The sequence below is a fragment of the Bacillus sp. JJ1566 genome (assembly GCF_036962685.1).
In the GTDB taxonomy this organism is placed as follows: domain Bacteria; phylum Bacillota; class Bacilli; order Bacillales; family Bacillaceae_L; genus Ferdinandcohnia.
On record NZ_JBALOP010000030.1, the window covers coordinates 6986 to 51084 of the forward strand.

The 44099-nt window shown below is 37.7% G+C and carries 42 protein-coding genes and 1 riboswitch; of the genes, 31 read left to right on the top strand and 11 right to left on the bottom strand.

Going from position 1 to position 44099, the window contains the following annotated elements:
* Positions 1–79: 79 nt before the first annotated feature.
* The 4 genes from noc to V7112_RS13240 all read left to right on the top strand — a co-directional run bounded on the left by noc (position 80) and on the right by V7112_RS13240 (position 3803).
* Complete coding sequence (gene noc, locus V7112_RS13225) at positions 80–982, top strand: nucleoid occlusion protein (RefSeq protein ID WP_335420375.1); 903 nt, start codon at positions 80–82, stop codon at positions 980–982.
* A 396-nt stretch (positions 983–1378) separates the two neighbouring features.
* Entirely contained in the window at positions 1379–2140 is a 762-nt protein-coding gene (locus tag V7112_RS13230; protein WP_057998233.1) for a ParA family protein, read from the top strand.
* The gene (locus tag V7112_RS13235; protein ID WP_335420379.1) at positions 2133–2987 is read left to right on the top strand and encodes a ParB/RepB/Spo0J family partition protein; all 855 of its coding nucleotides are present in this window, start codon (positions 2133–2135) and stop codon (positions 2985–2987) included. The genes V7112_RS13230 and V7112_RS13235 overlap by 8 nt, the downstream gene beginning before the upstream one ends.
* Positions 2988–3086: 99 nt before the next feature.
* A complete protein-coding gene (locus tag V7112_RS13240; RefSeq protein ID WP_335420382.1) occupies positions 3087–3803 on the top strand; it encodes a DUF554 domain-containing protein in 717 nt (238 codons plus the stop codon).
* Positions 3804–3889: 86 nt separating this feature from the next.
* Here the strand turns inward: V7112_RS13240 and yyaC are convergent, their stop codons facing one another.
* A complete protein-coding gene (gene yyaC / locus V7112_RS13245; RefSeq protein ID WP_335420385.1) occupies positions 3890–4507 on the bottom strand; it encodes a spore protease YyaC in 618 nt (205 codons plus the stop codon).
* Between the two features lie 135 nt (positions 4508–4642).
* On the opposite strand from yyaC, the gene V7112_RS13250 reads away from it, so the two are divergent.
* The 7 genes from V7112_RS13250 to rpsR all read left to right on the top strand — a co-directional run bounded on the left by V7112_RS13250 (position 4643) and on the right by rpsR (position 10873).
* Positions 4643–5662 carry a YkvI family membrane protein gene (locus tag V7112_RS13250; protein ID WP_335420388.1) on the top strand — a complete coding sequence of 340 codons (1020 nt, stop codon included), beginning with the start codon at positions 4643–4645 and terminating at the stop codon, positions 5660–5662.
* Between the two features lie 46 nt (positions 5663–5708).
* Entirely contained in the window at positions 5709–5906 is a 198-nt protein-coding gene (locus V7112_RS13255) for a DUF951 domain-containing protein (protein ID WP_335420391.1), read from the top strand.
* Between the two features lie 115 nt (positions 5907–6021).
* Positions 6022–8037, top strand: coding sequence for a molybdopterin-dependent oxidoreductase (locus V7112_RS13260; protein ID WP_335420492.1), 2016 nt, complete (start codon positions 6022–6024; stop codon positions 8035–8037).
* A 116-nt stretch (positions 8038–8153) separates the two neighbouring features.
* The gene (gene ychF, locus V7112_RS13265; RefSeq protein ID WP_335420394.1) at positions 8154–9254 is read left to right on the top strand and encodes a redox-regulated ATPase YchF; all 1101 of its coding nucleotides are present in this window, start codon (positions 8154–8156) and stop codon (positions 9252–9254) included.
* Between the two features lie 420 nt (positions 9255–9674).
* Entirely contained in the window at positions 9675–9962 is a 288-nt protein-coding gene (gene rpsF / locus V7112_RS13270; protein ID WP_335420397.1) for a 30S ribosomal protein S6, read from the top strand.
* Positions 9963–10017: 55 nt separating this feature from the next.
* The gene (ssb, locus tag V7112_RS13275) at positions 10018–10584 is read left to right on the top strand and encodes a single-stranded DNA-binding protein (RefSeq protein WP_335420400.1); all 567 of its coding nucleotides are present in this window, start codon (positions 10018–10020) and stop codon (positions 10582–10584) included.
* 49 nt (positions 10585–10633) lie between these two features.
* A complete protein-coding gene (rpsR, locus tag V7112_RS13280) occupies positions 10634–10873 on the top strand; it encodes a 30S ribosomal protein S18 (protein ID WP_010677416.1) in 240 nt (79 codons plus the stop codon).
* A 99-nt stretch (positions 10874–10972) separates the two neighbouring features.
* Here rpsR and thiT read toward each other — a convergent pair whose 3' ends face one another.
* Complete coding sequence (gene thiT / locus V7112_RS13285) at positions 10973–11542, bottom strand: energy-coupled thiamine transporter ThiT (RefSeq protein WP_335420403.1); 570 nt, start codon at positions 11540–11542, stop codon at positions 10973–10975.
* A gap of 75 nt (positions 11543–11617) precedes the next feature.
* Positions 11618–11720: riboswitch (TPP riboswitch) on the bottom strand.
* A 337-nt stretch (positions 11721–12057) separates the two neighbouring features.
* Here thiT and V7112_RS13290 point away from each other — a divergent pair.
* From V7112_RS13290 to rlmH, 18 genes are all read left to right on the top strand, one after another.
* Entirely contained in the window at positions 12058–12987 is a 930-nt protein-coding gene (locus V7112_RS13290) for a YybS family protein (protein WP_335420406.1), read from the top strand.
* A gap of 27 nt (positions 12988–13014) precedes the next feature.
* Positions 13015–14988 (top strand): DHH family phosphoesterase, encoded by a 1974-nt coding sequence (locus V7112_RS13295; protein WP_335420409.1) that lies wholly within the window; start codon positions 13015–13017, stop codon positions 14986–14988.
* Entirely contained in the window at positions 14985–15431 is a 447-nt protein-coding gene (gene rplI / locus V7112_RS13300) for a 50S ribosomal protein L9 (protein ID WP_335420411.1), read from the top strand. Before V7112_RS13295 ends, rplI begins: the two co-directional genes overlap by 4 nt.
* Positions 15432–15598: 167 nt before the next feature.
* The gene (gene dnaB / locus V7112_RS13305; RefSeq protein ID WP_335420414.1) at positions 15599–16963 is read left to right on the top strand and encodes a replicative DNA helicase; all 1365 of its coding nucleotides are present in this window, start codon (positions 15599–15601) and stop codon (positions 16961–16963) included.
* 515 nt (positions 16964–17478) lie between these two features.
* Entirely contained in the window at positions 17479–18915 is a 1437-nt protein-coding gene (locus tag V7112_RS13310; protein WP_335420419.1) for a M23 family metallopeptidase, read from the top strand.
* A gap of 535 nt (positions 18916–19450) precedes the next feature.
* Entirely contained in the window at positions 19451–20158 is a 708-nt protein-coding gene (yycF, locus tag V7112_RS13315; protein ID WP_335420422.1) for a response regulator YycF, read from the top strand.
* 8 nt (positions 20159–20166) lie between these two features.
* Positions 20167–22002: a cell wall metabolism sensor histidine kinase WalK gene (gene walK / locus V7112_RS13320; protein WP_335420425.1), complete on the top strand. Its 1836-nt coding sequence runs from the start codon at positions 20167–20169 to the stop codon at positions 22000–22002.
* Positions 21992–23311 (top strand): YycH family regulatory protein, encoded by a 1320-nt coding sequence (locus V7112_RS13325; protein ID WP_335420429.1) that lies wholly within the window; start codon positions 21992–21994, stop codon positions 23309–23311. Before walK ends, V7112_RS13325 begins: the two co-directional genes overlap by 11 nt.
* Positions 23298–24074, top strand: coding sequence for a two-component system regulatory protein YycI (locus V7112_RS13330; protein WP_335420432.1), 777 nt, complete (start codon positions 23298–23300; stop codon positions 24072–24074). Before V7112_RS13325 ends, V7112_RS13330 begins: the two co-directional genes overlap by 14 nt.
* Positions 24075–24080: 6 nt before the next feature.
* Positions 24081–24875 carry an MBL fold metallo-hydrolase gene (locus V7112_RS13335; protein WP_335420435.1) on the top strand — a complete coding sequence of 265 codons (795 nt, stop codon included), beginning with the start codon at positions 24081–24083 and terminating at the stop codon, positions 24873–24875.
* Positions 24876–24981: 106 nt separating this feature from the next.
* Positions 24982–26064 (top strand): sensor histidine kinase, encoded by a 1083-nt coding sequence (locus tag V7112_RS13340; protein ID WP_335420437.1) that lies wholly within the window; start codon positions 24982–24984, stop codon positions 26062–26064.
* Positions 26065–26076: 12 nt separating this feature from the next.
* Entirely contained in the window at positions 26077–26706 is a 630-nt protein-coding gene (locus V7112_RS13345) for a response regulator transcription factor (protein ID WP_335420440.1), read from the top strand.
* Between the two features lie 150 nt (positions 26707–26856).
* The gene (locus V7112_RS13350; RefSeq protein WP_335420443.1) at positions 26857–27789 is read left to right on the top strand and encodes an ABC transporter ATP-binding protein; all 933 of its coding nucleotides are present in this window, start codon (positions 26857–26859) and stop codon (positions 27787–27789) included.
* Positions 27790–27800: 11 nt separating this feature from the next.
* Complete coding sequence (locus tag V7112_RS13355; RefSeq protein ID WP_335420445.1) at positions 27801–29060, top strand: ABC transporter permease; 1260 nt, start codon at positions 27801–27803, stop codon at positions 29058–29060.
* Complete coding sequence (locus V7112_RS13360; RefSeq protein ID WP_335420449.1) at positions 29057–30172, top strand: ABC transporter permease; 1116 nt, start codon at positions 29057–29059, stop codon at positions 30170–30172. The genes V7112_RS13355 and V7112_RS13360 overlap by 4 nt, the downstream gene beginning before the upstream one ends.
* A gap of 376 nt (positions 30173–30548) precedes the next feature.
* Positions 30549–31778: a S1C family serine protease gene (locus tag V7112_RS13365; RefSeq protein WP_335420451.1), complete on the top strand. Its 1230-nt coding sequence runs from the start codon at positions 30549–30551 to the stop codon at positions 31776–31778.
* 161 nt (positions 31779–31939) lie between these two features.
* Positions 31940–32095 carry a CxxH/CxxC protein gene (locus tag V7112_RS13370; RefSeq protein ID WP_136380835.1) on the top strand — a complete coding sequence of 52 codons (156 nt, stop codon included), beginning with the start codon at positions 31940–31942 and terminating at the stop codon, positions 32093–32095.
* 93 nt (positions 32096–32188) lie between these two features.
* Positions 32189–32668, top strand: coding sequence for a 23S rRNA (pseudouridine(1915)-N(3))-methyltransferase RlmH (gene rlmH, locus V7112_RS13375; protein WP_335420455.1), 480 nt, complete (start codon positions 32189–32191; stop codon positions 32666–32668).
* A 294-nt stretch (positions 32669–32962) separates the two neighbouring features.
* Here the strand turns inward: rlmH and V7112_RS13380 are convergent, their stop codons facing one another.
* From V7112_RS13380 to V7112_RS13410, 7 genes are all read right to left on the bottom strand, one after another.
* Positions 32963–33745, bottom strand: a complete 783-nt coding sequence (locus V7112_RS13380) for a metal-dependent hydrolase (protein WP_335420458.1) — start codon at positions 33743–33745, stop codon at positions 32963–32965.
* Between the two features lie 129 nt (positions 33746–33874).
* Positions 33875–34519 (bottom strand): response regulator transcription factor, encoded by a 645-nt coding sequence (locus V7112_RS13385; RefSeq protein WP_335420462.1) that lies wholly within the window; start codon positions 34517–34519, stop codon positions 33875–33877.
* A gap of 2 nt (positions 34520–34521) precedes the next feature.
* On the bottom strand, positions 34522–36567 hold the full coding sequence (locus V7112_RS13390) for a sensor histidine kinase (protein ID WP_335420464.1): 2046 nt from the start codon (positions 36565–36567) through the stop codon (positions 34522–34524).
* Positions 36568–36729: 162 nt separating this feature from the next.
* On the bottom strand, positions 36730–37350 hold the full coding sequence (locus tag V7112_RS13395; RefSeq protein WP_335420467.1) for a hypothetical protein: 621 nt from the start codon (positions 37348–37350) through the stop codon (positions 36730–36732).
* Positions 37351–37666: 316 nt separating this feature from the next.
* Positions 37667–38146 (bottom strand): PAS domain-containing protein, encoded by a 480-nt coding sequence (locus V7112_RS13400; RefSeq protein ID WP_335420470.1) that lies wholly within the window; start codon positions 38144–38146, stop codon positions 37667–37669.
* Positions 38147–38379: 233 nt separating this feature from the next.
* Positions 38380–39270 carry a hypothetical protein gene (locus V7112_RS13405; RefSeq protein ID WP_335420473.1) on the bottom strand — a complete coding sequence of 297 codons (891 nt, stop codon included), beginning with the start codon at positions 39268–39270 and terminating at the stop codon, positions 38380–38382.
* 291 nt (positions 39271–39561) lie between these two features.
* Positions 39562–39975, bottom strand: coding sequence for a GNAT family N-acetyltransferase (locus V7112_RS13410; RefSeq protein WP_335420477.1), 414 nt, complete (start codon positions 39973–39975; stop codon positions 39562–39564).
* Between the two features lie 288 nt (positions 39976–40263).
* Here V7112_RS13410 and V7112_RS13415 point away from each other — a divergent pair, with 288 nt between their 5' ends.
* Positions 40264–41316 carry a serine hydrolase domain-containing protein gene (locus tag V7112_RS13415; RefSeq protein WP_335420479.1) on the top strand — a complete coding sequence of 351 codons (1053 nt, stop codon included), beginning with the start codon at positions 40264–40266 and terminating at the stop codon, positions 41314–41316.
* 186 nt (positions 41317–41502) lie between these two features.
* Here V7112_RS13415 and V7112_RS13420 read toward each other — a convergent pair whose 3' ends face one another.
* Positions 41503–42150, bottom strand: a complete 648-nt coding sequence (locus tag V7112_RS13420) for a TetR/AcrR family transcriptional regulator (protein WP_335420483.1) — start codon at positions 42148–42150, stop codon at positions 41503–41505.
* A gap of 212 nt (positions 42151–42362) precedes the next feature.
* Between V7112_RS13420 and V7112_RS13425 the strand changes: the two genes are divergently transcribed.
* Positions 42363–43097: a glucose 1-dehydrogenase gene (locus V7112_RS13425; RefSeq protein ID WP_335420486.1), complete on the top strand. Its 735-nt coding sequence runs from the start codon at positions 42363–42365 to the stop codon at positions 43095–43097.
* Between the two features lie 107 nt (positions 43098–43204).
* On the opposite strand, the gene V7112_RS13430 is transcribed toward V7112_RS13425, so the two are convergent.
* Entirely contained in the window at positions 43205–43870 is a 666-nt protein-coding gene (locus V7112_RS13430; protein ID WP_335420489.1) for a hypothetical protein, read from the bottom strand.
* Positions 43871–44099 lie beyond the last annotated feature (229 nt).

A 44099-nucleotide genomic window follows, 5' to 3' on the forward strand; every position in this document is an offset into this window, starting at 1 on the left:
TCGTGTGGGCCTAAAAAAATCGGGTGCAAATACGCCAAGGCGCATTTGATTAGTGGGAGTTCTAAGGGGTGGTGGAATTATGAAGCATCCATTTTCACGATTATTCAGCATTGGTGAAAAAGATGATAAACAACAAATGAATCAAGAACAGGTGGTAGAAGCACAAGTAGACGATTCAATAGATGATGAGGGTACACACCTAGAGGAAGTACGACAAATTCCGATAAATGAGATTGTTCCAAACCGATATCAACCGAGAACTGTTTTTGCAGAAGATAAAATTAGAGAGCTTGCATTAACCATACGTACTCATGGAATCATTCAACCAATTGTTGTTCGACAATTTGCTGATAATCAATATGAGATCATTGCTGGTGAGAGACGTTGGAGAGCCGTTCAGACACTTGAATGGGAGACAATTCCAGCAATCATTAAAGAATTTAATGATGCAGAAACTGCATCCGTTGCGTTGATCGAAAACCTACAACGCGAAGAATTGTCAGCAATTGAAGAAGCGTATGCTTATGCTAGATTACTAGAATTACATAGTCTTACACAAGAAGCGTTAGCTCAGCGATTAGGAAAAGGTCAGTCGACAATCGCCAATAAGCTGCGTTTATTAAAGTTGCCCGAAGAAGTCAAACAAATGCTTATGCAAAAGAAGCTCACTGAGCGACATGCGAGAGCCCTAATCCCTCTTAAGGATCCAGAAAAGCAAATTAAGCTTATGCATGATATTATTGAAAAAGAACTAAATGTAAAGCAAACCGAGGACCGGGTCGTTAAAATTCTTGAATTAGAAAAGGAGCAAAAACGACCAAAACCTAAATTCAAAGCAGTCAGTCGTGATATGAGAATTGCGATGAATACAATTCGTCAATCTTTAACGATGGTTGAGGAAAGTGGCGTCAATTTAAATACAGAAGAAGAAGAATTTGACGACTATTTCCAATTTACAATTCGAATTCCTAAAAATAAATAAATCAATCTATTTCCTTACCTTTACGTGGTAAGGGAATTTTTTTTGAAATCATTCTATAAAACAATTTTTCGACAATCTTTTCAGCAAAAAACATTCAAATTATCATAGAAATGTTTCACGTGGAACATTTTTAATGTTAATTTATCAAAAAAAGATAAACCCTATCATTTTTTCATGATAGAATAGTAAAAGTGATAGTTTTAACTTATTCAATTGAAGTTAATAAACTCCGATTGAATAAGTTAAGCCTCTGGCGGATGCCACAGATTTTCAATGGAAACTTTTCGAGCAAGCTCGAAAAAATCTGGGCTCAAATACGCCAAGGCGCATTTGATAAAACCCTCACTTTGTAAAAAAATGTAGAATAAGTAGTTTAAATTGAAAGTAGGTGACATCGTGGGGAAAATCATCTCGATCTCTAACCAAAAAGGTGGAGTAGGGAAAACGACTACTTCTGTTAACCTAAGTGCTTGTTTAGCCTATGTCGGAAAGCGGGTTTTACTTGTCGACATCGACCCTCAAGGGAATGCAACAAGTGGTTGTGGTATAGAGAAAGCAAATGTAGATCAATGCATTTATGATGTGCTAGTTGATGATGTAGAAGCGAAGGATGTTACGGTTCCAACGACAGTTGAAAATTTATATATGATTCCAGCAACAATCCAATTAGCGGGTGCTGAAATTGAGTTAGTGCCAACAATTTCTCGCGAGGTTCGTCTAAAAAGAGCCTTAGATGAAGTTAGAGACCAATATGACTATATTATTATTGACTGTCCACCATCATTAGGTCTGTTAACATTAAATGCTTTAACAGCTTCCGATACAGTGATTATTCCAGTTCAGTGTGAATATTACGCGCTTGAGGGGCTTAGTCAGTTGTTAAATACGATTCGTTTGGTTCAGAAACACCTTAATACAGATTTAATGATTGATGGAGTACTTTTAACGATGCTTGATGCAAGAACAAATTTAGGTATTCAAGTTATTGAAGAAGTAAAAAAGTATTTCCAAGATAAAGTGTATAAAACAATTATTCCAAGAAATGTACGATTAAGTGAAGCTCCGAGTCACGGAGAACCGATCATCATCTATGATCCAAAATCAAGAGGTGCTGAAGTATACTTAGATCTTGCAAAGGAAGTGATTGTGAATGGCTAAAGGGTTAGGTAAAGGTTTTAATGCTTTATTTCCAACGATGGAAGTGGATAAAGAAGAGGTTGTCCAAGAGGTTAAACTGAATGAATTACGTCCGAATCCATATCAACCAAGAAAGACATTTGAGCCTGATGCAATTGCTGAACTAAAGGAATCCATCCTTACACATGGAATTTTACAGCCTTTAATTGTTCGAAAAAGCATTAAAGGATTTCAAATTGTGGCTGGTGAGAGACGTTACCGCGCCGCAAAGGAAGCAAAGTTTGATACAGTTCCAGTTGTTGTTCGAGAACTAGACGAGCAACAAATGATGGAAATTGCATTGCTAGAAAATCTACAGCGTGAGGATTTATCACCAATAGAAGAAGCATTTGCTTACCAATCCTTACTGGACCATTTAAAAGTCACCCAAGAACAGCTTGCAAAAAGAGTAGGAAAAAGCAGACCACATATTGCAAACCATCTTCGTCTTTTATCTCTTCCAAAACATGTACAGATCTTAATTTCAGAAGGGAAATTGTCCATGGGACATGGGCGTACATTATTAGGATTAAAAAAGAAGGAAAAGCTGAATGCAATTGTTGAAAAGGTCCTTGCAGAGGAACTTAATGTTCGTCAATTAGAAGCATTGGTTAATCAAGTGAATCAAAATGTTCCACGTGAAACATCTAAACCACCTAAAAAGGAAAAAGATATCTTTATTAAAGAACAAGAATCCTTCCTTCGCGATCGTTTTGGTACATCTGTCACGATTAAACAAACGAAGAAAAAAGGAAAAATTGAAATTGAATTCTTTTCAAGTGAAGATCTTGAAAGAATTCTTGAACTGTTAGAATCACCAAAAATTTAATAATGATTAATAGAAAACCTGCATGTTTTTATTTTTTTAAATAAGACCGTGCAGCGTTTTTTATTACTTACAAAAATTTTTACTTAGGGGAAATGAAAATTGGTTCTATTAGGAACGATTGTAAACGGGTTGTGTATTGCAGTTGGAACCTTATTAGGAAAGGTATTACATCGAATTCCTGAAAGGGTCAAAACAACTGTAATGCATGGGATTGGACTCGCTGTTTGTTTGTTAGGAATTCAAATGGGGCTAAAAAGTGAACAGTTTTTAATTGTTATTTTTAGTTTAGTATTTGGTGCTATACTCGGCGAATGGTGGGGTCTTGAAGACAATTTAAACAAGTTAGGAAAATGGATTGAAAAGAAGGTAGGCTCTTCCTCAGATGAGGGCACAATTGCAAAGGGATTTGTTACGGCTACCTTGATATTTGTAATAGGTGCAATGGCAATCATTGGTTCACTTGATAGTGGTTTACGGAACGATCATAGTGTTCTTTATACAAAGTCAATTCTTGATGGATTTACTAGTCTAATATTATCAACAACGTTGGGTATCGGTGTACTATTTTCTGCAGTTCCTGTTATCCTTTATCAGGGATCTATTGCATTGTTTGCGACACAAATTGATAAGTGGGTTCCAGTAGAGCTAATGGACTCGTTTATTGTCGAAATGACAGGAGCCGGTGGCTTGATGATTATTGCGATAGGAACAAATCTGTTAGGCATAACAAATATACGTGTTGCCAATCTTTTACCTGGTATCCTTGTTGTGGCAATCCTTGTCTCAGCAATGTATTATTGGAATTCAATTGTGTAACTTAAAATGCGCAAATACGCCAAGGCGCATTTGAGCTATTTACACATACTATTTTTTAAACCTCTTCTTTCACAGAAGAGGTTTTTTTATAAAGTAAAACGGTCTTTCTCAATCGAATCAAGCTCCATTTTTCGTAGGTACTTGAACTCTGCTTTGCAAATACCACTTGAAATGGTATTTGCTATTCTCATTACTAAACTCAATCTTGTATTTTGGAGGACAAAAAACTCCATAAATCCACTCACATTTACTATCCCTGTTATATGCATGTCCCCGATAGGGGTTAATTCCTTGTTTACGCCCGCACCAGGCTTAATTGGGCCCTCACCAATAGTAATTGTCCCCACACTTTTTAATCTGCCTAAACAGGCATCTATTCCGATAATAAAAGGGTTAGAATATATCTGCCTTATTTCCTCAATCTTATCTTGAAGATTAACTGCATGAATAGGTTCGTCCAATGTGCCATATACATGGAAGTGGGACAGTCCTTTTTCAGTGATTTTTGTGCCGATTAAAGGCCCGAGACAATCGCCAGTGGAGCGGTCTGTACCGATACAAAAGATAATAATTGGTTGATTGGTCGTTGGTGGGAGCATTGAAGTGATTTTTAGGGCTATTTGGTGGTCAGCTAGTTCTTGATCATGTGGAATGCGAAAAGGTTCATTTTTTAGATGGTCAAATAGTTTGTATCTAAGATTCATAGGTTTTCACCCCTTTTTAACTGTAGTAACAGTATACGGAAGAATCTTATATTCTATACATCTGAATACAAAAGAATCTTAGAATTGCAAATTGCTCGTTTTAGATAGAAGAAATATGAGTGGTGGGGGGATTATATGTTTCTAGCAGGGGTCCGGTGGATGTTTCTCATTCTAGGCACAGCTATTGGTGCAGGTTATGCATCAGGAAGAGAAATTTGGCAGTTTTATGGTGAGCAGAGTGGCTTAGCCATCATTATCTTTACCTTTATTTTTATCATTTGCTGCTATATCATTATGAAAATCAGCTATGAAAAAAAAGCAGAGCATTTTGTTCCAGTTTTAAAAGAATTAGTAGGAGAAAAGGTTTCACATGTGTATGATGTGATTACGATATTATACTTATTTTCTACCACTGTTGTGATGTTGGCGGGTGGTGGTGCTACGTTAGAGTTGTTTAATATTCCGTTTTGGTGGGGGATTATCATTTTCGGCTTTCTCCTTGTTTTGGTCTTTTTATGGAATATTAATGGTCTGGTCTCCATTAATATGGCAATTATTCCAGCCTTAATTATTTTTTTGGTCACGGTTTTGTTTATTTTCCTAACATCGGGTGGTAAGGAATTTTCCTTTCTTCTCCATGAACAGAGCAATTGGCCGTCAGCATTTACATTTACAGCACTCAATATTTTACCCCTTGTTGCTGTGTTAGGTGCAATTGGAAAAGAGATGAGATCAAAAGGGGAGGCCTGGGTTGCAAGTATTGGAAGTGGATTGTTTTTAGGCTTTATTACTTTTATTTATAATGAGGCACTAATTGAAGTGGCACAAGAAATTATGCTATATGAAATTCCGTTGTTTGTGATTCTGAAAGGTTTCCCTTACGTAGCTGTTTTTATAATGTCCATCCTCTTATTTGGAGCGATATTCACAACCGCAGCATCAGGCCTTTTAGGATTATCCACAAGGTTTAAAGAAAAAATGAAAATGCCGTTGTGGATGATTTCCATTTTACTAATTTTGTCGATGGCTCCGTTTACCACATTTGGTTTTTCAACCCTTGTTTCGATTTTATATCCTTTATATGGAATTGCTAATTTATATTTGTTAGCTGTCATTTTGCTTTATCCAATTGTAAATCGCTACAATTTTAAATGATTTCCTGTTACAATACAACATATAGAATGGGTAAAGGGTGAATGTCATGGTTGATAAAGACTACGGATTACATGATATTGTTGAAATGAAGAAACCTCATCCGTGCGGAACAAATAAATGGAAAATCATTCGACTAGGGATGGATATACGAATTAAATGTGAGGGCTGTGAACATAGTGTTCTAATTCCACGAAAAGAATTCGGAAGAAAAATGAAAAAGATTCTCGTGAAGCATGAGGAATAAAGCCTTGTGCTTTTTTTGGTGGAAAAATTTTGCGTGATATGCTGATTCTTTTTTATAGAATTTTTGAACAGGTAATTTATAATAAAGGATATGATATTTGGAGCAATCTAGGGAGATGAGTGGAGTGGCCACATTTAAATCTGCATGCCCGTTAAATTGTTGGGATAGCTGTGGTTTTGTCGTTGAAGTAGAAGATGGGAAAATTGTAAAAATAGATGGGGATAAAGAACATCCTATTACGAAGGGGAAAATTTGCGGAAGAGGTCGTATGCTGGAAGCAAGAACAAATTCTGACGACCGGGTTCTTTATCCCTTGAAAAAAATAGATGGAGAGTTTCAAAGAATTACGTGGGAACAGGCTTTGACGGAAATTTCGGCGAAACTTTTAGAAGTGAAGCTGAAATTTGGTTCCACATCCGTTTTGCATAGCCATGACTATGCAAATGGGGGGCTATTAACGAAAATTCCGAATCGCTTTTTTAATTGTTTTGGCGGTGCGACTGAATTAATAGGCAGCATATGTTGGGGCTCAGGTATTGAGGCGCAAAATTGGGATTTTGGAAATGCAGCAAGCCACGCTCCTACGGATATTTATAATAGTAAAAATGTAATTATCTGGGGAAGAAATGTAACACGCACAAACATGCATCTGTTTGCTTATTTACAGGAAGTGAAAAAGAAGGGTGTCAATCTAATTGTCATTGATCCAATCTATAATGGTACAGCTAAGATTGCCAATTCATATATCCCTATAACTCCTGGAATGGATGGTTTTTTGGCGATTGGAATTATCAAGGAATTGCTTCACTTAGGACTACAGGATAACGATTTTATTGAAAAATATACAGTTGGTTTTGAGGATTTAGTGGATCTGATTGACTCCATTTCATTGGAGGAAATTGAGAAAGTGACAAATGTTCCACGTGAAACAATTGCACATTTAGCTCATGTTTATAGTGATGGTCCAACCGCAACCTATATGGGATTAGGAATGCAACGTTACGCAAATGGGGGAAATACTATCCGTTTAATTGATGCTCTTGTTGCAGTTAGTGGAAATATTGGAGTTCCTGGTGGTGGTGCTAATTTTGGAAATACGCAGGTTGGCCAAAGCTTTGATAGTGAAGCATTGACACTTCCTGAGAGGAAGAAAGCATCAAGGGCATTTGTTATGACTGAACAAGCGGAAAAAATCTTAACAGCTTCAGAACCTCCAATCAAGATGATCATGGTATCATGTGGAAATCCATTAACGCAGGTACCAAATACAGCTCTTGTGCAAGAAGCTTTTGAGTCAGTAGACACAGTGGTTGTGCTAGAACAGTTCATGACTGATACAGCAAGGTTAGCGGATTATGTGCTACCATCAGCAACTGTTTTTGAGGAAGAGGATATTTACTATTCCTCCATGTATCACCACTATGTCAATTATGGACCCAAACTAGTCGAAGCCCAAGGTGAGGCGAAATCAGATGTATGGATTTGGACCGAGCTAGCAAAAAGACTCGGTTTTGGAGAAGACTTCGACTATACGAGAGAAGAATTTATTAAAATGGGATTAGGTTCATTACAGGATAAAGGAATTACGTTTGAATTAATTAAAGAAAAAAGTCATGTGCCACTTCCAGTACAGCTTGTTCCATGGCAGGACTTTCACTTTAAAACTCGGTCTGGAAAATTTGAATTTACTTCATCCCTTGGGGAGATTAAAGGGTATGATGGTCGCTTGAAAATTTCATATCCGAGGGAATCCATTCATTCAGACCAAGATTTAGCCAAACGATATCCATATTCATTGTTAACGATTCATCCTTTACGCTCGAATCATTCACAACATTATCATTTGATTGAAGGATTGCAATCGGTGAAAGTTGAAATCTCGAAGGATATTGCAGTGCAAAAGGGACTTGAGCCAAATGATATGGTGAGAGTATTTAATGATCGTGGCGAAATTACGGGAAAGGTCCAGATTTTAAAGGATTCATCTCCGAATATTGTTTGTATCGATGAAGGTCAATGGCATATCTTTGGTGGCAGTGTGAACCAACTTACTTCTCACCAGGTTTCCGATAATGGACTTGGTAGTACGTTATATGATTGCCTTGTTGGAATTGAGAAGGAGAACGAATAAGATATTTGGTATTCATCTGAAAGCCGTTTCAAGCTGAAACGGCTTGTATTTTTGATGAGGAATATCTATAATTGTTGAAGGCTAGTATGTTACGGATAAGAGGAGTGGAAAAATCAATGGCGTTAACAGCAGGTATCGTTGGTCTTCCAAACGTTGGAAAATCAACTCTTTTTAATGCAATCACACAAGCAGGCGCGGAATCAGCTAACTATCCGTTTTGTACAATCGACCCAAACGTGGGGATTGTTGAAGTGCCGGATGCGCGTTTAAATAAATTAACAGAATTAGTACAACCCAAAAAGACTGTCCCAACTACTTTTGAATTTACGGATATTGCAGGGATTGTAAAAGGTGCTAGTAAAGGTGAAGGGCTTGGTAATAAGTTCCTATCACATATCCGCCAAGTGGATGCGATTTGTCATGTTGTACGTTGTTTTGCAGATGACAATATTACGCACGTAGCAGGTAAAGTAGACCCAATTGCGGATATTGAGACAATTAATTTAGAGCTTATTTTAGCTGATTTAGAATCAGTAGATAAGCGTATTGACCGTGTTGGGAAGCTTGCAAAGCAAAAGGACAAGGATGCTGTTGCAGAGCATGAAGTGCTAGTGATATTAAAGGAAGCATTCGAAACTGAACAGCCGGCTCGTGCAGTTGAATTTACGGATGAACAAATGAAGTATGTAAAAGGTATGCATTTACTAACAAGTAAACCAGTTTTATACGTTGCTAATGTTGGTGAAGATGATGTAATGGACCCTTCTTCAAATGAGTACGTTCAATTGGTTCGTGAGTTTGCACAAAAGGACAATGCTGAAGTCATTGTTGTTTGTGCGAAGATTGAGTCAGAGATAGCGGAGCTTGATGGGGAAGAAAAGGCAATGTTCCTTGAAGAGCTTGGTATTGAGGAATCTGGACTTGATCAATTGATTCGTACTGCGTATCATTTATTAGGCCTTGCAACATATTTTACAGCTGGTGTACAAGAGGTTAGAGCGTGGACGTTTAGAAAAGGAATGAAAGCACCACAGTGTGCAGGGATCATTCACTCTGATTTCGAACGAGGATTTATTCGTGCAGAGACAGTATCGTACGAAGATTTGCTTGCAGGTGGATCGATGAATGCTGCTCGTGAGGCAGGTAAGGTACGTCTTGAAGGGAAAGAATATATTGTTCAAGACGGAGATGTTATCCACTTCCGATTTAATGTATAAGAGATGTTGAAAGTAGCCACAGGACGGAGTATTCGTTTTGTGGCTTTCTTCTAATCAAATGCGCCTTGGCGTATTTGCGCCCGATTCTTTTAGGCCCACACGAGGTGGGTCACACAGACGTTGCCACAGGATGTCGCGATCTTAGTCTTTGATCCTAAGCTCGAAAAGATTCCTTTGAAAAATCGTGGAATCCGCCGGAGGCTTAACTTTGTTTTGCCTGGGTTTGAAATCTACACTGAATTAAATACTGATCCTGAATTAAACTCCAACTATTAGAAGTAGGGGACTGCTGAATAAAGATAAAGATTTCTTGCCTACAATTTATTCATGTGGTATAATATTTTTCTGTGAGTAATTGAAATAATTGCTCCTTGCCCTTTTTAGATAAAGGGCCGTTAGTCCAAAAGGAGGTGTAACGTGATGAGAAAATACGAAGTTATGTATATCATCCGTCCAAACATTGATGATGAAGCGAAAAAGGCTTTAGTTGAGCGTTTTAATGGCGTTTTAACTGACAATGGTGCGGAGATTACAAACGTAAAAGAATGGGGTAAGCGTCGTTTAGCTTATGAAATCAATGATTTCCGCGATGGTTATTACATGATTCTTAACGTAATGTCAAACGCTGAAGCTGTTAGCGAATTCGATCGTTTAGCGAAGATCAGTGAAGACATTATCCGTCATATCATTGTTAAAGAAGAAGAATAAGAATTTTTATAGAGTATAGACTCTGTTTCAATATCCTGTTAAGGAGATGGTTCTGATGATGAATCGCGTAGTTCTCGTTGGGAGACTTACAAAGGATCCTGAATTACGATATACCCCAAGTGGAGTTGCAGTTGCAACCTTTACACTTGCAGTGAATCGAACATTTACGAATCAGTCAGGCGAACGTGAAGCTGACTTCATTAATTGCGTCATATGGCGCCGACCAGCCGAAAATGTGGCAAACTTCCTAAAGAAAGGAAGCTTAGCAGGCGTCGATGGTCGTCTTCAAACAAGAAATTATGAAGGTCAGGATGGCAAACGCGTATATGTTACTGAGGTTGTAGCGGAAAGTGTTCAGTTCCTTGAACCTAGAAATGCGAATGACCAACAGCGCAGCGGTGGAGGTAACTTTGGTGGAAACCAAGGCGGAGGCTATGGTGGCAATCAAGGTGGCTATGGTGGCAACCAGGGTGGAAATCAAGGCGGTGGCCAAGGTGGATACTCTCCATTTGGACAGAGTCAGAACCCAAATCAAAACCAAGGACCTACAAGAGTAGACCAAGATCCATTTGCAAATGATGGACAGCCTATCGATATTTCAGATGACGATCTACCGTTCTAACTTGTAAGTGAATCGTATAAATTAAAACTTAAAAAAGGAGGGAAAATCGATGGCAGGCGGACGTAAAGGTGGACGTGCAAAGCGTCGTAAAGTGTGTTACTTCACAGCTAATGGAATTACACACATCGATTACAAAGAAGTAGATTTACTTAAAAAATTCGTTTCTGAGCGTGGTAAAATTTTACCTCGTCGTGTAACAGGTACAAGCGCAAAATACCAACGTAAATTAACTGTTGCTATTAAACGTGCTCGTCAAATGGCATTATTACCATATGTATCTGGTGAATAATAAAGAAAAGCGATGATCGTCACAATGCGGTCATCGCTTTTTTTCTTTATTTTTATTAAGGGAACCAAGAGAATCGTCCCTATGGTTCCTATTGTGTAATTACATAGTTTGTTTTTGAATAAAAAAACGAGGTGAAGCGACGATGAGTAAAACCAAAACTACAGAGCATGAAATAAAGGAACCTAGCATCGCAATACTGTTAAATGTGAAGGAGTAAAACACAGGGTCCATTCCTTCTGGTGCGTACATGCCCCAGTATATGAATCCTGCAAGAAAATGCCAAAAGTAACGTGCTACACTTCCTACAAATATTGCGAAGACAATAATACCTATACCTAAGCCCTTTTTATTATTATTTAAAGCTTTTTGAACTGGATTTTTAAGTAAACCAGCAAAGCCTATAAAAGGAAAAGCAATAACAAACTCAATAAAACCTTGTAATGGATGAATAATTTGAGGATCAAATACAAGCTGTAATAATCCCCAAATTAATCCCGAAAGAAATCCTGTTTTGAATCCCCATCTTAAAGAAATGATAAAAACGGGAACCATTGCAAAAGAAATAGATATTGTAGCGATTTTAATAGACGGTACAAACATGTCTAACGCTAGTGCTAATACTGCAAAAATAGCTGCTTCAATCATTGGTTGTAATTTAGTACTTCTCATAAAAAAAATCCCCCTTGAAGTATGTTTTAATAATAACGTACCCCAAAGGAGAACAACTTTAATAAAAGTATATGTTCTCAAGTATCTCCACATTCCTACGCTAGTATTAACTAACAGGTTCGAAGGGTCTGAACTCTTAACGTTCACTCTCAGCAAAATTGCTCCCCTTGTGGTTACGTTTTACTTATAATTACTATCATAATAGAAAATAGGGAAAAGTAAAACAAAAAGTTTCTGCACAGAGGAACTTTGACTAAAGACTGATACGTCCCGTGTCAAATGTCAAGTCACCACATCCTGTGGAAGTCAAAGGTTGAAGACTTTCTAGTAAAACTTTAAAATAGAAGGTGATTTAAAAAAAGTTTGTGTTTTTAATGTCTAGCGCAAGGCGCCATCGGCTCGAGGTCATAAGCCAATCGCTTCGGAAGGTAAAATACACCTTCTGTCAGCGCTCGTCTTATGCTTGCGCCGATAAGCGAGCGCCTTGCGCTTTTCTAAAAAGTTGAGGTGAAAAGGTGAAAAAAGCAAAAATTATAACAGAAGGGGCTATGTTATTAGCAATATATAGTGTACTGTTACTACTTACTTTATATGTCCCACTACTTGGAATCGTGCTTTCATTCCTTTTGCCCATTCCATTTATCCTGTTTACGGTGAAATATAGGGTAAAGCAGTCAATGCTATTTATTCTAATTGCCTTTTTATTATCGGGGCTATTAGGCTCTGTCTTTGGGATCATACATACGATTATGTTTGGAATTTCAGGAATTTTACTTGGTGAATTAATTAACCGTGGAAGAAGTGGAATTGAGTTATTTTTAGGTTCCTGTTTATCGTATTTGTTTTCAATCGTGCTGCTGTATGTAACAGCGGTTTTGATACTACAAATTGATGTCTATGACCTAATCCGTGAAAGCTCACGGGAATCTTTTGCAATGGCTGAGAGTATAATGAGGGCAACAGGGGGCGAAGTGAATACGGAGGCCATTGCGCAACTAGAAGAGTCGATTGAGATGATGCAATACATGATCCCAAGCATGTTTGTTTTAATTGCAATGGTTTTAGCTTTTGTAACAGTTGTAGCAATGAAACCGGTGCTTGTTCGACTTCAGGTGAAAATGAATCCATTCCCACCGTTTCGTGAGATTTCGTTTCCTAAGAGTATTTTATGGTATTATTTACTGATTTTACTTTTTAGCTTTGTTGAACTGGAAAAGGGCACGTTTGGGTATACTGCCTTTTTAAATCTCTTTTTTGTTTTGCAGTGGTTTATGGTGATTCAAGGCTTGTCTTTCATTTATTATTTCTGTCATCAAAAAGGAATCACAAAGGCCGTGCCAATTGTACTAACAATCTTAACACCATTTCTCCTTTATATTATTCGAATCTTAGGTATAATTGACTTAGGATTCCAACTGCGAAATCGAATTAATGGAAAGAAGTAAAACAAAGCTTTAGGAGCTGAAAATTACATGCCAGACTTTTATAAAAGGAAGTTATTTCGCTATCCTATCTATGCATTGCTTGTGATAACAAGTGTTTTTAGTGCAGTTCTCATTTTTTATCATTGGATGATTGGGTTAGCATGTTTTCTGCTCCTTGGATTCATTGTCTATTTTTTAATAAAAGCAAACTCCCTTCTAAAAAAGGAAATGGAGCATTATATCTCGACCCTTTCGTATCGTTTAAAAAAGGTTGGCGAAGAAGCATTAATGGAAATGCCAATTGGAATCTTACTTTATAATGAGGAGTTTCAGGTTGAGTGGGCTAATGCCTATTTATCAAACTTTCTTGATGCGGATACGCTAGTGGGAAGATCCCTTTATGATGTTGAAGAACTAATTGTTCCTTTAATTCAACAGGAGATTGAAAGTGAGACAATTACGTTAAACGAGCAGAAATTCAAGGTCATTATAAAGAGAGAAGAACGTTTGCTTTATTTCTTTGATGTAACTGAACAAATGGAAATTGTACAATTGTATGAGGCTGAGCGAACGGTATTAGGGATTATCTTTTTAGATAATTATGATGAAGTAACCCAAGGGATGGATGATCAACGAAAAAGCTCGTTAAATAGTCAGGTTACGTCAATCATAAATGAATGGGCAACCGAACATGGTGTGTTTTTAAAGAGGACTTCATCTGAGCGATTTATTGTAGTGTTAAATGAAGAAATCCTGTCCAATCTTGAAAAAACAAAATTTACCATTTTGGATGATGTGAGAGAAAATACTGCAAAGGATAGTGTTGCACTAACTTTAAGTATTGGGATTGGAATTGGGGTTCCCACACTTCCAGAACTAGGAGTAGCAGCACAATCAAGTTTGGATCTTGCATTGGGACGTGGTGGAGACCAAGTTGCGATTAAACTACCGAATGGAAAAGTTAAGTTTTATGGCGGCAAAACGAACCCGATGGAAAAACGGACTAGAGTCCGCGCTCGTGTGATTTCACATGCATTAAAGGAAATTGTCTCAGATAGCGATAAAGTCATCATAATGGGCCATAAATACCCTGATATGGATGCAGTAGGGGCTTCTATCGGGATTTTAAAAGTGGCACAAATGAACCATAAAGAAGGGTATATTGTTTTAAATCCGAATGAAATTGATTCAGGTGTAGGACGGTTACTTGAGGAAGTCAAGGAAAATACGGAGCTTTGGTCGTATTTTATTACACCGGAGCAAGCTCTTGAAATCGCTACAAATGATACGCTGCTCGTGATTGTTGACACGCATAAGCCATCGCTCGTCATTGAGGAAAAACTCGTATCCAAAATTGATAAAGTAGTGGTCATTGACCATCACCGGCGCGGTGAGGAGTTTATTCAATCACCATTACTGGTATATATGGAGCCATACGCATCATCAACAGCTGAGTTGGTAACAGAGCTTCTTGAATACCAGCCGAAGCGGAAGAAAATCGATATGCTTGAAGCAACTGCCTTACTTGCGGGAATCATTGTCGACACAAAGAGCTTTACGCTTCGAACCGGTTCAAGAACATTCGATGCAGCATCCTATCTACGGGCTCAAGGTGCAGATACCGTCCTTGTCCAGAAATTCCTGAAGGAAAACATGGATCATTTTAAAAAGCGTTCAAGATTGATTGAGTCAGCATTTATTTATAAAAATGGAATTGCAATTGCAAAAGGGAAAGAAAATGAGACTTACGACCAAGTAATGATTGCTCAAGCAGCAGATACATTGCTTACAATGAATGATGTCGTCGCTTCATTCGTGATTTCACTCAGACATGACTTACGAGTTGGAATCAGTGCTCGTTCATTGGGAGAGGTCAATGTCCAATTGATTATGGAAGGTTTAGGTGGCGGTGGCCATTTGACAAATGCGGCTACGCAGATAGAGGATACAACAATAGAAGAAGCAGAAGAACAGCTACTTTTAGTAATAGATGAGTATTTAGAGGGAGGTACCAAGGAATGAAGGTTATTTTCTTAAAAGACGTAAAAGGAAAAGGTAAAAAGGGAGATGTGAAAAACGTATCAGACGGGTATGCACACAATTTCCTACTCAAGCAAAACCTTGCGATTGAAGCAACACCAGCAAATATGAAAACATTAGAAGCAAAGAAAAATAAAGAATCAAAAGAAGCTGCAGAAGAATTAGCACAGTCAAAGCAATTGAAAGAAAAGCTTGAGACTTTAACTGTTGAATTGCAAGCAAAAGCGGGCGAGGGCGGTCGTTTATTCGGTTCTGTAACAAGTAAGCAAATCGCTGATGAGCTTGCGAAGAAGCACGGAATCAAAATTGATAAGCGTAAATTTGATCTTCCAGATGGAATTAGAGCATTAGGCTTTACAAACGTATCTGTAAAATTACATCCTGAAGTTACAGCAACTGTGAAGGTACATGTCAAAGAACAGTAATTTCCATTGAAATTGAATAGAGAAAACAGATAGAATGAAAAATGTGGTTTTGTTTACAGACAAGATCACATTTTTTCATATAACAAGCTTTTTCATATCGAAATTAGTATAATAAATAGATAGACTAATAAAGTTATGAACTTACTAATAAAGGGAGTGGAGAATAGTTGAGTGACATTTTTGCAGATCGTATTCCTCCGCAAAATATCGAGGCGGAACAAGCAGTTTTAGGTGCGATTTTTCTAGAACCAAGCTCACTAACTCTTGCTTCGGAACTTTTAATTCCAGAAGACTTTTATCGGACAGCCCACCAAAAGATTTTTGATGCAATGCTAAATCTCTCAGATAAAGGGGAACCGGTCGACCTTGTAACGGTTACATCTGAGTTAGCTGATGCGAAAATTTTAGATGAAATAGGTGGAGTATCTTACTTAAGTGATTTGGCAGGCTCTGTACCAACAGCCGGCAATATTGAATATTATGCGAAGATTATTGAAGAAAAGTCAATTTTACGTCGACTCATTCGTACAGCAACAACAATTGCAACGGATGGTTATTCACGCGAAGACGAAGTTGATGCTCTTCTAGGCGAGGCCGAAAAAAATATTATGGAAGTGGCGAACCGTAAAAATGCGGGTGCTTTCCAAAATATTAAGGATGTTCTTGTCCAAACCTATGATAATATTGAAACCCTTAATAATCGTGTAGGTGATATTACTGGAATCCCAACAGGGTTTACTGAGCTTGACAAGATGACAGCTGGATTTCAACGAAATGATTTAATTATCGTAGCAGCCCGTCCATCTGTTGGTAAGACAGCCTTTGCGCTTAATATTGCGCAAAACGTAGCAACAAAGACAGATGAGAATGTTGCCATCTTTAGTCTTGAGATGGGTGCTGAGCAGCTTGTGATGAGGATGCTTTGTGCAGAAGGAAATATCAACGCTCAAAACCTACGTACAGGCTCATTAACACCTGAGGATTGGGGTAAGCTTACGATGGCAATGGGAAGCTTATCTAACTCAGGGATTTATATTGATGATACTCCAGGTATTCGTGTAAATGAGATCCGTTCAAAATGCCGAAGACTTAAGCAGGAGAGTGGCTTAGGGATGATTCTTATAGACTACCTACAGCTAATTCAAGGAAATGGGAGAAGTGGAGAAAACCGTCAACAGGAGGTTTCTGAAATCTCACGTTCTTTAAAGGCATTAGCCCGTGAGTTGAAGGTTCCAGTTATTGCCTTGTCACAGCTTTCCCGTGGTGTTGAACAAAGACAGGACAAGCGTCCGATGATGTCAGATATTCGTGAATCAGGAAGTATCGAGCAGGATGCTGATATTGTAGCCTTCTTATACCGTGATGATTATTACGACAAAGAATCAGAGAATAAGAATATTATTGAGATTATCATTGCAAAGCAACGTAACGGACCAGTAGGAACAGTTTCGTTGGCATTCGTAAAGGAATATAATAAATTCGTCAATCTCGAACGTAGATTTGATGATACTGGTATCCCACCGGGGGCGTAATGCAAAAAAGTGTGTATGGTGCGCAGTTTTAGGCGACAAGCATAAGACGAGCGTGGACAGAAGCTGCACTTTACCTTCTGAAGAGATTGGCTTAGACCAGAGAGTCGATGGCGCCAGAAACTAGACAAAAAAGACGTGTCACATTTGTGAATACGTCTTTTTTTAATCTATGCCAATTTATCTATGGAACAATTTAAAAAAGAAGTCTTTCGATGTGCAAAATCGACAGGAGTCTTTAAAAAATGCGTCATTTTATAAGAGGAAAGACTCATATTAGTGTCAAAATCCTACAATTTTCATGTAAAATATGTCAGTAATACTACAATTATATTACATATTGGAAACTACTATACTATTTTTCTAATTCTATGGTAAATTAATAAAGTATAAAATAGAGAGATTTGTCGAACTATCGAATACGTCTTGGCGTATTTTGTAAGACAACGCTTTTCAACTCACAGGGTGAGAGGAACGAGTATTTCGGACAAGCAACCTTTGTTTAGGGAGGAAAGACCGTGTCAAACCAAAATAAAAAAGAAAAAGCACCAAGAACATACATGACTTTGTTTAAACGAGTTGCTATTACTTCTGTAGCACTTTCAACTCTAGTGTTTGGAACTGTATCAGCTGATACTAAAATCCAAACTGTGTATCACGTATACATAGATGGCAAAAGAGTCGGAACAGTTGACTCAAGAAATGTTGTTGAAAAAGTAGTTAATCAAAAAGTAGGTTCTTTAAAGGAACAGTATCAAGAATTATCCTTAGTCGCAGATAATATATCAGTTGTCGAAGAACAAGCTTTTCTTCCGACATTTAATAATGCTACTGCTGTAAAGAAGCTAGAAACTGAGCTTGAGATTGCAGCAGAAGTGAAAGCTATTACAGTGGATGGAGAACCAGTTGCATACCTTAAGAATGAGGAAGATGCAAACGAGGCTCTTAAACAGCTTAAATTACAATATGTAAACGAAGATGAACTAAATGAGCTTGAAGCTAGAGCAAACTCGGAAGAGCCATTACCAGCATTAGCTGAAGGACAATCTCGTTTATTAGACGTTTCATTTGTAGAAAAAGTTTCAATTTCAGATGAAAAAGTTTCACCAAATCAAGTTCATAGCCCAACAGATACTGTTACTTTGCTTCAAAAGGGAACTTTAGAAGAGAAAAAGTATCAGGTTCAAGAAGGGGATGTACTAGGTTCTATCGCAGTCGCTCATGATTTAAAAACGGCTGAGTTATTAGCGTTAAATCCAGAAATGACAGAAGATACATTGCTTCAAATTGGACAAGAGTTGAATGTAACAGCATATAAGCCGTTTTTAACTGTTGTTGTAAAAAAGGAGCAAAGTAAAAAAGAAACAATTAAGTTTGAAACAAAAGTTAATGAAAATTCAAATATGTATAAAGGTGACAGAAAAGTAACCCAAGAAGGCCAAGATGGCGAAAAGACTGTTCACTATGAATATAAAATGATCAATGGCGTTTCAATAGAAACGAATAAAGTTAATGAAACCATTAATAAAGAACCAGTAACTGAGATTATTGAAAAAGGAACAAAGGTTGTTCCTTCTCGAGGATCTGGTCAGCTTGCATGGCCAACAGTTGGTGGTTATATCTCTAGTCACGTTGGCTATAGATGGGGAAGGCTCCATAAAGGAATTGATATTGCGAGACCAAGCAATTATGCGATTAAAGCAGCAGACAATGGGACTGTTGTTGAAGCTGGCTATGACGGAAGTTTCGGTAATAAAATTGTGATTAACCATAACAATGGAATGAAAACAATTTATGCACATATGTCTTCACTTAATGTAAGTGTTGGACAAACTGTCACTAGGGGTCAACAAATTGGTGTAATGGGGTCAACCGGTAACTCAACAGGAACTCATCTACATTTTGAATTATATATAAATGGGGCTTTGAAAAACCCGTTAGAATATCTAAAATAAATCAGACTCAAAACCTTCAGCATGATGCTGAAGGTTTTTTCATAAGTATAAAGAACGATAACGAGGGAAAAGGAAAGGATGAACGTCCTATATCATTGATTTTTTTCACATAATCTGATGATATACCTCCCTTTTTCTGCTAAAGTTAGAAATAAAGGAGCAAAATAAAAGGAACAATTCGAATTATATAAAGGGACCTAACTTTGTTCAGTTAGGTTTTGACTCTAACTAAACAAAGTTAAAGCCTCCGGCGGATGCCACGATTTTTCAGAGGAAGTTTTTCAGCATTAACTGGCACTAAGCCCTAAATGAGGGCAAAGTGCCAGTAAAAGCCTGATTGGTTCAACTAACAATCTGTGGCAAAATACTCCACAGATTGAAGTTTTACTGTATCTCGCCGTAAGATCAAAGACTAAAAACGCCACTTCCTGTGGCAACGTCTTTATGACCCACTTCGTGTGGGCCTAAAAATCGGGCACAAATATGCCAAGGCGTATTTGATTAGAATTCATTTCATTGTAAAGGAGAAAAGATAATGGAAAAAGTAATTCTTGTAGTTGATGATGAGAAACCAATTGCGGATATATTACAATTTAATCTTGAAAAAGAAGGATATAAGGTGTTTTGTGCCTATGATGGCAATGAAGCATTAGAAAAGGTTGAGGAAGTGGACCCAGACCTTATTCTTCTCGACATTATGCTACCTCATAAAGACGGCATGGAGGTATGTCGTGAAGTTCGAAAAAAACACGATATGCCAATCGTAATGTTGACGGCAAAGGATTCTGAAATTGATAAAGTACTAGGACTTGAGCTTGGTGCAGATGATTATGTAACAAAGCCCTTTAGCACAAGAGAGCTGCTTGCACGTGTAAAGGCAAACCTACGTAGACACCAACAAATTTCCGAGGCAGTTAGCCAGGATACATCTAGTGAGATTACAGTAGGTTCGCTTGTCATCCACCCTGATGCATATGTGGTAAGTAAACGTGGTGAAACGATTGAATTAACGCACCGTGAATTTGAACTCCTGCATTATTTAGCGAAACACTTAGGTCAAGTCATGACAAGAGAGCATTTATTACAAACCGTATGGGGCTATGACTATTTTGGGGACGTACGAACAGTAGATGTAACCGTTCGTCGTTTGCGTGAGAAAATTGAAGACAGCCCCAGCCATCCAACATGGATAGTAACAAGACGTGGAGTGGGCTATTATTTACGAAACCCTGATCAGGAGTAAATCCGACAATGAAAAGACTAGGTTTTTTTCAGTCCATTCACTTTAAATTTGCACTTATTTATTTGCTGCTCATCTTAATTGCGATGCAAATTATTGGGGTGTATTTTATTGGGAAACTGGAGCTGCGATTAGTAGAAAACTTTAAAGTATCGTTAAATGAACGGGTCAATATGCTTTCTTTTAGCATGGAGCAGGAAATGATTAAGGAGAGGGAGGACCCCTCCACATTAGAAAAGGATATTCGGAACATTTTACAAGACTATGAGTCAGAAGATATTCAAGAAATCCAGGTAATTAATAATAAAAGCCGTGTGATCGGAAGTTCAGACCCGTACAACCAAGGAATTGTTGGGAGAAAAACTAATCTGAATTTGGTTAAACGTACGTTATTACTTGGTGACAACCCTGATGACGTACGTTTAGACAAACAATCATTGGATCGCGTGTATGAATCCTCCACTCCAATTCGCTCAAATGGAGACATTATTGGTGCAATTTATTTAATTGGTAGGATGGAAAATGTCTATGATGACATTAAAGAAATCAACGACATTTTTGTAACAGGGACAGGGATTGCGATGGCGATTACAGCTATTCTCGGAATCTTTGTTGCCCAAACCATTACGAGACCAATCTCCGCGATGAGGAAGCACGTGCTGGATTTGGGAAGAGGGAATTATTCGAAAAAGGTAAGGGTGTTTGGTCACGACGAGATTGGTCAACTAGCGATGACCTTTAATAATTTATCCACTAAAATCCAGGATGCACAGGCGACAACAGAAGGGGAACGTCGAAAGCTTTCCTCTGTATTAACACATATGACGGACGGAGTAATTGCCACTGACAAAAAGGGACGGATTATTTTAATTAATACACCTGCAGTCAATATGCTTGATGTTTCACGTGAAACAGTACTAAACCAATCCATTGTATCCGTCTTGGGATTAGATGAACAATATACGTTTGAGCAGCTTGTTCATGATATTGATACGGAAATACTTGATTTTAGTACCCATAAAAAGCAATACATTATTAAGGTTAGTTTTTCAGTTATTAAGAAGGAGTCAGGCTTTATTAATGGGTTAATTGCTGTTTTATACGATGTCACTGAGCAAGAAAAGATTGAAAGCGAACGAAGAGAGTTCGTTGCAAATGTTTCGCATGAATTAAGAACACCATTAACAACAATGCGGAGTTATCTTGAAGCATTAGCTGATGGTGCTTGGAAGGACGAGAACATTGCTCCGCAATTTTTAAATGTCACACAAACCGAGACAGAGCGAATGATTCGACTCGTGAATGACTTGCTGAAGCTATCAAAACTAGATAGCAAGGACTATCAATTAACAAAGGACTTAGTCAATTTTACAAAATACTTTGATAGAATTATTGACCGTTTTGAAATGACGAAGGAGCAGCATGTGTCTTTCGTACGTCATTTACCTGGGAAGCCAATTTACCTTGAATTGGATCCGGACAAGATTACACAGGTGCTTGATAATATTATTTCAAACGCATTGAAATACTCACCAGAGGGAGGTACGGTTACCTTCCAAGTGGAAGAGGCAAATAATCAAATTGTGATAAGTGTAAGTGACCAGGGTGTTGGGATTCCTAAGGATAATATTAATCGTATTTTTGACCGTTTTTACCGTGTAGATAAAGCACGGACCCGTAAATTAGGAGGAACAGGGTTAGGGCTTGCAATTGCCAAAGAAATGGTCGCTGCTCATGGAGGTAGAATTTGGGCTGAAAGTGAAGAAGGGGTTGGAACAACTGTTTTCTTTACTCTACCAACAGATGAAAATCAAGAGGGGCTAGAGGATGATTGGGATGAAGTATGAAACAATTAAAACTGCCATATTAATCTTCTTGGTGCTTTCAAGCATCGTTCTGACATGGACTTTGTGGACCTATCAGCCCAAATACAAGCACCTAGCGTCTAATGATACAGTGGAGGAAGTTACGGAAAATGTCCAAAAGGATACATTTGAAATTATAAAGCCAAGTAAAATTCTCTATCATATTGAGGGGCAGCATTTTGGAACTTTTAATGGGGCAGAGCTGAATCGAGTGATGAAAGAGATTAGACCATGGGAGATTGATGAGATTCAAAACATTACACATACGGTCCAAGAAAATGGTTTAGCGGATTTTTTGAATCGAAATGGCCATGTTGAAATCTACTTCCCAGACCCATTTCCTTTACAGCTTTATAAAAAGTTTATGAACATTAATGATAAAGAACACTCTCTTATTTCATTTGATCGGTTTGTAATAGATGTTGATTCAGAGGATCAAGGTGAAGGAATTGTATACTTTGTTTCAACAGGTGATAACTTGGTGTATAAGGGCAGGGTTGAGAACAGATTTACAAAAGACTTCAGAAGAACCTTCTATACAACGGCGACGAGATATCCTGAACAGATTGAATATGCACTTTCAGAGACCAATTCGGTCTATTTGCCAAAGGATGACACGATTATAAATCGTTATGAATATTTTATTGATGCGATAAATATAAATACCTTTATTGATCGTTTATTTACAGATTCAAGCCGTGTCAAAAGGGACAGGCTCACAACAGGCGAGTTTTATACAGATGGAACAAGACTTCTGAGAGTCTATAACAATCAGAAATACATTGATTTCATTAACCCGACAAGAATGAGTGGAAATCAGACAAATACAACTGATTTAATACAGACAAGCATTGATTTTGTCAATGAACATGTCGGCTGGACAGATGACTATCGCTTTTTTAGCTGGAATAAGGAAAGCCAAACGACTGTGTTTAAATTATATGTTGAGAACATCCCTGTGTTTAGCAGTAAAAGGCTTGCCGATATCTCACAACATTGGGAAAACAATGAGATTGTGAAATATGTCCATCCAGCCATAAATCTAAAAATTGATTGGAACCCAATCAAAACGAGACTTCTACAGGGAGAAAAGATAATGGAGACCATCACTTCCATGGAGGATTTTAACCCTGAATTGCTTGATAGTGTGACGGTTGCATATGAGATGATGGTGAATGAAGATAATTCCCAGTTTGTTTCACTTCAACCGGTGTGGTTCTACAGGTATAATGGAGTTTGGTCAAAGGTCGAGGATGAGGATATAGGGGGGCATGAAGATGGATTGGAGTAAAACCAAGTCTGTATTTATCATTACCTTCCTCATTCTTAACATCTTTTTAGGGTATCAGCTTGTTCAAAAAAGGGATAGTAGTCAACTGGGTGTCCTTGCAGAACGTAGTATTGGTGAGAAGTTTGCGGATGAAGAAATTTCCTATGAAGCTTTGCCAAAGGAACCAGTGGAATTGAGCTATATTAGCGGGAAGGTTAAGATTTTTACAGAGGAAGATGTAAAAAATCTTAAAAACCAAGAGGTTAGTATTGAAACAGCTGGGGTGTTGAAGGGTGAATTTAAAGAGCCTATTAAAATATCGCTAGCTGACCAAGTCAAAATTCAGCAATTTGTGAAAGACAATTTATTGGATGGTGAGAAATATAGCGTTTGGAGTATTGATGAAAAGGCGGGGACCATTGTTTTGGTTCAACAACATAAGAATTATAAGGTCTTTGGCCAGTCTCTAAATATTAGCGGGGTCGTTTATTTATATGTAAATGAAGAACAAGAAGCCACATCCTATGAACAAACATTAATCCCGGAGTTTTTAGAGCATGAGCTAGAAGAGTTAATTACGCCCATCCAGACCCTTGAAAACCTTTTTGATAATAACCATTTAAAATCAGGCAGCCATGTGTCTAAAGTGGAAATTGGGTATTACCCACTGCTTCCATATTCGGAATCACAGCTATTAGCACCGACTTGGCATGTTGTCGTTGATGACCAGACAGAGATATTCGTAAATGCTATTGAAGGACAAATTATTGATAAGACGGAGTGAAGGACTATGGGGTTGCATTTTAGTGTGCTTGCAAGCGGGAGCACGGGAAATGCGTTCTATGTTGGGACAGACAAGCATTCCTTGCTTGTAGATGCAGGGTTAAGTGGTAAACAACTAGAACTTTTATTTAAAGATATCAACAAAGAGATTAAGCATCTTTCAGGAATCCTTGTGACCCATGAGCATAGTGACCATATCAAGGGGCTTGGGGTACTGGCAAGAAAGTACAAGCTACCTATCTATGCAAATGAAAAGACATGGAAGGCAATGGAGCACAACATTGGAGAAATCCCGACAGAGCAGAAGTTTATTTTTCAAATGGGAACGGTAAAGACATTTGGAAATATGGATGTTGAATCGTTCGGGGTCTCTCATGATGCGGCTGAACCGATGTTTTATGTCTTCCATCATGAGGGGAAAAAGGTTGTTTTAATTACCGATACAGGCTATGTCAGTGACCGAATGAAGGGTACAATAGAAAATGCCGATGCATATGTTTTTGAAAGCAACCATGATGTGTCGATGCTTCAAATGGGCCACTACCCATGGAGCATTAAACGCCGTATTTTAAGTGATGTCGGGCATGTTTCGAATGAGGATGCTGCCCTTGCGATGTCTGATGTCATTGGGGATCGTACAAAACGAATCTATTTGGCGCATTTAAGTAAGGATAATAATTTAAAAGAATTAGCACGTATGTCAGTTAAGCAAACCCTGGAAAGTAAGGGGTATGTTGTTGGAGAACAATTCGATTTGTATGATACAGATCCAAAGATTCCAACCAAGCTTGCATTTGTGTAAGTAGAGGCTCATTTGATTTTTATCAGATGGGCTTTTTGTTTTGGAAAAACACTTGCCGTATCCATATATTTCTAGTAATTTGAAGTTAGATGAAAGTGGGGATGGTATGAAAGCTTTTGTTTTACGGACGGTAAGTTTTATGGGGCTTTGGGGGCTGTTTTTTATTTACGAAAAGTCAATACCAACCGCGTATTCTATCATGATTTGTGCGGCAGTCTTGACTGTCTACTTTTTTCTAAAAATTACACCAAAGCCAGTTTATTTATATGTGGTCATAACAGCACTTTTGCTTGTTCTTGGAATTATTGAGACAGGAAATCCATTTGCATTTTTATTAGTAATGTTTGTCGCGTTGTTGGCAGCAAATCAGTTGGGAAGTAAACCATTTAAAGTATTCGTGGCTATAACGGCAGTGTGCTTACTGGCCTTGTTTATCATGATGGAAATCAAATTATACGTTTATGCTTTTTTTCTCTTATTCTATCTTCTTGCCCTTCAGGTTAATGAACTATGGTCGAAGCGGGAGGAACAGCGAAATCTTTATGAAGAATTGCTTGGGGAATATCGAAAGCTAAAAAGGGTGGCGCTCGTTACAGAGGAGGAAGCACGCTATCAGGAGAGGACAAAGATTGCAAGGGATATTCATGATTCGGTTGGACACAAGCTTACAGCGCTATTAATGCAGCTAGAGATTCTATCAATACAGCAAGGTCCAGAACAATATAATGAATTAAAGGAATTGGCGAAAGAGAGCTTAGAAGAAACCCGTTTTGCGGTTCGAACATTAAAGGACAAGGAGCATGAAGGAATTGCAACTATCCTACAGTTGATTAAAAAGCTTGAGGCGGAAAGTCATATTATGGTTCAGTTAACAACAAAACAGGGAATCCTGTCAGAGCAGCTCACAAATCAACAAAGTGTTGTGCTCTATCGTGTCATCCAGGAAGGCCTTACAAATGCAATGCGCCATACCCATTCACGTGAGATACAGGTGGTACTTGGAAAAACAGCAGACGGGAATATGGAGTTTATTATTAAAAACCGAATTCATAAGAAGGTTCCGTTTCAAGAGGGATTTGGGCTATCAAATATGCGAATACGGGTTGAAGAATTACGTGGAACACTAGCGGTCTATCAAACGGATGAACAGTTTGTAATTAAAGGAATGATTCCGTTAGTGAAAATGTAAGGGGGGACTTACATGTGGAATGTGTTGATTGTGGAAGACCAGTCAATTGTGAGGCAAGGCTTGAAGCTCATGCTTCAACAGGATGAACAGATACGGGTAGTGGCTGAGGCAGAAAACGGAGAAGAAGCTATTAAAAAGATGGAGGCCCATGTGATTGATATGGCGCTAATGGACATCCGGATGCCGGTTATGAATGGACTTGAAGCGACGAGAAAGATTAAGGAACGTTGGCCCAATGTGAAGATTTTAATCCTCACAACCTTTAATGATGATGAATATGCAATCCAGGCATTAAAATACGGAGCCAATGCCTTCTTACTAAAAACATCAGATCAACAAACACTGATCCATGCAGTCTATAGCTGTTTTCAGGGGGGACTGCCAATTCATGAAGAGGTCGCGGCGAAGGTGATGCCGCGATTATTACATAAGGTGGAGAAAAAGCTTGAATTGCCACTTTCCACCCGTGAATTGGATATTACAAGATTAGTAGGCGAAGGAAAGACGAACAAAGAAATCGCAGATGAATTATTTTTATCCATCGGTACGGTAAAAAACCATATTACACAGATTTTGCATAAATTGGAGCTTCGGGACCGCACCCAGTTGGCCATTTTTGCAGTGAAAAATGATATTACATAATAAGATATAAGGGGTCTCCAAATATCTTTGGATGGCCTTTTTTAGTGCAAACATGACTGAGGTCATGTTTTTTACATAAACAAGTGACGCGAGATAGTGCTGTATCAAGACGAGAAGGTCTATGATAAGACTATAAAGGAGGCTGACGGGATGTTAGAGATTATCGATTTATCGAAGAAATATAAACAAAAGTTTGCGGCACAGGGAATTAATATGTTTTTGGAAAAGGGTGAGATTGTAGGGCTATTAGGTCCGAATGGAGCGGGGAAATCAACGACCATTTCTATGCTTTCATCATTAGTTGTTCCGACTTCCGGGGATGTACGGTTAATGAACGAAAGCACGATTAAATATCCACAGAAAATCCGTAAAATTTTAGGGGTGGTTCCTCAAGAAATTGCGCTATACACGGATTTATCTGCAGAAGAAAATTTGCGATTTTTTGGAGAGATTTATCGATTAAAGGGCACTGTGTTGAAGGGGCGAATTGAAGAAGTTTTGGAGCAAATTGGCTTAACTGACCGCAGAAAGGATCTTGTAAAAACTTTCTCAGGTGGTATGAAAAGAAGGCTGAATATTGGAGTGGCTCTGCTGCATAATCCTGAAGTGATCATAATGGATGAGCCGACTGTTGGGATTGACCCACAATCTCGTAACTATATTTTAGAAACGGTAAAGCGGCTTAACAAAGAACGTGGGATGACAGTTTTATATACGAGCCACTACATGGAGGAAGTCGAGTTCTTATGTGACCGGATCTATATTATGGATAAAGGCCATATTATTGCGTCGGGTACGAAAGAGGAGTTAAAGAATATTTTATCCTCTGAAAATACGATTTCGATCAAGGTAGAGCGGGCAAAAGAAAAGTTCATTCAGTTGCTTGAAGCAGATTCAACGGTTCGTCAAGTAAAGGTACAGGATCGTGATGTAACAGTTATTGTTCCAAAGGAGTATAATTTGTTCCAAAAAATCTCCCAATTTGCTGAAGAAACGGGAACCGCATTAATTTCAGTTGAAGTAAAAGCACCGACACTTGAAGATGTCTTCCTTCATCTGACCGGTAGAGCATTAAGAGACTAGGGGGTGAAGTGATGATTATTCCATTTATTAAAAAAGATCTATTGGTGTTACTCCGGAACCCTCAGGAACTGCTCGTTTTAGTCCTGATGCCACTCGTCCTCATTGCTATCTTGGGGTTTGCTTTAGGAGGGGTGATGGGAAGCAATGAAAAAACACTTTCAGTTAAGGTCGCTTTCATTGACCATAGTGATGAACAAAAGGATATCGCTGCTTTTACTCAAAAGGTAAAGTCTGAAGGACTGCCAGAGGAAGCAGAAACTGCGTTAATCCAAGGAGCGAATCAGCTTCGTCCTATTCATATTTTGCTAGATGAAGTGTTTGGTAGTGAGGAACTAAAAGAAATTGTGGAGCTTGAGCAAGTGAAGTTTGAAAAATTGGATGAAATTAAAAATGATGACAGTTATTCCGCTGTCATTGAGATACCTGAGAAGTATACATTTGATATTCTATCTTCTGCCTTACTTGATGAGCCTTCTAGTGCATCAATTAAGCTATATAAAAATGAAGCAAAAGAGATCGCCCCAAAGGTGGTAGAGGATATCTTGGTGAATTTTCAAAAGCAGATGACTTCTATGACTGTAATTGGAAAAGCGGGAATCCAGTTAGAGGCAGTTGGCAGTGCAAGACTAGGAGAAATCGAAACGGTAAACGAGCGAGAACCAATCAACTCCTTGCAATATTATTCCGTCGGTATGAGCGTGATGTTTATTATGTTTATTGCTTCCCATATAAGTTCATTTGCGTATCGTGAAAAGCAGTTGCAGGTGTTCAATCGAATTATTTTATCAAATACATCAAGATGGTCGTATTTGGGCGGTATTTTTTTCTCGGTTATGGTGATTTCAATTGTTCAGCAAGCGATTTTATATGGAGTTACTTCTCTTGTATTTGATGTAGTTTGGAAGGATTTTCTCGGATTTGTGTCAGTTAATTTATCATTATGCTTTGCGATTGGTGGAGTTGGAGCATTTTTGACAGCCTTAAACTTCCGAATTGACTCAGAAGGTGTATCGAACTTTTTTGGGAATGTAATGGTTGCGATTTTTGCCTTTTTAGGCGGCAGTTTTACGCCGATTGGTGAATCTTCATCTGTCATAGGGATGTTGGGCAATTTTACACCAAATGGTGCAGGAATGACTGCGTTATTGCAATTGTTGCAAGGAGTAGAGCTTTCGGCTATTGCTCACCATATTTTCTACCTTGTTGGCTTTGGTTTGGTGATGCTGACAGCGGCTGTATTTAGTTTTCCAAAAAGAGGTGATGCCATATGATAAGTATTTTACAGGCAAAATTCAAATTGTTTTTAAGAAAGCCAATGCTTATGATTGGCATGACTGTGATGAGTATTGTATTTGCATTGTTATTAGGTGCAACAAATTATTCAACTATCAATGTTCCCGTTTATTCAGATATAGAAAATATTGAAGAAACGTCGCTTTGGAAGGAATTAACTAAGTCTGGGTCTTTTGAATTTAAACGAGTGACGGAGGATGAAGCAAAGAAAATGGTCAGTGAGGGTGATGCTGAGTCTGCTGTGAAGTTAGAGAAAGATTCCTACACGATTGTTGTTGTGACAGAGACACCGCCCAATCTTCATTTATTAGAAAGCTATCTTCAAACCTTTTATGGGGATATTTTAATAGAGGATAAAATAAAAGAGGCAACGGCAACTAGTAGCCATATCGATCCAGATGCCATTTTAGATGAATTAAAAGAAAAGAAAGAGAACCCGCTATTCAAGATTCAGGCTGCTTCATTCCGTAGTGACGATGCCGTAATCATCGATAACCAGCTGCAGACGATTTTTGGGTTTACCTTATTCTTTGTGATTTACACCATATCTTATAATGTCCACAACATTTTACAGGAGAGAACGTGGGGGGTTTGGGACCGCATGATTTTATCCCCTTTAAAAAAGTGGGAGATGTACGCAGGCAATTTAGTTTACAGCTTCCTTATGGGATACCTTCAGGTTGCTCTCATCTTTTTAGTGTTCCGGTATGCGGTTGGGGTGGACTTTTACGGGGGATTTGGAAAAACACTAATTGTTTTAATTCCATATGTGTTCTCAATCGTCGCCCTAGCACTGTTCTTAGTTAGTGTTGTTAAGAGCACTCAGCAATTCAACGCGATTATTTCACTTGTATCGGTCTGCTTATCAATGCTTGGTGGGGCTTATTGGCCATTGGAAATTGTCAGCTCAGACTTTTTATTAAAGGTGTCCGACTTTGTGCCAATTAAACATGCCATGGAAGGCTTAAAAGCGGCGACTATTTACGGTGCACCAATAAGTGAACTGCTATATCCAATTAGCATTCTGACGTTAATGGGAGTGGTGTTAATCGGAATTGGAATTAATGTAATGGAACGGAAAAACGTATAATCATGGATGGTAAAAAAGGCAGGGGCTATCGGCTCCTGCCTTTCGTTCGTTGTAGAGCTAGGTCATGTTTTACGTAAAATATGGGTAAAATTGAAGATAGAATGTTTTATCAAATGCGCCTTGGCGTATTTGCGCCCAGATTTTTTAGGCCCACACGAGGTGGGTCACAAAGACGTTGCCACAGGAAGTGGCGTTCTTAGTCTTTGATCATACGGAACGAAAAATTACCTTAGAAAATCTGTGGCATCCACCGGAGGTTTTAACTTGATTCAGCCCAGGTTTGAACTCCAACTTAATTAGTTACTCTATTTAATTTGCCTCACTTTTTGAAGTGGGTGACTTCAGCTGAATAAAGTTTAAAAGGAGAAATGGCGGTATGGGGTATTATGATCCGGATTATTCAAATCACAGGTATAGACGTAGAGGTCGTGGCAGCTGGTTTTTTTCAGCATTAATCGGAGCCGTCATTGGGGCATTGCTTGTTATTTTTCTCTTACCGACGTTATCAAAGTATCATTTACTTCCATATGGGGAGAATGCCGCCCCCGAAGAGGTGAATGGGCTAGATGATGTTGAGAAAAAAGCACCGGCAGGGGAAAGTGTCCAGCAGACAATTAACGTAAACGTGACATCTGAAATCACCGATGCTGTAAACCTTGTAAGTGAAGCAGTCGTGGGAATTGTTAATCTTCAGCAAACGAATTTTTGGTCGGAGGAAGCCACGGCAGCGGGAACAGGCTCCGGGGTTGTATACAAAAAAGGAAATGGCAAAGCATTTATCGTCACAAATCACCATGTCATTGAAGGAGCTTCAGACATAGAGGTAAGCCTAAGTGATGGGTCAAGAGTGAAGGCAAGACTGCTTGGAAGTGATATTTGGACGGACTTAGCTGTGCTCGAAATTGACGCAAGCCATGTAGAAAAGATTGCTCAATTTGGAAACTCCGACAATATTAATCTGGGCGAGCCGGTCATTGCCATCGGAAACCCATTAGGACTTGAATTTTCAGGGTCTGTTACGCAAGGAATTATTTCAGGCTTAAATCGGACGATTCCGGTTGATATTAATCAGGATGGAGTGCCTGATTGGAATGCCGATGTCATGCAAACAGATGCAGCGATTAATCCGGGAAATAGTGGAGGAGCGCTTGTGAATATCAAGGGTGAAGTAATCGGCATAAATTCGATGAAAATTGCACAGGAAGCGGTTGAAGGAATTGGCCTTTCGATTCCCATTACAAGTGCAAAGCCCATTATTGAAGATCTTGAACTGTATGGTGAGGTGAAACGACCATTTATGGGAGTAGGGCAGCTTAAATCATTAAGTGAAATTTCCTCCTATCATCGTGTACAAACCTTACACCTCCCAAATGATATTACGGAGGGAGTAGCTGTATTAGAAGTACTGCGAAATACACCAGCATCACAAGCGGGATTACGGGAGCTCGATGTGATCATCGAACTAGATGGTGAAAAAATTACATCCGTAGTTGAACTAAGAAAGCATTTATATAAAAAATCAGTAGGTGACACAATGGAGGTAACATTCTACAGGATGGGTGAAAAGCAAAAGGTCGCAATACAATTAGCACGAGAATCAATGTAGAAATCGAAAACAGGAGAGTGAGGATTCTCCTGTTTTTTCGTGGACAAAATAATATGCTAAAATGGGTAAGATAATAACATGTGGATAAAGAAAAACAAACAGAAAAAGTTATACCCATAATTCCCAAAAGGTTGTGGGTAAGATAGATGGAGGAAGTAAAAATGATTAAATGTTGTGAAGAGCATATTGAATTGGCGTTAGATATTGTGGTTGATGAACATGAGGTGGCGCCGATAATGACGAAAATTGAAGATGAAAACTTATCAACAACCTGTGAATTTTGTCAAAATAAGGCGGTATATATTGTAGGGAACTAATATTCCCATACAAGATGTGGATAGAAAATGTGGATATGTGGATAACTACTGTGGATAATTTGTTTGTAAAATGTGAGTGAAGTGGGGATAAGTGTGAACATCACGATTGTGACCATTGGAAAACTGAAAGAAAAATATTTGATCCAAGGGATTAATGAATACTTAAAACGGCTAACGGCCTATGCAAAAGTGGAAGTCGTAGAGCTTGCCGATGAAAAAGCACCGGAAAATTTGAGTGAATCAGAGATGGAACAAGTGAAACAAAAAGAGGGCGAGCGAATTCTTGCAAAGCTATCGGACGACACCCATGTGATCGCGTTAGCGATTGAAGGGAAAATGAAATCATCTGAGCAGCTGGCAGCGGACATTGAGAACCTAGCAACCTATGGAAAGAGTAAAATTGCCTTTGTAATCGGGGGATCACTAGGATTAAGCAAGGATGTCATGAAGCGAGCAAATGATACGTTGTCTTTTTCCAAAATGACTTTTCCACATCAATTGATGAGGCTGATTTTGGTGGAGCAGGTGTATCGTGCTTTTCGGATAAATAGGGGGGAACCATATCATAAGTAACGGCGGTTACAAAATCTTGGGGGCCAAGGGTCGATTACTTATCATTTTGACTATGAGCCAATCGCTATCCGTGTAACAAATTCTATTGAAGAAATATTAAAGTAAATCATCAAAAAGCATCAAGGACTAAATTTCCTTGATGCTTCATCCCCAAATTCTAATTGCAATTCCCATAAGTAGAATCCTGTGATTACCTATGCCCCTCCGAAAAGACATCCATTAGAATTCCCCCAACAGTGCATTAATGAAAGACAGCGTCTTGTCAAACAAACGTTTTGTATAATAAGGCCATGGCTATTTCTTAAATTCCCTTTCCACCCCATATCCCATCGTTACCACTTCGGTTTGTTGATAATCCTTTAACAACTCTTTCAGTTCTATATCTCTATCAATCATATTTTCTATTACAGGAAAGCCATTTAATAATTGATCAAGGGTTTCCGGTGATGTGGCGCTTTTTTTAGATGGAAATGTATGGCTTGGAATAACGTATTGAACTTCCAATAGGTGCTTTACTGCATAGGCTGCTTCTTTTGGCCCCATAGTAAAATGGCCTGATGAGGATAATATTGCAATCTCCGGATTATACACATCTTGAATCAACTTCATATCGTACATAAGAGCCGTATCCCCAGAATGGTAAACTGTATAATCATTGTCAAAGTCAAAAATGTAACCAGATGCCTCACCCGCATATATTGGGGTTCCTTCTATCTCTCCGTATGAGGAAGTATGTTTTGCTTGAACCATTGTGACTGTGAGGTCTTCGAAGGACACCGAACCACCTAGATTAATAGGGAGTACATTTTTTATGCCCTTTTGCAGAAATATCATGGCCAAATCATATTGAGCGACAACCATAATGTCAGGTTTATTTTCCACAACTTTAGATAATCCACTTGTATGATCAAAATGTCCGTGTGTTAAAAATACACAATCAATAGCATTATAAAAATCTTTATTATCTAGCTGTTGTGGAAATCCTGGATTTAAATCAATAAATGGATCTATGAGGTAATTTTTCCCCACCTTACTTGTAAACATATACATTGCATGACCAAGCCGTAATATTTTCATTCCACACATCTCCCCCTAATAGTAGTAAAGTAAAACCACTATCATTCTATTCCAGACTATCTAATTAATAAGTACCCATTTACAACAAATGATCATTGAAAATTGCTCAAAATTAAGCTCTTGGATTTATTATTCAATTCCCTCCTCTTTAGCTCGTTTTATAGCTTCAAATCGATCAGCAACTTGTAACTTATTATAAATATTTGAAACATGGTTTCTGACAGTCTTTGAACTTAGACCGAGTCTTTCTGCGATACCCTCATTTTTAGTTCCTTGAACAATGAGGTATAATATTTGTCTTTCCCTACTGGTCAATTCCGGAAAAGCAGTACTTTCCTGACTTTTGCTCAGGAGATTAAAGTAGTGAATAAGTCTCGCGGCGATGGTCGGACTGAAAATTGCTTCGCCACTCGCAATAGCACGAATTGCCCGAACGGTCTCATCTTGACTAGCTCCTTTAAGTAAATAACCTTTTGCTCCCGCTCTCACTGCAGCAAAAACGGAATTATCGTCCTCGAACATTGTAAACATAATGATACCTATGTGAGAGTTTTTAGCGAGTATTTCCTTTGTTGCCTCAATACCGTTAATAGGAGGCATTTTAATATCCATTAAGACAATATCAGGTTGTAACGAGTTTGCTAGAAAAATAGCCTCTTCTCCAGAAACAGCCTCACCGATGATTTCAAAATCCGAAATAGACGCAAGTAAATTTCTTAAACCATCACGAAATAAAGTATGGTCATCAGCAAACAAAATTTTTATTTTTTCCATTACTAGGCCTCCTTTTCTATAAGTGGAAAAATTGCTTGAATGCTCAAACCAAGTCCAGGAGTAGAAATGACATGGAAAGTTCCGTTCAATTCCTCTGTCCTTTCTCGCATAGATGCCATCCCAATACCTTTTTTTGCGTCAAAAGAAATCCCTTTACCGTTGTCTGTTATCTCAATTTTAATGAAGTTTGTCATGGTTATTTTAATAATGCATTCTGTTGCTTTTGAATGACGAATGACATTAGAAATCGATTCTTGAATAATACGGTATGTTGCAATTTCTATCGCTGCAGGTAAATTGGATACAGTGGGAGGCACAAAGGTTCGAAAATTTATTTCACTCTGACTGTATTGGCTAATGAATTCATTAATAGCAAATATGAGACCTAATTCATCTAGGATCGGTGGTCGTAAATCGTAAACCAGTTGACGAATATCATTGATGGCATCCTTTAACTGTTTATGGGTGGTCATCAATAGTTCGTCACCAGCTTTGTGGTTTATTTTATATAAATTACGTGCAGCCTCTATATTCATTCCTAAGCTTGCAAGTTGCGGACCTAAACCATCGTGGAGGTCTCTTCGGATTCTCTTTCTTTCTTCTTCCCGTGCCTTAACAAGACTTTCTCTAGACTTCATTAAATCTGTTGTGACTTTTACAGAATACGCTGCAATACCTACTTGACGAGCAAGATCCTGAATTAAGCGATGTTCGTAATCTGAGAACTCCTCGTTTAAGGCCCTAGTTCCGATGACTAGCTCCCCAACCAAATCATTCTGATAAACTAAATTGAAACGGTTTGGTGTGCTGTTTAAAGTTCCATATTCAGCAGCTAGTTGAAATGAATTTTCCGTGGAAAGATAAATGGCTGCATATGGTAGTTTTAACACCTGACTAATCGTTTCAACAACGGAAGAAAGAACAGTTCTAGTGTCTGACGTTGCTTCTAACTTTTGACCTAACATGGACAAAGCTGCGTATGGAGATCGACTTTCTCCATACATAAACCGGTTAATAGCAGCTTGTAATTTCCTTTTAATCGGTTCGAAGAGTATGGCAGTGACTCCCACTGCAATAAAGGAAATGAAAAACCCGCCTATCTGAAATATTGTTCCAAGTATTCCGATAATACTTGCATAAATGATCACTACAAGACTACTTAGCATGATATATAAAACAAAACGGTTAATGTAGATATCTAGATTCCATAACTTATATTGCAATATAGCAATAGCTAAAGAAACAGGTATTACTATGATTGTGGTTAACATCAAGGGAGTAATTACTTTTAAAATCGCAGCTGATTCATCACCAAAGGCACCTATCCAACCAATGTGTAAAATAATGATGATAATACTAACAATTAACCATTTTGCTTGTTGTTTTTGAACAGAATTCGAGATCTTTCGATATCGATAGAGTTGCGCGTAGAAAATCAGTAAATAGAAACCTATCCACCCAACGATATCAAGCCAAAATGGCCATAATTCTGGATTTAAAAAGGAATCAGGCATAAAAATTCGACTATATGAAAAGATCATCCACAAAGCTGCAATGACTATGGTCCATTTAGGCACAAATCTGCCATCTGGGTACAAAAAAAGAAAAACCACAATTCCTGAAGCTACAAAGTCAATATAGTTTGTCATAAACAAGATATTGGGAAAAGCTTGACTTAATATATCCATACCAAAATTAGCCCCATAAGCAATCATAATCATAGAAGTCAATGTGATAAACTTATCTGAACTATTTTTTGAAAATAGAAAAATCCCAACAGAAAAAAAACCAACCCCTAAAATTAAATTCATTATTGTTTTAAACCAGGCGTAGGAATTAAGGGAAATCCCATAAGTTTCAAGTTTAGCAGATTCTTCTAAAGTTAATTGACCAAAATCTATACATCCACTTGTAGGGCAAGGTACTTGATAAAAGGTGTTTTGTATGAAGACACTAAAAAAGAAGAGCCCAACTGATATCAGGGCTGTAATAAACCATAAGGATTTTATAATATTGGTTTGGATTTTATTGAAGTCTTTTTTCTCCATTTAAAAAATTATCCCACCTCTTTGTACTCGAATGATAGCATCTCAGTCGCCAATTACACTAAATATATTTAGGTAGAGTAGGATGTATTCCTTCATATAAAAACATCCACCTAGATTGAGATGGATGTTTAACATTTGGAAACTAATAAATTTGTAAAGAAGCTATGAGTTGGGTTTGTTTGCATCGTTTCCTAGAACAACTTCTGTATTTGTCTTTTTAAAAACAGTTGTACTCAACCAAATAATCGCAATTGCCCAGAAAATTGACCCAAAGTTACTAATAATACCTAATGGAGCAAAATCTAATAAAAGTGATACAGCGACTAGAACTGATGGAATGACAGGAAGAACCTTCACTTTGGCTAAACTGATTCCAAAATAAATCCATCCAATAATGAATAGAAGAAGACTAATCATCAAGCCCTCACCTGAAGGGGAGGGCCATGTAGAGGATAATTCTACAGCATGAACATTAAGCATTGGGGATACAAAAGTGACAGTCCATGCAGCACCTATTTCTAGGATGGTTCCGATAAATAAAACGATAAAGCTTATAAATAGATTTAGACTCGCTTTAATGTGATAGGAATATAAAAAAACTGCAATCATACCAATTAAAACAAGAATCATGCTAAAAATATTAATTAAACCGACAGTAACCGCTACCCCCATTGTGTCATGACCCAGCAGATATTGATAACCAAAACCAAATGTTGCCATGATTGCAAAAATACCACCAATAATTGAGAATACAGCAAGTTTTTTTAGTAAATTATTATTCATTTCAAACCCCCTATAAAGTTTAACTAAAGGGAATATAACATGTTAATGTCCCTTGTTCATGGGAGTGATGTCATTTTAAATAGGGATTATTAGAAGTATAAATTTATAGTTGAATCGGTTACCTATTTCCATCTGAATTTCCCCTTTGGTAATGAACCATTAGCAAAGGCTCTGTAAGGAATCTAGGAAATTTGGCCGACTGCTCATGTCCGGTTAATGTTGTTTTAGCATAGGTAATCACCAAAACTACTGTCATAAAGAAAAACACACTGGGCTCAGTGTATTTTTCAGCATCCTTTTAAATGAAAAAGTTTTTTTACTTAGGCTTAATCGCTATAAATTCGTCAATAGTTTCAGGGGTATGTTTACCTTCTTTTCCTTGGAAAAGGTCGATATTAACAGTCACATCCATGCATCCAAGATATTTTCCGTTTTCATCACGGACTGCCATGAATTTTTGATAAATTTGACCGGTTTCTTCACCAGAGCGTTTTGGGAACCAAAACTCCCATTCATCGCGTGTTCCTGATCGGAAATCGTTCAACAGTTTTTCAACGTGGTGAGCCATTTTTGGATGAAGCTCCAGTACATGGCGACCAATCGCTTCTTTACGACGTCCATGCACGCGGTTAGGATTATTTGAATACCAGCGGAAAATATCGTCGGCATCGCAAAAACCCATTTCAAATGGTAAAAGATTGATAATTGAATCCAAAGTGCTTGCTTTAATTGCACCCGTTTCAAAATTTATGACAGCTTCAGGACTAATTAATTCAGACAATTTTTCTTGAGACATGTAAAAACCTCCTATATCTAATCTCCGTTTTTGAGAAGAATAAAATAGTACTACAAATAGTGAGAAAAAAATCGACCACTTCAAGGTGAATTATTATCTAACCTCATAAATAATGATAGCATTAATAAAGATAGCCAATTGTGATTTATCTCACAAAGGCTGTTTTTGTAATTAAGGGCCCCCACACTTTATAGAATTCATCGACATTAAAAGGGGCGTGACAGGCACTATTTTTATTTCTTAAAAAAGTTTACCCCATCGTGAGAGGCCAAACCTTCATGTTTTATTGAGACAGGATATTCAAGTTGCTCTCCTTTAGACGGATAAATACCATCGGTGTAATACCAATTCCACGTTTGATCCCCGCTTTTATTGCAAATAACCCCATTCATTTTTATGCCGGGTAAAATGAATTCATAAGGAAGGCCTTTAATGTAATAGGTACAATTGGTTTTTAACTCAGTCAGAACAACTCTATCTCCAATTATGCTTGTTACTTTAAATGTGCTATCTACTTGATTCGTATATTGGTTAAATTTCTGCTTAAGTCGGTATAGATCTTGTTCAAGATTCCAGTCATTATGATGGATTCGGGGGAAGTCATTAAGGAAAATCCAGTTAATAATCCGTTCACAGATTTTTAATTCAGGAAATGCTTCTGAGGAGTATTGCTCAACGACTGAATGCCATGACGTGCCATTGCGCTTATCAAGCCAACGAACAAACCTTTTCAATTGATACAGAAAATCTTCTACTTCTTGCTCGTTTGGTGAAAGTTTGATGTGATCAGGATAAAAGGAAAAAATAAGGACTTCCCAAAATGAGGATTGACATTGTTTCCATGAGGATGGGCAATCATCTTCTAAATAGTGGGTCATGTATTTTGAAATGATACGAAGAAACTCATTGCGTTTTTTATCAGAGGGTTTTTCTTTCTTATAGGTAATAAAGTCTTTTCCGTAATATTCAAGGAGACCGCGATACCTCATTTCAAATTCAGAACTAATAGCTAAATCTCTCAAGAATTGCCGCTGTTCATCAGGACTTGCAAATTCGTGGGTTCGCACACTTACTTCCGGTCCATTTTTCTTCCGGATATTTTTGATTTTGAATCTGTTGGACATAAAATGAATCAACTCACTTTCGAATTTTTGGAGTATTACATTAAAACATGGAGCTACTAAAATAGGAAAATGCTCCCATTTACTCTTCTATTGTAAATAGTAGGGGTTTCTTTCACAATACTAATTTACAAAAAAATACATTTAACTATATGCACGGTGAATATAGCAAACACAGAGATTGGTTGTTTATACGGTTGAATAAAAGAAAATTGAAGAACCGTACCCAAAAAATAGGTACGGTTGTTTTTTTCTATTGATACGGCATTATAGGATGACTGATTGTGTATTATATTAAAACGAAAATCGAGACACCTGTTCTCCACCGATAATAAGCCCGTCTACTTCTTGAAAGCCCATTTTCTCGTAGACGCGTTTTGCGTGTCCATTAGTAGGTTCATAAGAAAGAGAGATGGTTTGATGGCGCTTTTCTTTAATATTCATTATATCGTCGATCACTAGTTTAATTGCCTGCTTTCCATATCCTTTTCCTTGATGTTTTTGATCAATCATCATGCGGTAAATCCAGTATTCATGGTCATCCTCGTCAATTCCATAAAGTGTGAAGCCAATCATTTTGTCGCCAAGATAGATTCCTTTTGCCAGGGATACTGCATTGGATGCCACAAACTTGACTTGGTCTTCCCGGACGCGTAGAGAGATAGCTTCCAACCAATTCTCTTTTGTAATCGCTTTTAAATATAACAAATGTCATCTTTCCTTCCTACTTACAAACTATAATTAAACTAATATAAATTTATTTTACAATAAAATATTCTCCTTTAGGAATTACTGCAAAAAATTAACATCAACTGTTACTCGCATCGCGCTCAGCCTTCAAGAATGAATCTTTTTAAGCAGCTGAAACAATCATCCTCACTAAGTGTTTTTCTGATGAAGAGAAAATGATTCGAAAGTACTGGGAAAGATGTCATAACGGTCGCCCAGTTGCGTAAAAATGATAATGAATAAGAGATAAAAAAGGGAGATGGGGAATTGGAGAATACCAAGGCACAAATGGAAATTGAACAGTTTTTTAAGAGAAGAGTAGAAAAGGATCCCAAGATACATAATGCCTATTTACGGATTCATTCAGGAAAATACGGAATGGACGTCAATTTGGCTACCGGAAATGAAGCTATTCACCCCGAACAACCATTTTATATAGCTAGTATTAGTAAATTGTTTACATCCGTTTTGATTGGGCAGTTGGTCGAACAGGGGCAGTGTTCATACGAGGACCAAATTTCAAAGTATTTGGATGCTGAAATATTAACGAATCTGCATATTTATAAAGAGAAAGATTATACAAACGAAATCAAAATCAGACATTTATTAAATAACACATCAGGACTAAATGATTTCGTAGAGGATACGCCAGTAACGGGAAAGTCAATTCCTGACTTGCTTGTTGATGAACCAAATCGAAAATGGACTCCACATGAGGTAATTAGTTGGGCAAAGCAAAACATGAACAACCATTTCCCTCCAGGAAGAGGATTTCATTATTCAGATACGGGTTATCATCTACTGGGATTTATTATTGAAAAAATCACAGGGTTACCTTTCCATGAAGTGCTAAGAAAGAATATTTTTGAACCCCTTGGGATGATAAACTCTCATTTCTCTCGTACTGAACCATTAGAAAAGAGTCCATACGAAGTAGCGAAGTTTTATATTCGTCAAACAGACATGACGAATAACGAGAGCTTGAGCATTTTGTATGCTGGCGGTGGTATTGTATCCACTACTGGGGACTTGTTACTATTCATGAGGGCATTGGTCAATAGTCAGCTTTTAAAGAAAGATACCATTGAAAAAATGAAAAATGACTGCGGTAAATTTTTCTTGGGAATTGATTATGGGTATGGGGTAATGAAGATAAAAACCGTTCCTGTGTTAATGCCATCAAAGTATAACTCATGGGGAAATGCCGGCTCTACGGGTTCGTTTATGTTTTACCACCCTGGGCCGGATGCCTATATCATCGGAACCTTAAACCAATTCGGATATGGACAAAAAGGGATTAGGAATGCTTCAACTTGCTGATAAGCTTCTAAAATCTACAAGAAAAGCTGAGGCGTTATTGTAAAAGAGACAGGGAAAGGCCCCTTAAAACGTTGTTTTTAGTAAAATGTTTTAGGGGGCTTTTGTTTTATATGTCAAGATAAATCATATTTTTTTATTTTTTGTCACTGTTGTTTTGTTTAATATACATCATTCATTCCATAATTTCTAAGCTCTAATATGTGATAAGTAGAGTTCTTTCATAATCTGTAATTGTCGCTTCGGTTTTACCTCTACATCGTAATAGTTAACTGATTTCATAAGGGCCAACTTCCGAGCAAATAAACCAAAGCTATTAATGAGGGAAATCATGGTTTCTTTTATATTTATATCTTTACAAATCGATTCATCGAGTTCTCCTTCTTGCATAATTCCCAACATTAAGACATAGATTTCCTCTCTAACTTCGTCATATATAGCGATATCTTCCAAAGGCTCCTTTGATATAGCTACATAGTTTTCGAATGCGTCGATAAACTTCGTAGAGCTTTTGGATGGGTGGGTAACACTCTCCGATAGGTAATCAAAAATCTTACTAAACTTTTCAAACGCATTGTTTGGCTCATTGGCAATCCGTTGAAATTGATTAAGCTCTTCTTCCATTATCGATGTTGCAACCGCGACAATTAATTTGTCCTTTTTTGGAAAGTATCGAAATAAGGTAGCGACGCCAATTCCTTCTTCATCAGCGATAACCTGCATTTTGATGTTTTCTAATCCAGAATCTGCAAATAATCGTTCGGCTGTTTTTACAATACTATGGTAACGTCTATTCCTGTTTTTTTCTCGTAATCCTGTTTTATTGGAAGTGTCCATAACAATCTCCTTCTTTTGAATCTATTTCTAGATATACATGGAATCTATTTGTTTTGCAATTATATCAAAATTAGTTTATAATTTATTTAATGATAGTACAACTATCATTAATTTATCCGGATGAAGTATCGGTAGGTCGATCTTGTAATAGAAAACACTTATGGGAATGAAATTAATAAGGAAGAATTCCCGAATAGGAAGGGGAAATTTTAATGGGTCGATTAGAGAATAAGGTAGCAGTTATTACCGGTGGCGCACAGGGAATGGGAGCGTCCCATGTAAGACTTTTTGCGAATGAAGGAGCAAAAGTAGTCTTCACGGATTTAAATGAAGAAGGTGGAAAAGCTTTAGCGAATGAATTAGGAGCAAACGTTAAATTTGTGAAGCAAGATGTAACCAATGCAGATGACTGGGCTACAGTTATTACTGAGACTGAAAATGCGTTTGGTCCAATTAATATACTAGTAAACAACGCTGGAATCAGTATGAGTGTTCCACTGATGGAAATGACAGAAGTACAATATCGTAAAATCGTTGATATTAACCAAGTCTCCGTATTCTTAGGAATGAAAGCGGTAACCCCTTCGATGCAAAAGGCAGGAAATGGTTCAATTATCAACATTTCATCCATAAATGGACTTGTTGGTGGTGCGATAGGGTACACAGATACAAAGTTCGCTGTACGAGGAATTACAAAAGCGGCTGCTCTTCAACTTGGCGGATTAGGAATTCGTGTTAACTCTGTTCACCCTGGTGTGATCGAAACTCCAATGGTTACACAGGGTGATGCAGTAGAACAAATAAAAGAGTTTGCAAAACATATTCCAGTTCAACGTATAGCAAAGCCAGAAGAAGTAGCTAATATGGTACTTTTCCTTGCATCAGATGAATCTAGCTATTCTACAGGTTCGGAATTTGTCATTGATGGTGGATTAACAGCAATGTAATAGAGTAGTATCAAACGTCCCTATAAAGAGTGATAAACTTTTTATAGGTTTTTTTTATTGTTACAGAAAAAAATATAAAAATTTCACAGTGTGGATTGGTGGACAATCTACTTAAATAAAGTCCTGAATTTATACATTAACCACGATTTAAAAATAGACTCTTCTGGATGGTGAGTGGCAACTTTATTGAGAAAATAGAAATCGATAGGTTCGACCTCAAGTTTGGCAATGTATAAAACAGTCTTTTTACAAATCCACTCATTAAAATGGATGGTACCTTTCCCTAAATATAAAAATGAATCTTCAGGTAAGAAATAAACCATTCCAGAAGTCCAGGGGTTATTCAAGGCTGTTGACTTAGTTAATGAGTAAAAGTGAAAGGTTTTTTGGTTATTAGTAGAAAGGGATCCATTTCTAATATTCCCCGATATTTTCCCTTTTTCTAAGATTGCATAGAAAATAGACCATATCGAGTCTTTTGTTGCGAAAACAGCTGTGGCAATTTTACCATTAAATAACGTCTGTTCACGTGGTTCAAAGGAATCTATTAATTTATTATTTGATCCATGAAAAACTATGGGTTTGTTTTGTGAAATATAATATAGAAACTTGTATTTAGGGACGGGAAGATTATACTCGATTAATTTATCACGTCTTTTTAGAGCTTCTTCATATAGATCATTAAATTGCTTTTCCTCATCCTTACTAATCATTACTTTTGGTGAAGGATAAAACAATATTTTTAATAGCATAGTCGCTACTGCATTTTTCATCTTAAACACCCCTTTGAATTAGAATTTATATTCTATAAATCACGCATTATTCTCTATTTTTCGCAGGGAATGATTTCTTTTAATTCTTATTATCCCTATACATCTGTAATATTTACTATTCCATTATTTCGCCAGATGATATATACTCAATTTATTAATTTTCGTAAATTACATCATTTTAGTCTTTAAATTACTAAAAACACATTGTTTTTTAAATTAAATTCGAACT

Bases quoted from the DNA above. Each gene is read 5' to 3' on its own strand.
- noc (WP_335420375.1), top strand. From the start codon at position 80: ATGAAGCATCCATTTTCACGATTATTCAGCATTGGTGAAAAAGATGAT.
- V7112_RS13235 (WP_335420379.1), top strand. From the start codon at position 2,133: ATGGCTAAAGGGTTAGGTAAAGGTTTTAATGCTTTATTTCCAACGATG.
- yyaC (WP_335420385.1), bottom strand. From the start codon at position 4,507: ATGAATCTTAGATACAAACTATTTGACCATCTAAAAAATGAACCTTTT.
- V7112_RS13250 (WP_335420388.1), top strand. From the start codon at position 4,643: ATGTTTCTAGCAGGGGTCCGGTGGATGTTTCTCATTCTAGGCACAGCT.
- V7112_RS13255 (WP_335420391.1), top strand. From the start codon at position 5,709: ATGGTTGATAAAGACTACGGATTACATGATATTGTTGAAATGAAGAAA.
- V7112_RS13260 (WP_335420492.1), top strand. From the start codon at position 6,022: ATGAGTGGAGTGGCCACATTTAAATCTGCATGCCCGTTAAATTGTTGG.
- ychF (WP_335420394.1), top strand. From the start codon at position 8,154: ATGGCGTTAACAGCAGGTATCGTTGGTCTTCCAAACGTTGGAAAATCA.
- rpsF (WP_335420397.1), top strand. From the start codon at position 9,675: ATGAGAAAATACGAAGTTATGTATATCATCCGTCCAAACATTGATGAT.
- ssb (WP_335420400.1), top strand. From the start codon at position 10,018: ATGATGAATCGCGTAGTTCTCGTTGGGAGACTTACAAAGGATCCTGAA.
- rpsR (WP_010677416.1), top strand. From the start codon at position 10,634: ATGGCAGGCGGACGTAAAGGTGGACGTGCAAAGCGTCGTAAAGTGTGT.
- thiT (WP_335420403.1), bottom strand. From the start codon at position 11,542: ATGAGAAGTACTAAATTACAACCAATGATTGAAGCAGCTATTTTTGCA.
- V7112_RS13295 (WP_335420409.1), top strand. From the start codon at position 13,015: ATGCCAGACTTTTATAAAAGGAAGTTATTTCGCTATCCTATCTATGCA.
- rplI (WP_335420411.1), top strand. From the start codon at position 14,985: ATGAAGGTTATTTTCTTAAAAGACGTAAAAGGAAAAGGTAAAAAGGGA.
- yycF (WP_335420422.1), top strand. From the start codon at position 19,451: ATGGAAAAAGTAATTCTTGTAGTTGATGATGAGAAACCAATTGCGGAT.
- walK (WP_335420425.1), top strand. From the start codon at position 20,167: ATGAAAAGACTAGGTTTTTTTCAGTCCATTCACTTTAAATTTGCACTT.
- V7112_RS13325 (WP_335420429.1), top strand. From the start codon at position 21,992: ATGAAGTATGAAACAATTAAAACTGCCATATTAATCTTCTTGGTGCTT.
- V7112_RS13330 (WP_335420432.1), top strand. From the start codon at position 23,298: ATGGATTGGAGTAAAACCAAGTCTGTATTTATCATTACCTTCCTCATT.
- V7112_RS13335 (WP_335420435.1), top strand. From the start codon at position 24,081: ATGGGGTTGCATTTTAGTGTGCTTGCAAGCGGGAGCACGGGAAATGCG.
- V7112_RS13340 (WP_335420437.1), top strand. From the start codon at position 24,982: ATGAAAGCTTTTGTTTTACGGACGGTAAGTTTTATGGGGCTTTGGGGG.
- V7112_RS13345 (WP_335420440.1), top strand. From the start codon at position 26,077: ATGTGGAATGTGTTGATTGTGGAAGACCAGTCAATTGTGAGGCAAGGC.
- V7112_RS13350 (WP_335420443.1), top strand. From the start codon at position 26,857: ATGTTAGAGATTATCGATTTATCGAAGAAATATAAACAAAAGTTTGCG.
- V7112_RS13355 (WP_335420445.1), top strand. From the start codon at position 27,801: ATGATTATTCCATTTATTAAAAAAGATCTATTGGTGTTACTCCGGAAC.
- V7112_RS13360 (WP_335420449.1), top strand. From the start codon at position 29,057: ATGATAAGTATTTTACAGGCAAAATTCAAATTGTTTTTAAGAAAGCCA.
- V7112_RS13365 (WP_335420451.1), top strand. From the start codon at position 30,549: ATGGGGTATTATGATCCGGATTATTCAAATCACAGGTATAGACGTAGA.
- V7112_RS13370 (WP_136380835.1), top strand. From the start codon at position 31,940: ATGATTAAATGTTGTGAAGAGCATATTGAATTGGCGTTAGATATTGTG.
- V7112_RS13380 (WP_335420458.1), bottom strand. From the start codon at position 33,745: ATGAAAATATTACGGCTTGGTCATGCAATGTATATGTTTACAAGTAAG.
- V7112_RS13385 (WP_335420462.1), bottom strand. From the start codon at position 34,519: ATGGAAAAAATAAAAATTTTGTTTGCTGATGACCATACTTTATTTCGT.
- V7112_RS13390 (WP_335420464.1), bottom strand. From the start codon at position 36,567: ATGGAGAAAAAAGACTTCAATAAAATCCAAACCAATATTATAAAATCC.
- V7112_RS13395 (WP_335420467.1), bottom strand. From the start codon at position 37,350: ATGAATAATAATTTACTAAAAAAACTTGCTGTATTCTCAATTATTGGT.
- V7112_RS13400 (WP_335420470.1), bottom strand. From the start codon at position 38,146: ATGTCTCAAGAAAAATTGTCTGAATTAATTAGTCCTGAAGCTGTCATA.
- V7112_RS13405 (WP_335420473.1), bottom strand. From the start codon at position 39,270: ATGTCCAACAGATTCAAAATCAAAAATATCCGGAAGAAAAATGGACCG.
- V7112_RS13420 (WP_335420483.1), bottom strand. From the start codon at position 42,150: ATGGACACTTCCAATAAAACAGGATTACGAGAAAAAAACAGGAATAGA.
- V7112_RS13425 (WP_335420486.1), top strand. From the start codon at position 42,363: ATGGGTCGATTAGAGAATAAGGTAGCAGTTATTACCGGTGGCGCACAG.
- V7112_RS13430 (WP_335420489.1), bottom strand. From the start codon at position 43,870: ATGAAAAATGCAGTAGCGACTATGCTATTAAAAATATTGTTTTATCCT.